Source organism: Pseudomonas sp. JZ114, assembly GCF_051027705.1.
In the GTDB taxonomy this organism is placed as follows: Bacteria; Pseudomonadota; Gammaproteobacteria; order Pseudomonadales; family Pseudomonadaceae; genus Chryseomonas; species Chryseomonas luteola.
Window position 1 is genome coordinate 631,447 of the sequence record NZ_CP069256.1, and the last position, 57,457, is coordinate 688,903.

52 protein-coding genes (2 of these 52 running past the window's edge) are annotated in these 57,457 nt (G+C 58.3%); 27 read left to right on the forward strand and 25 right to left on the reverse strand.

Annotated features, from left to right (window positions below):
- Window positions 1-70, forward strand: the end of a protein-coding gene (gene dnaB, locus JQR90_RS03045; protein WP_010796933.1) for a replicative DNA helicase. 1,325 nt of this gene lie to the left of the window's left edge; 70 of the gene's 1,395 nt are visible here — the last part of the coding sequence; the start codon falls outside the window, past its left edge; it ends in the stop codon at window positions 68-70.
- Window positions 71-294: 224 nt separating this feature from the next.
- Window positions 295-2,547, forward strand: coding sequence for a YgiQ family radical SAM protein (locus tag JQR90_RS03050; RefSeq protein ID WP_010796934.1), 2,253 nt, complete (start codon window positions 295-297; stop codon window positions 2,545-2,547).
- 34 nt (window positions 2,548-2,581) lie between these two features.
- On the opposite strand, the gene JQR90_RS03055 is transcribed toward JQR90_RS03050, so the two are convergent.
- From JQR90_RS03055 to JQR90_RS03080, 6 genes are all read right to left on the reverse strand, one after another.
- Complete coding sequence (locus JQR90_RS03055) at window positions 2,582-4,225, reverse strand: acid phosphatase (RefSeq protein ID WP_010796935.1); 1,644 nt, start codon at window positions 4,223-4,225, stop codon at window positions 2,582-2,584.
- Between the two features lie 245 nt (window positions 4,226-4,470).
- Window positions 4,471-6,159, reverse strand: a complete 1,689-nt coding sequence (locus JQR90_RS03060) for a bifunctional metallophosphatase/5'-nucleotidase (RefSeq protein ID WP_434140410.1) — start codon at window positions 6,157-6,159, stop codon at window positions 4,471-4,473.
- A 175-nt stretch (window positions 6,160-6,334) separates the two neighbouring features.
- A complete protein-coding gene (locus JQR90_RS03065; protein ID WP_010796937.1) occupies window positions 6,335-7,192 on the reverse strand; it encodes a glucose 1-dehydrogenase in 858 nt (285 codons plus the stop codon).
- Window positions 7,193-7,225: 33 nt separating this feature from the next.
- The gene (locus JQR90_RS03070; protein ID WP_010796938.1) at window positions 7,226-8,293 is read right to left on the reverse strand and encodes a class I mannose-6-phosphate isomerase; all 1,068 of its coding nucleotides are present in this window, start codon (window positions 8,291-8,293) and stop codon (window positions 7,226-7,228) included.
- A 141-nt stretch (window positions 8,294-8,434) separates the two neighbouring features.
- Complete coding sequence (locus tag JQR90_RS03075) at window positions 8,435-9,295, reverse strand: SDR family oxidoreductase (protein WP_112297618.1); 861 nt, start codon at window positions 9,293-9,295, stop codon at window positions 8,435-8,437.
- A gap of 132 nt (window positions 9,296-9,427) precedes the next feature.
- Window positions 9,428-10,015, reverse strand: coding sequence for a TIGR00730 family Rossman fold protein (locus JQR90_RS03080; protein WP_010796940.1), 588 nt, complete (start codon window positions 10,013-10,015; stop codon window positions 9,428-9,430).
- Between the two features lie 437 nt (window positions 10,016-10,452).
- On the opposite strand from JQR90_RS03080, the gene azu reads away from it, so the two are divergent.
- Window positions 10,453-10,905, forward strand: a complete 453-nt coding sequence (azu, locus tag JQR90_RS03085; protein ID WP_010796942.1) for an azurin — start codon at window positions 10,453-10,455, stop codon at window positions 10,903-10,905.
- Between the two features lie 53 nt (window positions 10,906-10,958).
- Here azu and rutR read toward each other — a convergent pair whose 3' ends face one another.
- On the reverse strand, window positions 10,959-11,633 hold the full coding sequence (gene rutR, locus JQR90_RS03090; RefSeq protein WP_010796943.1) for an HTH-type transcriptional regulator RutR: 675 nt from the start codon (window positions 11,631-11,633) through the stop codon (window positions 10,959-10,961).
- Between the two features lie 312 nt (window positions 11,634-11,945).
- On the opposite strand from rutR, the gene rutA reads away from it, so the two are divergent.
- The 6 genes from rutA (at window position 11,946) to JQR90_RS03120 (ending at window position 16,933) form a co-directional block, all read left to right on the forward strand.
- On the forward strand, window positions 11,946-13,040 hold the full coding sequence (gene rutA / locus JQR90_RS03095) for a pyrimidine utilization protein A (RefSeq protein ID WP_010796944.1): 1,095 nt from the start codon (window positions 11,946-11,948) through the stop codon (window positions 13,038-13,040).
- On the forward strand, window positions 13,040-13,768 hold the full coding sequence (gene rutB / locus JQR90_RS03100) for a pyrimidine utilization protein B (protein ID WP_073449582.1): 729 nt from the start codon (window positions 13,040-13,042) through the stop codon (window positions 13,766-13,768). The genes rutA and rutB overlap by 1 nt, the downstream gene beginning before the upstream one ends.
- A 2-nt stretch (window positions 13,769-13,770) precedes the next feature.
- Complete coding sequence (rutC, locus tag JQR90_RS03105; protein WP_010796946.1) at window positions 13,771-14,157, forward strand: pyrimidine utilization protein C; 387 nt, start codon at window positions 13,771-13,773, stop codon at window positions 14,155-14,157.
- A gap of 161 nt (window positions 14,158-14,318) precedes the next feature.
- Window positions 14,319-15,089, forward strand: a complete 771-nt coding sequence (rutD, locus tag JQR90_RS03110) for a pyrimidine utilization protein D (protein ID WP_010796947.1) — start codon at window positions 14,319-14,321, stop codon at window positions 15,087-15,089.
- A gap of 41 nt (window positions 15,090-15,130) precedes the next feature.
- Entirely contained in the window at window positions 15,131-15,670 is a 540-nt protein-coding gene (gene rutF / locus JQR90_RS03115; protein WP_010796948.1) for an NADH-dependent FMN reductase RutF, read from the forward strand.
- A gap of 108 nt (window positions 15,671-15,778) precedes the next feature.
- Window positions 15,779-16,933, forward strand: coding sequence for a hypothetical protein (locus tag JQR90_RS03120; RefSeq protein ID WP_010796949.1), 1,155 nt, complete (start codon window positions 15,779-15,781; stop codon window positions 16,931-16,933).
- Between the two features lie 45 nt (window positions 16,934-16,978).
- Here the strand turns inward: JQR90_RS03120 and JQR90_RS03125 are convergent, their stop codons facing one another.
- From JQR90_RS03125 to JQR90_RS03135, 3 genes are all read right to left on the reverse strand, one after another.
- Window positions 16,979-18,316 (reverse strand): MFS transporter, encoded by a 1,338-nt coding sequence (locus JQR90_RS03125; RefSeq protein ID WP_010796950.1) that lies wholly within the window; start codon window positions 18,314-18,316, stop codon window positions 16,979-16,981.
- Between the two features lie 263 nt (window positions 18,317-18,579).
- The gene (locus JQR90_RS03130; protein ID WP_037030731.1) at window positions 18,580-19,530 is read right to left on the reverse strand and encodes a PDR/VanB family oxidoreductase; all 951 of its coding nucleotides are present in this window, start codon (window positions 19,528-19,530) and stop codon (window positions 18,580-18,582) included.
- 81 nt (window positions 19,531-19,611) lie between these two features.
- A complete protein-coding gene (locus JQR90_RS03135) occupies window positions 19,612-20,673 on the reverse strand; it encodes an aromatic ring-hydroxylating oxygenase subunit alpha (protein WP_122043540.1) in 1,062 nt (353 codons plus the stop codon).
- A 227-nt stretch (window positions 20,674-20,900) separates the two neighbouring features.
- On the opposite strand from JQR90_RS03135, the gene JQR90_RS03140 reads away from it, so the two are divergent.
- The 6 genes from JQR90_RS03140 to JQR90_RS03165 all read left to right on the forward strand — a co-directional run bounded on the left by JQR90_RS03140 (window position 20,901) and on the right by JQR90_RS03165 (window position 25,636).
- Window positions 20,901-21,614, forward strand: a complete 714-nt coding sequence (locus JQR90_RS03140) for a GntR family transcriptional regulator (protein ID WP_074823272.1) — start codon at window positions 20,901-20,903, stop codon at window positions 21,612-21,614.
- A gap of 86 nt (window positions 21,615-21,700) precedes the next feature.
- A complete protein-coding gene (locus JQR90_RS03145; RefSeq protein ID WP_219650849.1) occupies window positions 21,701-22,447 on the forward strand; it encodes an SDR family oxidoreductase in 747 nt (248 codons plus the stop codon).
- Window positions 22,448-22,541: 94 nt separating this feature from the next.
- On the forward strand, window positions 22,542-24,602 hold the full coding sequence (locus JQR90_RS03150) for an AsmA family protein (RefSeq protein WP_434140416.1): 2,061 nt from the start codon (window positions 22,542-22,544) through the stop codon (window positions 24,600-24,602).
- 119 nt (window positions 24,603-24,721) lie between these two features.
- Complete coding sequence (locus JQR90_RS03155) at window positions 24,722-24,958, forward strand: hypothetical protein (RefSeq protein WP_010796957.1); 237 nt, start codon at window positions 24,722-24,724, stop codon at window positions 24,956-24,958.
- Window positions 24,955-25,200: a YgdI/YgdR family lipoprotein gene (locus tag JQR90_RS03160; RefSeq protein WP_122043537.1), complete on the forward strand. Its 246-nt coding sequence runs from the start codon at window positions 24,955-24,957 to the stop codon at window positions 25,198-25,200. Before JQR90_RS03155 ends, JQR90_RS03160 begins: the two co-directional genes overlap by 4 nt.
- Window positions 25,201-25,222: 22 nt before the next feature.
- On the forward strand, window positions 25,223-25,636 hold the full coding sequence (locus tag JQR90_RS03165) for a Rho termination factor N-terminal domain-containing protein (RefSeq protein ID WP_125887299.1): 414 nt from the start codon (window positions 25,223-25,225) through the stop codon (window positions 25,634-25,636).
- 158 nt (window positions 25,637-25,794) lie between these two features.
- On the opposite strand, the gene JQR90_RS03170 is transcribed toward JQR90_RS03165, so the two are convergent.
- From JQR90_RS03170 to JQR90_RS03190, 5 genes are all read right to left on the reverse strand, one after another.
- Window positions 25,795-27,330: an acetyl-CoA hydrolase/transferase family protein gene (locus JQR90_RS03170; protein WP_010796960.1), complete on the reverse strand. Its 1,536-nt coding sequence runs from the start codon at window positions 27,328-27,330 to the stop codon at window positions 25,795-25,797.
- A gap of 169 nt (window positions 27,331-27,499) precedes the next feature.
- Window positions 27,500-28,744, reverse strand: a complete 1,245-nt coding sequence (locus tag JQR90_RS03175; protein ID WP_434140419.1) for a complex I 51 kDa subunit family protein — start codon at window positions 28,742-28,744, stop codon at window positions 27,500-27,502.
- Between the two features lie 11 nt (window positions 28,745-28,755).
- Window positions 28,756-30,411, reverse strand: coding sequence for an FAD-binding protein (locus JQR90_RS03180; protein ID WP_010796962.1), 1,656 nt, complete (start codon window positions 30,409-30,411; stop codon window positions 28,756-28,758).
- A 10-nt stretch (window positions 30,412-30,421) separates the two neighbouring features.
- Window positions 30,422-31,057, reverse strand: coding sequence for a 4Fe-4S dicluster domain-containing protein (locus tag JQR90_RS03185; RefSeq protein ID WP_010796963.1), 636 nt, complete (start codon window positions 31,055-31,057; stop codon window positions 30,422-30,424).
- A gap of 175 nt (window positions 31,058-31,232) precedes the next feature.
- Complete coding sequence (locus tag JQR90_RS03190; RefSeq protein WP_434140422.1) at window positions 31,233-32,495, reverse strand: cation:proton antiporter; 1,263 nt, start codon at window positions 32,493-32,495, stop codon at window positions 31,233-31,235.
- Window positions 32,496-32,775: 280 nt separating this feature from the next.
- On the opposite strand from JQR90_RS03190, the gene JQR90_RS03195 reads away from it, so the two are divergent.
- On the forward strand, window positions 32,776-33,162 hold the full coding sequence (locus JQR90_RS03195) for an MAPEG family protein (protein WP_010796965.1): 387 nt from the start codon (window positions 32,776-32,778) through the stop codon (window positions 33,160-33,162).
- A gap of 62 nt (window positions 33,163-33,224) precedes the next feature.
- Here the strand turns inward: JQR90_RS03195 and JQR90_RS03200 are convergent, their stop codons facing one another.
- The 5 genes from JQR90_RS03200 to JQR90_RS03220 form a co-directional block, all read right to left on the reverse strand.
- Entirely contained in the window at window positions 33,225-34,754 is a 1,530-nt protein-coding gene (locus JQR90_RS03200) for a DHA2 family efflux MFS transporter permease subunit (protein ID WP_010796966.1), read from the reverse strand.
- 11 nt (window positions 34,755-34,765) lie between these two features.
- On the reverse strand, window positions 34,766-35,965 hold the full coding sequence (locus JQR90_RS03205; RefSeq protein ID WP_219650839.1) for an efflux RND transporter periplasmic adaptor subunit: 1,200 nt from the start codon (window positions 35,963-35,965) through the stop codon (window positions 34,766-34,768).
- Between the two features lie 10 nt (window positions 35,966-35,975).
- The gene (locus JQR90_RS03210; protein ID WP_434140424.1) at window positions 35,976-37,463 is read right to left on the reverse strand and encodes an efflux transporter outer membrane subunit; all 1,488 of its coding nucleotides are present in this window, start codon (window positions 37,461-37,463) and stop codon (window positions 35,976-35,978) included.
- On the reverse strand, window positions 37,447-37,917 hold the full coding sequence (locus tag JQR90_RS03215; RefSeq protein ID WP_074823248.1) for a MarR family transcriptional regulator: 471 nt from the start codon (window positions 37,915-37,917) through the stop codon (window positions 37,447-37,449). Before JQR90_RS03215 ends, JQR90_RS03210 begins: the two co-directional genes overlap by 17 nt.
- A gap of 192 nt (window positions 37,918-38,109) precedes the next feature.
- A complete protein-coding gene (locus JQR90_RS03220) occupies window positions 38,110-38,679 on the reverse strand; it encodes a DUF6436 domain-containing protein (RefSeq protein ID WP_010796970.1) in 570 nt (189 codons plus the stop codon).
- A gap of 114 nt (window positions 38,680-38,793) precedes the next feature.
- Between JQR90_RS03220 and JQR90_RS03225 the strand changes: the two genes are divergently transcribed.
- A complete protein-coding gene (locus tag JQR90_RS03225) occupies window positions 38,794-39,738 on the forward strand; it encodes an alpha/beta hydrolase (RefSeq protein WP_434140426.1) in 945 nt (314 codons plus the stop codon).
- A 9-nt stretch (window positions 39,739-39,747) separates the two neighbouring features.
- On the opposite strand, the gene JQR90_RS03230 is transcribed toward JQR90_RS03225, so the two are convergent.
- On the reverse strand, window positions 39,748-40,479 hold the full coding sequence (locus tag JQR90_RS03230) for a DUF2059 domain-containing protein (protein WP_434140428.1): 732 nt from the start codon (window positions 40,477-40,479) through the stop codon (window positions 39,748-39,750).
- Window positions 40,480-40,694: 215 nt separating this feature from the next.
- On the opposite strand from JQR90_RS03230, the gene JQR90_RS03235 reads away from it, so the two are divergent.
- Together JQR90_RS03235 and JQR90_RS03240 are read left to right on the forward strand one after the other, a co-directional pair.
- The gene (locus tag JQR90_RS03235; protein WP_219650833.1) at window positions 40,695-41,333 is read left to right on the forward strand and encodes a 2OG-Fe(II) oxygenase; all 639 of its coding nucleotides are present in this window, start codon (window positions 40,695-40,697) and stop codon (window positions 41,331-41,333) included.
- Entirely contained in the window at window positions 41,334-41,825 is a 492-nt protein-coding gene (locus JQR90_RS03240) for a DUF523 domain-containing protein (protein WP_434140430.1), read from the forward strand.
- A 54-nt stretch (window positions 41,826-41,879) separates the two neighbouring features.
- On the opposite strand, the gene serA is transcribed toward JQR90_RS03240, so the two are convergent.
- Entirely contained in the window at window positions 41,880-43,109 is a 1,230-nt protein-coding gene (gene serA / locus JQR90_RS03245; protein ID WP_037030737.1) for a phosphoglycerate dehydrogenase, read from the reverse strand.
- A gap of 153 nt (window positions 43,110-43,262) precedes the next feature.
- Here serA and JQR90_RS03250 point away from each other — a divergent pair, with 153 nt between their 5' ends.
- The 4 genes from JQR90_RS03250 (at window position 43,263) to JQR90_RS03265 (ending at window position 47,440) form a co-directional block, all read left to right on the forward strand.
- Window positions 43,263-44,654, forward strand: a complete 1,392-nt coding sequence (locus tag JQR90_RS03250) for an FAD-binding oxidoreductase (protein ID WP_219650829.1) — start codon at window positions 43,263-43,265, stop codon at window positions 44,652-44,654.
- A gap of 148 nt (window positions 44,655-44,802) precedes the next feature.
- Window positions 44,803-45,468 carry a fumarylacetoacetate hydrolase family protein gene (locus tag JQR90_RS03255; protein WP_434140432.1) on the forward strand — a complete coding sequence of 222 codons (666 nt, stop codon included), beginning with the start codon at window positions 44,803-44,805 and terminating at the stop codon, window positions 45,466-45,468.
- A gap of 70 nt (window positions 45,469-45,538) precedes the next feature.
- Window positions 45,539-46,438, forward strand: coding sequence for an SdiA-regulated domain-containing protein (locus JQR90_RS03260; protein ID WP_434140434.1), 900 nt, complete (start codon window positions 45,539-45,541; stop codon window positions 46,436-46,438).
- Window positions 46,439-46,522: 84 nt separating this feature from the next.
- On the forward strand, window positions 46,523-47,440 hold the full coding sequence (locus JQR90_RS03265) for an SdiA-regulated domain-containing protein (protein WP_313550992.1): 918 nt from the start codon (window positions 46,523-46,525) through the stop codon (window positions 47,438-47,440).
- A 15-nt stretch (window positions 47,441-47,455) separates the two neighbouring features.
- On the opposite strand, the gene JQR90_RS03270 is transcribed toward JQR90_RS03265, so the two are convergent.
- Together JQR90_RS03270 and rpiA are read right to left on the reverse strand one after the other, a co-directional pair.
- A complete protein-coding gene (locus JQR90_RS03270) occupies window positions 47,456-49,393 on the reverse strand; it encodes an autotransporter outer membrane beta-barrel domain-containing protein (protein ID WP_010796980.1) in 1,938 nt (645 codons plus the stop codon).
- A 227-nt stretch (window positions 49,394-49,620) separates the two neighbouring features.
- Entirely contained in the window at window positions 49,621-50,292 is a 672-nt protein-coding gene (gene rpiA / locus JQR90_RS03275; protein ID WP_010796981.1) for a ribose-5-phosphate isomerase RpiA, read from the reverse strand.
- Between the two features lie 154 nt (window positions 50,293-50,446).
- Here rpiA and ilvA point away from each other — a divergent pair, with 154 nt between their 5' ends.
- The 4 genes from ilvA (at window position 50,447) to ptsP (ending at window position 56,912) form a co-directional block, all read left to right on the forward strand.
- A complete protein-coding gene (gene ilvA / locus JQR90_RS03280; RefSeq protein WP_019363953.1) occupies window positions 50,447-51,961 on the forward strand; it encodes a threonine ammonia-lyase, biosynthetic in 1,515 nt (504 codons plus the stop codon).
- Between the two features lie 112 nt (window positions 51,962-52,073).
- Window positions 52,074-53,588 carry an MFS transporter gene (locus tag JQR90_RS03285; RefSeq protein ID WP_434140437.1) on the forward strand — a complete coding sequence of 505 codons (1,515 nt, stop codon included), beginning with the start codon at window positions 52,074-52,076 and terminating at the stop codon, window positions 53,586-53,588.
- A 276-nt stretch (window positions 53,589-53,864) separates the two neighbouring features.
- Window positions 53,865-54,338: an RNA pyrophosphohydrolase gene (locus JQR90_RS03290; RefSeq protein WP_010796984.1), complete on the forward strand. Its 474-nt coding sequence runs from the start codon at window positions 53,865-53,867 to the stop codon at window positions 54,336-54,338.
- A 294-nt stretch (window positions 54,339-54,632) separates the two neighbouring features.
- Window positions 54,633-56,912 (forward strand): phosphoenolpyruvate--protein phosphotransferase, encoded by a 2,280-nt coding sequence (gene ptsP, locus JQR90_RS03295; protein ID WP_219650820.1) that lies wholly within the window; start codon window positions 54,633-54,635, stop codon window positions 56,910-56,912.
- A gap of 12 nt (window positions 56,913-56,924) precedes the next feature.
- On the opposite strand, the gene JQR90_RS03300 is transcribed toward ptsP, so the two are convergent.
- On the reverse strand, window positions 56,925-57,457 hold the 3' portion of the coding sequence (locus JQR90_RS03300; protein WP_434140439.1) for an NRDE family protein. The gene runs 214 nt beyond the window's last position; the window shows 533 of its 747 coding nt (coding positions 215-747); the start codon falls outside the window, past its right edge; its stop codon occupies window positions 56,925-56,927.

Below are 57,457 nucleotides of genomic sequence, written 5' to 3' on the forward strand. Positions count from 1 at the left end.
CGCCTTTATCGGCAAATACACCCGTTTCGAGAACTTGGCGCCCGGCAGTTATAACTTCGACGACGACTAAGTTGTCGAGAGCGCAAAAAAGCCGCACACCTGTGCGGCTTTTTTATAAGCGCCTTGGCCTTGCATGTGGTAATCCAGGCGTGGATGCGCGCGTTCGGCAAACTCAGCAGTCCAGTAACCATGCGGCTGTCAGGCGACGGATAGCGGTTCGCCTCTCTTAACTGGCTATTTTTTGTGCTATTCTTGCACCTCCTCCCGCACCACTTTTAATCCCCGGAAGCCTTCATGCTCGCTGCCAAGCCGTTGTTCGACTATCCCAAATATTGGGCTGAGTGTTTTGGACCTGCGCCTTTCCTGCCGATGAGCAGGGAGGAGATGGACCTGCTCGGCTGGGACAGTTGCGACATCATTGTCGTGACAGGCGATGCCTATGTGGATCATCCATCCTTTGGCATGGCTATCATTGGACGTCTTCTGGAAGCGCAAGGCTTTCGGGTAGGGATTATCTCCCAGCCAGACTGGCAGTCCAAAGACGACTTTATGAAGCTTGGCAAGCCGAACCTGTTTTTTGGCGTGGCGGCAGGCAACATGGATTCGATGATCAACCGCTATACAGCCGATCGCAAGATTCGCTCCGATGACGCCTATACACCAGGCGGTTTGGCCGGCAAGCGTCCCGATCGTGCCAGCATGGTCTACAGCCAGCGTTGCCGTGAAGCCTATAAGGGGGTACCGATTGTCCTGGGCGGTATCGAGGCATCACTGCGCCGGATTGCTCACTACGACTACTGGCAGGACAAGGTACGCCATTCCATCCTGATGGATGCAAAGGCGGATATTCTGCTATACGGCAATGCCGAACGTGCAGTCGTGGAGATTGCTCACCGCTTGGCTGCGGGTGAACCCATCCAGGCGATCACCGATATTCGCGGCACTGCGTTTATCCGCAAGGACACGCCGGAAGGTTGGTTCGAGCTGGACTCGACGCGTATTGACCGTCCGGGGAAGGTCGACAAGATCATCAACCCCTACGTCAATACACAGGATTTGCAGGCGTGTGCCATTGAGCAGTCCAAGGGGCCGCAGGAAGATCCTGAGGAAGCGAAGGTTGTTCAGCTGCTGCCCAGCCCGAAGCTTACCCGTGACAAGACGGTCATTCGGCTGCCGTCGTTCGAGAAAGTAAAGGGCGATCCGGTCCTGTATGCCCACGCCAACCGCGTGCTGCACCTGGAGACCAACCCGGGCAATGCCCGCGCGCTGGTTCAGCGTCATGGCGATCAGGACGTATGGCTCAATGCGCCGCCAATTCCGCTGACCACTGAAGAGATGGACTACGTCTTCGGGCTGACCTATGCCCGTGTTCCGCATCCTGCTTATAAAGGCGAGCGGATTCCTGCGTACGAGATGATCCGCTTCTCGGTCAACATCATGCGCGGCTGTTTTGGCGGCTGCACTTTCTGCTCCATTACCGAGCACGAAGGCCGCATTATCCAGAACCGTTCGGAAGAGTCCATTATTCGAGAAATCGAGGAAATTCGCGACAAAGTGCCAGGGTTTACCGGGGTTATTTCCGACTTGGGTGGCCCGACGGCCAACATGTACCGGATTGCGTGCAAGGACCCGGAAATCGAGAAGCATTGCCGCAAGCCGTCCTGCGTGTGGCCGGGTATCTGCGAAAACCTGAACACCGACCACTCGGCGCTGATTCAGTTGTATCGCTCTGCGCGTGCCCTGCCGGGTGTGAAGAAGATCCTGATTGCGTCGGGCTTGCGGTATGACCTGGCGGTAGAGTCGCCAGAGTACGTAAAGGAGCTGGTAACCCATCACGTGGGAGGCTACTTGAAGATTGCACCGGAGCACACCGAGGAAGGTCCGCTTTCCAAGATGATGAAACCGGGCATCGGCAGTTACGATCGCTTCAAGCAGATGTTCGAGAAGTATACGAAGGAAGCCGGTAAGGAACAGTACCTGATTCCTTATTTCATCGCTGCGCATCCGGGTACGACTGACGAAGACATGATGAACCTGGCGCTCTGGCTCAAGCGTAACGGCTTCCGGGCGGATCAGGTACAGGCGTTCTATCCGTCGCCAATGGCAACCGCGACTGCGATGTACCATTCGGGCAAGAATCCGCTGCGCAAGGTAACTTACAAGAGCGATGGCGTACCGATCGTGAAGGGGGAGCGTCAACGCCGCCTGCACAAGGCATTCCTGCGCTATCACGACCCAAACAACTGGCCGATGCTGCGTGAAGCGCTCAAGGATATGGGGCGTGCCGACTTGATCGGTAACGGCAAGCATCACCTGATTCCCACGTTCCAGCCCGCTGTGGATGGTACTTATCAAAGTGCACGTCGTAAGAATTCGACGCCACTGGGTAGCAAAAAAGCAGGCAAGCCGCTGCTGACTCAGCATACCGGCTTACCGCCGCGGGCAGCGGATGGCAGCAAGGGATGGGACAAGAAGCAGGAAGGTCAGGCGGTGGCGTTTGCCAAAGGCAAGAAAAAGCCCCGGCGAGAACCCAATATTCCGCGTTGATGAAACGGCGAGCCTCAGGCTCGCCGTTTTGCTATCAGCGGATCGTCAACGCGCCGGTAAGATCGCCCAAGGGGGCGAGACCGTAGGTGACGCGTGCGATGTCGCGCTCCACCAGACCCTTGAGCGGCGGCAAGCCGTGGAGCCGGGTGATCAGGCGCAGGATTGAGGTGGTGTCGTACAGGTCGTGATCGACATGTCCTTTGCGTGCGAAAGGTGACACGACAAGGGCCGGAATACGTGTGCCTGGACCCCAGCGATCACCCTTGGGCGGTGCTACGTGATCCCACCAGCCGCCGTTCTCATCGAACGTAATGACGACTACGGTGTTTTCCCATTGCGGGCCTTTCTGCAGATGTTCGATAACCTTGGCAATGTGCTGATCGCCTGAAGCGACATCGGCATAACCGGCATGCAGGTTGAGGCTGCCCTGGGGCTTGTAGAAGGTTACAGGCGGCAGGCGACCGGCATCGATGTCTGCCAGGAAGCGGTTGGTACTCGGATCATCGCCAATTCCGCCGTCGCGGATGTGCTGCTCGCGTGCTGCCGTGCCCGGGGCGAAGCGCTTGAAGTAGTTGAATGGCTGGTGGTGCGCCTGAAACCGGGTATCGGCGCCATTGCCCTCCAACGCTGCCTGCCAGCCTCCCGAGTACCAAGCCCAGTCCACACCCTTGGCTGACAGCAGGTCGCCAATGGTGGCATGGGTCTGTGGTGGCAGTACGCTCGGGTTGGTCGGGTCGGACAGGGCTGGGTCGCCTCCTGCCGGCGGCGGAATCTGGCTGGGCTGATAGGGCGGCAACATGGTATTGATGGCATAGCCGTCAGGGCTAAGCGCGCCCGGATTGACGAATACCGGGCGTCCGTCCAGGGCCGAGGCAGGAGAGTTGTCCGCCAGAGCCAACTCATAGTCCAGCGGATTCTTCCCTTTAAGCACCGCCACCTTGTCCTTTGCCGGGCTGGTGGTGTGGTTGGGGTAGAACGGCGCGCGACCCGAGATCAGGAACTGATGGTTCAGGAAAGAGCCACCAAAAGCAGCCATGAAGAAGTTATCGCAGAGGGTGAATTCCTGGGCCAGTTTCCACAAGCGCAATTTCTCGGGCTGGCTGTAGTAACCCATGACCAGTGCACCCGAGTCACCCCAGGCGACAAAGCCGTCATTGCGCCCGCCGTTGATCTGCATCTGGTTCTGGTAGAACGCATGTACGAGATCACGAGTGATCAAGCCCGGGTTAAGCGGCTTGCCTTGAGCATCCTTCAGAGGAAAGGGTGCATTGGAAAGCCCACTGATCTGATCTTCAGTAATCAGGTATTGCTGACCGTCAATGGTCTGAGCCATAGGCACCAGGCCACCCCAGATCTTGGGTAAGTGCGGTAGCGGCTGTCCGTTACGGTCCTTCTGCTGGAAATGCTTGGCGTTGACCGCAGACAGTGGCTTCGAGACGCCAGGAAAATTGCCAAACAGGTTATTGAAGCTGCGGTTTTCCGCGTAGATAACAACGACATTTTTGATTTGCCGTTTCAGTGAATGGTCGAATGCCTTGCGCTCGGCAGCTTCAGCCATTCCCATGCGGTCAAGACCGGGCAAACCTAGCCCTAACCCGACGACACCTGCTCCGATCAGGAAGCGGCGTCTTGATTTCTCGAGGGTGGAATCGGGCTTATTACGGTCGTCATCTTTCATCGGAGGAAACCTCAGTAACGGAGCTGGCCTCTACAGTAGTAACAAAATATTTCAGATTTTCGAGCGATACGTTCTTATTAAGTCAGTTATTTGTATGCCTAGCTAACTTTTTTGCAGGCGCTGGCTGATCAGTTTTATCACTGAGAGCATGCGAGCCAGTAAGGGCAGGCGGACTACCGCTGCAGTCCGTAGATGAAGCGCCATGTTACATAGCATGGCGCTAAGAAGGGTCATATCAGCCACGCTTACAAGCGTTGAATACGTCCGGCAGGTTTAGCTTGGCCGGCCGGCTTGCCGGACGTGTCCCGTTCAACGAGATAGTGTTCAAGCGCATCGACATCAAGAATGCCGGTCTCCTGTACGTGGCGGGCGTGCTTGAGGATCTCAAGTCCATCCCCTCCCTGGGCCATGAAGTTGTTCACTGTAATGCGGTAATCCTGGTCGAGCCGGATCGGCTGTCCATTCAGCTTCATGCTTCCGGAAACCACTTTCTGGCCCGGTTTGCCTGCCGGATTCCAGCGGTAGCTGAAGCCTTCCGAAACCTGCATCAGACTGGCGCTGTCGTCACTGCTCCATTGCTCCTCCATGAGCTGATAGAGCTGGGCACCGCTCAAGGTCAGCAAGGTCAGGGTATTGCCGAATGGCTGATTGGCGGCCAGTTGGGCGTAGGTCAGCCTGGATTGGCCAGGCTCCAGAGCCAGATTACTGCGGATGCCGCCTGCGTTCATGAGGGCAATCTGGGCGCCCAGCTTGCGTGTCGCCTGAAGTTGGGCGTCGGCAATGAGATCGCCTAGCGTCGATTCGCCATTCGCATCGGTCATGCGAGTGATCTGGGGGACAGCAATACGTGCGATAGGCCGCTGAAGCACATGCTGGCTACGCTTTTCAACTTCCTGACGCAGCGCGGCGAGCGCAGGATCGGGAGTGTAGCGATGGGCGTCCACGGTCAGGTTTTCGCTGCTGGCCGAGATGATATCGTGGGTCTTGGGGTTAATGCCGAGCCGTACATGGCTAACGAACTGCCCGTAGGAGCCGCCCTGAAAGACAAGGCGATTGTCCACGTGACAGGTATAAGACTGATGCGTGTGGGCACTGGCAACGACATCGACTGCCGGATCAAGGCGCTTGGTAATCTCGACGATAGGGCCGCGCAGGCGGGTGCAGTCTGGCGCGTTGTAGGATTCATTCGTGCCTCCGCCCTGGTGAATCACTGCGATGATGGCCTCTACACCCTGGGCCTTGAGGGCAGGGATCTGGGCGTTGATGGCATCGGCTTCGTCCTGAACGCTCAGTCCGTTCATGCCAGCCGGCGAGACGATCCGGGCTACGTCTTTCAGCACGGCACCCACGAATGCGATTTTTTGTCCGTGGGCTTCCAGGATCTGGTAGGCCGGAAACACGGGTTTACCCGTCTGGTTATCGATCAGGTTTGCAGCCAGGTAGGTAAAGTGCGCCCCCTGATAGTTTTTGTGCAGCTGGCAGGCTTTCTGGGGTCGGTTGGAAGCGCAGCCGCCATTGATGATACGCAGCAGTTCATCCTTTCCGTTGTCCAGCTCATGATTACCTACCGCCGAGAGTTGCAGCCCCAATAGGTTCATGGCTTCGATGGTGGGCTCGTCCGCCCAGAGCGATGAGATGGGTGGGCTGCCACCGATGAGGTCACCGCTGGCAACGACCAGTAGCTCTGGATCCTGTTGACGCAGATAGTTGATAACGCCACCCAGCACCTCTATACCACCCGCTTCGATTGTGCGTTTGCCGTCGGGTGCGGTGGAGTCAGGGTAGGTCAGTCTGGCGGGTTGCAGGTAGCCGTGAAAGTCATTGAATACGGCCAGGTTGATCTCTAACGGTTGGGTCGGGGCCGAAGAGCAGGCCGTCAGCAGGAGGGACAAGGCCACAGGGCCCAGGGCAGCATAAGAGCGAACAGGCATCATCTAGCGCTTCCAGGTGCAGAGGGATATGCATGCCAGAGAGGCATACCAAGCGGATCGCTTCATCCTTTAAGCAATAGCATGCTTTCAACGAAACGGTAGGCGCAGTATGAAGCGGAGAGATGACAGAACAGCGTAAGAAGCCGGCTGGGCCGTTAGACAGCCCAGCCGTGATCGATCAGAGCACGGGCGAGCCGCCAGTGACAGGCACCATGGCACCGGAGACGTAGCTGGATTCATCCGAGGCCAGCATTACATAGACTGGCGCCAGTTCGACAGGCTGGCCAGGACGACCCAGCGGCGCCATCTTGCCGAAGCTTTCCACCTGTTCGGCTGGCATGGTGCAGGGGATCAGCGGCGTCCAGATCGGTCCGGGTGCCACGCTGTTTGCGCGAATACCTTTTTCGGCCAGAAGTTGCGCCAGACCTGCCGTGAAGTTAGCGATTGCTCCTTTGGTGGCAGAGTAAGCCAGCAGTGAAGGCGGCGCGATGTCCGCATTGATCGAGGAGGTATTGATGATGGAGCCGCCCTTGGGCATGTGCTTCACAGCCGCCTGGGTAATGCGGAACATGGCGGTGATGTTCACATCGAACGTGTGCACCCACTCTTCATCCGGAATTTCTTCCAGCGACTGGCGGGTCATCTGAAACGCGGCGTTGTTGACCAGCACGTCGATACGGCCAAACGCTTCAACGGTTTTCTGCACGACGGCCAGGCAGTTTTCGCGCTGACTCAAGTCACCTGGAATCAGGATTGCCTTGCGGCCTGCTTCGGTCACGAGACGCGCGGTTTCACGGGCGTCCTCGTCTTCGCTCAGGTAGGAGATAGCAACGTCCGCACCTTCGCGAGCAAAGGCCAGAGCCACCGCGCGACCGATACCGCTGTCACCGCCGGTAATGAGTGCGGCCTTGCCTTTCAGGCGGCCGGAGCCTTTGTAGCTCTGCTCGCCAAAGTCCGGACGCGGATTCATCTGGCTTTCATAGCCCGGATAGGGTTGGGTTTCGGCTGGCATGGGTGGCGTTGGATAGTCGGACATAAAGACCTCCTTTCAAGTGGTTAGAAAAATGGGTTAATGCGTGGCGCCCAGCACTGCAAAGGCTTGATCACCGTAGCCTGCAGCGCGCAAGGGCGTCCGAATGTCTTGCTCAAGGTCAGGTACGTAGCCGAACAGGACGTCAGCCGGTCCGGCTAACTGAATTTCTCCTAGCGCGGCAGGCAGCAAAAGGGTTTCGGCAGCGCCCAGGACGCCAGACCAGTTACCGGCCTGAATGCGGATGGGTGTGCCGACGTTGCTGAGCAGCGTGGCCTTGTTGAAACGGTAGGTAAGTGGCCTGGCGCCCGCACCGGCTACACGCCAGCGCTCCAAGGCAAAGTAAGGGCTAGCAGTACAGATTAAGCGATCAATGTCATTGCCTTGGGGCAGCCGGAAGCCGGGTGTGAATTCGGGTTGGGGTTCGAGATAGCACTCTTCGAGCAGCTGATCGATACCGTCAATCCAGTCCTGATGGCTGAGTGGCGAGCCGTCGGACATCTGCCAGGGCATTGCCTGTTGTTGGGTGTCCGAAGTCTGCTCGATCTCATAGATCAGCGTACCGGGGCCAAAGCTGTGCAGCGTGCCTCCAGGCACATAGATGGTTTCGCCTGCACGGACCGGCAGACGGCGCATGACGGCGTCGTAATCCTGGGCAATCAGGGCGCTGCGCAAGGTATCGCGATTAATCCCCGGCTTGATTCCGACCAGTGCGGTGGCACCGGGCTCGGCCCAAAGGATATGCCAGGCTTCGGTCTTGCCGTTGGGCTGGCATTCGAGACGGCGAGCGGTTTCGTCATCAGCATGCAAATGCACCGGCAACATGCCGCAGCCATCGATAAACTTGCTGAGCAGGGGAAAATAGGGACCATCAAACCCCGGGCCCACCAGCTCGGTGGGATAACGCTTCACCAGATCACGAAGCGATTGACCGGCAAGCGAGCCCTCGGTGACATTTGCAATGCTGCCTTCGACATCGCTGACTTCCCATGTCTCGGCAATACGGCCAGCAGGCAGCCCGCGGCGACCCAGTATTTCAGCAATGGCGTGACCGCCAAACATGTGGCTACGGATAGGGGTAGATAACCGAAGAGGGTACCAGTCCATGTGTGCTCCTTAGTACAGATGAGGAACAGGCAGGCAAAACAATCCCGTACGCTCACAAGGGCGCATGAGTCATTAAGAGCATGTAGATGTTTGGTCTGGCCACGGTCGGCCGGTTTGTAGCCGACCATGGCGCAGTAGGTCTTACAGAATCGGCTTGCCGCCAGTGACTGCAACGCGAGCGCCGGACACATAGCTGGCTTCATCAGAGGCCAACATGACATATACAGGTGCAAGCTCGGCCGGTTGACCTGCTCGTCCCAGCGGAACCTGGCTACCGAACTGCGAGGCCTGTTCAGGCGGCATGGTGGACGGAATCAGCGGTGTCCAGATCGGGCCGGGTGCTACGCTGTTCGCACGGATGCCTTTTTCGGCCAGGAGCTGAGCCAGACCTGCCGTAAAGTTGGCAATCGCTCCCTTCGTGGTGGCATAGGGCAGCAGAGTGGCCTTGGGCATGTCCGAATTCACAGAGGTGGTGTTGATGATCGAACCACCTTTGCCCATGTGTTTGACGGCTGCCTGGGTGATACGAAACATGGCCGTGATGTTGGTATCGAACGTGTATACCCATTCTTCATCCGGAATCTCTTCCAGCGACTCGTGGGACATCTGGAATGCGGCGTTATTGACGAGTACATCGATGCGGCCGAACTCGGACACGGTCTTTTGAACGATATCCAGGCATTGCTGGCGCTTGCTGATATCGCCTGGCAGCAGCAGAACCTTGCGTCCGGCTTCTTTCACGTAGCGCGCAGTATCCTCGGCATCTTCATGTTCGTTCAGGTAGGAAATGGCAACATCGGCACCTTCCCGAGCGAAGGCTATGGCCACTGCACGACCGATGCCGCTGTCTCCCCCGGTGATGAGTGCAACCTTACCAGCCAGACGACCGGAACCCTTGTAGCTCTGCTCGCCACAGTCCGGGACGGGTGTCATTTTGGATTGAAGCGCTGGCGGCTCTTGAGGTTGTTCGGGGAAAGGTGGGCGTGGGTAATCGGTCATGATGAATTCCTCCAAACGTGTTAGGGCGATGTAAAAATGCGACATGCCATACGTTGAGCGGGTTCACCAAAAGAGATGAGTGGTGCTGAAACGATAAAACGAGGCCATACGCCTCGCTTTATCGACTGAAGCGATCTACTTGGGCGCGTTGGCGTGCCAGCGAGGCGCTACGGTGGGCTTCCATTGCTCGAGCGCATCGAGCAGCTCATCCGGCGACTGGCTGACCTGAAGCATCTCGCGATGAGGGCCGGCCACAAAACCTTGACTCACTGCATGATCCAGAAATTGCGCAAGGGGCGCGTAAAAGTTGTTTACTTCCAGAAGGCCCAGCGGCTTGGCGTGATAGCCGAGCTGACCCCAAGTCCAGACTTCAAATAGCTCTTCCAGTGTGCCCAACCCCCCCGGCAGGGCTACAAACGCATCGGCCAGTTCTGACATCCGTGCCTTACGGGCATGCATGCCATCGACTACTTCAAGGCGGGTCAGTCCCTTGTGGCCGACTTCGGCATCCTGGAGGCTTTTGGGGATGATGCCTATCACCTCGCCTCCGGCTGCGAGGGTCGCGTCGGCCACGATGCCCATCAGGCCCACGGCACCGCCACCATAGACGAGCGTAAGACCGCGCTTGGCCAGGGCGCGACCCAAGGCTTCGGCAGCTTCACGGTAGATCGGGTCGGCGCCTGTCTTGGCGCCACAAAATACACAAACGGCTTTCAACGACATTGCTGATCCTTGGCTGGTAGGAGGCGTAAGCGTAATCCTCACGCCGAGGTTAACCAAGTCTTGTCATGATCAGTGCCGTAGTGCATGCGGGAGAGGTGGCCATGAAGCAATCGGCTGATCGCAGGTGCGCGCGTGCCGATTACTTCAGGCTGGAGGGAGCATCAGGCAGAGACCTGTTCAGGACAGGTGCCGCTGGCACCCAGAGCGTAGGCGATGAAAAGCTGGTTGATGTAGTCCGGGAATTTCATGGTGGGTACTCCTCAAGACGGCAAGTGACAGGGGCATCCTCTCAATATCAGGCTGGCCTTGCCGCTCAAAAGTTTCGATGGCAGCCATAGCCGTTTCGTTGCAAACCATGTTCCAGGCGTTTTAGCGATTGGAACTCGCTTTCAAACATGCCAGTCTTCACTAAGTGAACACATGCGTTAGGAGATTTCATGAAACGTTCGCTTTTCGCTGTCTCTCTGCTTGCTCTGGCCAGCTCATCCGTATGGGCAGCCGACCAGTGCTCGGTCGATATTCAGGGAACTGATCAGATGACCTTCAGCACGGACAAGATCAAGGTCAATGAGGACTGCAAGCAATTCACGGTCAACCTGATCCATCCCGGCACGCTTCCCAAGAATGTGATGGGGCATAACTGGGTCTTGACCACAAAGGATGATGTCCAGGGCGTCGCCACTGACGGTATCGCGGCCGGTATGGACAAGGATTACCTCAAGGAAAACGATTCCCGCGTGATCGCCCATACCAAGGTGATTGGAGGTGGCGAAAAGACGTCCGTGACGTTTGAGACCTCCAAATTGCAGAAGGGAGAGGACTATGAATATTTCTGCTCCTTCCCCGGTCATGCGGCCATCATGAAGGGCACGCTCACGATCGACGACTGAATGTCGAAAGACCGATAGAAAGCCCGGCATTGACCGGGCTTTTGCATTTCAGGCTAACGGGGCTTCAAACCGTCCAGAATCAGTGCCTGTACACTGCTCAGCACCTCTTCGAAAAACACAAGATCATCGAGGGTCTTGCCCAGGATGGCCTGAACCTGGACACGAAAGTCGGCGTAGTGCTGGGTGGTTGCCCAGAGCGTAAAGATCAGGTGATGCGGGTCGACCGGAGCCAGTTGACCGGCGTCGATCCAGGCGCGGATTACTGCAGCTTTGGCCTCGACCGTCTCCCGCAGGGGCACTTCCAGTTCGCTCAGGAGCAGCGGCGCGCCTTGCAGGATTTCCATGCAGAACAGGCGGGATTCGGCTGGGTAGTCACGAGAGATTTCCAGCTTGTGCCTGATGTAGCCCTTGATGGCGTCGATTGGGTCCTGCTCTGTGCTAAAGGTCTTCAAGGGGGCCAGCCAGATCACCAACAGCTGGCGTAGCACGTTGAGGTAGAGGTCTTCCTTGCTGCCAAAGTAGTACAGCAGGTTGGTCTTGGAAACCTCTGCCTGGGCGGCTATCTGGTCAAGACTGGTCCCATGCAGGCCGTACCGGGAAAACAAGTCCAGCGCTGCCTCAAGGATGATGCCGCGCTTTTCCTCGATCTGCCGTCGGCGGCGCTCCAGTGTCGCAGCACTGGGCTTGCGAGTGGGCTTGCTGGGTGTGGATGAACGGTCCTGACTCACAACGACTCCTGCCTCTACAGCACGAACTGCACTTTACCGCGAGCGGCCTTGAGTGAGTACCGTCAGTCGAATTTCATGCTCGCCAGAGTAGCAGGTCGCCTGCGGTTTTCGCCCCATCATCGTGCGGGCTGCACAAACCAGGTGCTCTTGTTTGGACCAAATGGTCCACGCTAAGAAGCAGGTTTTGACCTAACTCCTTGTTTGCCCTGCAGAAACCTAAAGCTGGCAGAGTTTGTGCTCTGTCCTTCGTATTCCTGGCTTGCGGTACGGGCGGGAAATCACTTCGACCCACGAGCGAATCCGAGGCTGAGCATGACTCTAGACATTGGCGTATTCATCCCGATCGGCAACAACGGCTGGCTCCTCTCCGAGAACGCACCGCAGTACAAACCTACCTTCGAGTTGAATAAGAACATTGTGCAGCGCGCCGAGCACTATGGCTTCGACTTTGCCCTGTCGATGATCAAGTTGCGTGGTTTTGGTGGCAAGACCGAGTTCTGGGATCACAACCTGGAATCCTTCACCCTGATGGCAGGCCTTGCCGCCGTGACATCCCGCATCAAGCTATTTGCTACTGCCGCTACATTGACCCTGCCGCCTGCCATCGTGGCGCGGATGGCCTCTACCATTGACTCTATTTCCGGTGGCCGCTTCGGCGTGAACCTTGTGACCGGTTGGCAAAAGCCTGAATACAGCCAGATGGGCCTCTGGCCGGGCGATGAGTTCTTTGCTACCCGCTACAACTACCTGGGTGAGTACGCCCAGATCCTGCGCGACTTGTGGGGAACCGGTCGCTCCGACTTCAAGGGCGAACATTTCCAGATGGAGGACTGTCGTGTCAGCCCGCAACCGCAAGCTGATATGCAGATCGTGTGTGCTGGCTCCAGCGACGCCGGTATGGCGTTCTCGGCACAGTACGCCGATTACAATTTTGTCTTTGGCAAAGGTGTGAACACGCCCAAGGCTTTTGCGCCGACCTCCGAGCGTCTTATGGCCGCCACCGCCAAGACAGGCCGCGACGTAAGCTCCATCGTGCTGTTCATGGTGATTGCCGGCGAAACCGATGAAGCGGCACGTGCCAAGTGGGAACACTACAAGGCCGGCGCCGACGAAGAGGCCATCAAATGGCTGGGGGCTCAGGCGGCAGCTGATACCAAGTCAGGCGGCGATACGAATGTACGACAGATGTCGGACCCGACGTCCGCGGTCAACATCAACATGGGTACGCTGGTGGGCTCCTACGCCAACGTCGCCCGCATGCTGGATGAGATCGCCGAGGTACCCGGGGCCAGTGGCGTGTTGCTGACCTTTGACGACTTCATGCAGGGCGTTACCGAATTTGGTGAAAAGATCCAGCCCTTGATGCAGAGCCGCCGTCATGTCACTCGGCTGCAGGAGAGTGCCTGATGAACGCGCTTGAATCCGTGGCAGGGTATGCCGTGCCGACAGGCAGCCAGAACGCGGTCACACTACCTGCACGCCCTGAGCCCCTGCGGCTGAAGGCCAGCGAGACGGCAGTCATAGTCGTCGATATGCAGAACGCCTATGCAAGCAAGGGTGGCTATCTGGACCTTGCCGGTTTTGATGTAGACGCAACCGGTCCGGTCATCGAAAACATTGCCGGGGTGGTGGAAACCGCGCGTGCGACCGGTATCCAGGTTGTCTGGTTTCAGAATGGCTGGGACCCGGCCTATCAGGAAGCCGGTGGCCCCGGATCGCCCAACTGGCATAAGTCCAATGCGCTCAAGACCATGCGCCGCCAGCCTGAACTGCAGGGCCGACTCCTGGCGCGGGGCGGCTGGGATTATGCGCTGGTGGATCAGCTTCAGCCGCGGGAGGGGGATCTGGTCGTACCCAAAACCCGCTACAGCGGTTTCTACAATACGCCTCTCGATAGCCTCCTGCGTGCCCGCGGCATTCGTAACCTCGTGTTCGTAGGGATCGCCACCAATGTCTGCGTGGAGTCCACGCTGCGAGACGGGTTCTTTCTCGAATACTTTGGCGTCTGCCTGGGCGATGCCTGCCATCAGGCCGGGCCGCGCTCGGCGCACGAGGCGGCGCTATTCAATATCGAGACGTTTTTTGGCTGGGTTTCAACCGTTGCCGATTTCCACGCCACCTTCAAAAAGGACTGACCATGCCCAAGCACAGCGTGATTCCCGCCGGAAGCGGAAAACCCCTTGCGCCCTTTGTTCCAGGCTCGCTGGCTGATGGAGTTCTGTATGTTTCCGGCACCCTGCCGTTTGACAAGGACAACAACGTTGTACACGTAGGCGATGCCGCTGCACAGGCGCGGCATGTGCTGGAAACCATCAAGAGGGTCGTGGAGGAGGCCGGCGGAACGATGGATGACGTGACCTTTAACATGATCATGATCACCGACTGGGCGAACTACGGGGCGATCAACGCGGTATACGCCGAGTATTTCCCAGGCGAGAAGCCCGCGCGTTATTGCATCCAGTGCGGCCTGGTAAAGCCGGATGCGTTGATCGAGATCGCCAGTATCGCCCATGTGGGAACGTAAGTAAGCAAGTGAAGTGATGGGTATCGCTTCACTCAACCCATCTTATGAGTCTGTAGGTTGGGTCGAGCCGTCAGGCGATACCTGCTACCAGGGGACTCCCCGTCACGCACCTCATGAAACAACCCATGCGCTTTATCCAACGGTATACAGGGGAGCCTTGCATGCACTACGAGATCCATGGCCGGCAGGATGCCGAGGCCGATACCATCGTACTGTCATCCGGTCTTGGCGGTGCCGGAGCATTCTGGACGCCGCAGCTCGCGGCGCTGGGCGAGTACTTCCGCGTGGTGACTTACGACCAGACCGGCACAGGCAAGAGCCCGGCGGTTATCCCTGAGGGCTATACCATCAAGGCCATGGCCCAGGATGTACTGGACATGGTCGATGCGCTGGGTATCGCGCGTTGCCATTTCATGGGGCACGCCCTGGGCGGTCTTGTAGGGCTTCAGATCGGCTTGATGCGGCCTGAACTCTTGATCAGCCAGATTCTGGTCAACGGCTGGAGCAAGCCTAATCCGCACAGCGCCCGCTGTTTTGCTGTACGACTCGCTCTTTTGAACGATACAGGCCCGGCCGCCTACGTACAGGCCCAGCCCCTGTTTTTGTATCCCGCCGACTGGATGCTGCAAAACACCAAACGCCTCGAGGCTGACGAAGCCCATGCCCTGGCGCATTTTCCCGATAGCGAGAATGTGCGCCGACGTATCGCTGCATTACAGGCATTCGATGTGGATACCCAGCTGGCGCAGATCAGAACACCCACCCTGATCGTCGCCAACCAGGACGATCTGCTAGTACCGTGGGTGTGTTCCGAGCATCTGGCCAAACACCTGCCCGATGCGCAGTTCGAGCTACTCAGCTACGGCGGGCATGCCTCCAGCGTGACGGACCCCGATACCTTCAATGCCTTGATGCTCGACTACCTGACCTGAATCCGATGACAGGAGCGTCGCTCCTGCAGTGAGGCTATGCCATGTCACTTGCCAACCTGAATATCGTTTCGCCCGTACAACCTCTGCTTGTACCCAAGCAGGACTATCGCGATGCCATGGCCCGGCTGGGCGCGGCGGTCAATATCGTGACGACTGATGGTCCCCAAGGCCGTGCCGGCTTCACGGCAACAGCCGTGTGCAGCGTGACCGACGAGCCGCCTACCTTGCTGGTCTGCCTGAACCGTTCAGGCTCGGTCTATCCGATCTTCAAGGCCAACGGCACCCTGTGCGTGAATACCTTGAGCAGTGAGCACAAGGCACTCTCCAATCTGTTTGGCGGTAAAACCGGTATGCAGGATCGATTTGCCGCGGCGTGCTGGAGTACCCTGATCACCGGCTCGCCAGCGCTGGAAGGAGCGGTAGTCTCCTTTGATTGTCGAATCGCTTCGATCAATACCGTAGGCACTCACGACGTACTCCTGTGCGAAGTGGTCGCTATCGAGCGCCAGGACGATGTAGATGGGCTGGTCTACTTCAACCGGGGGTATCAGGACCTGCTGACATCCGCTCCCTGCGGATAACTATGGTAGGGATGTGCTGAGCCGCTTATTCCTCGTAGAGTATGGGCTGACACATGGGTCGATTAGGCTGTGTCGGTTCTTACAAGAAAGGGTCGAGGATAAGAGTCCATGAGAGGTATCGTTTCTGTGCTGCAGTGCTGTAGCGCGGCACTGTTGCTGGCTGCCGGTTCGGCCATGGCAGAGCCGGAGCTGCTGCAGGGCACTGTCGGGCAGGCCAAGGTACTGGTTGAGCTGGATCTGGCTAAACCCGACGAGGTGACCGGGCGCTATTTCTACCAGAAGTACCACACCGATATTGCGCTCGACGGAGCGTTGGACAAGCAGCGTACCCTGCGTCTGAGTGAGAATCGTCCTTTTTTCAGCACGAAAAGCGTGCCCATGCAGTGGACGCTCAAACAGGGCGCCAATGGTCGCTGGACCGGCCGCTGGGCCAGCAAAGGCAAGACGCTCGATATCAGTCTTTCCCCTGTAGCGCTGCCGCCAGCACGTCCTGATGATTTACCCGCCCTGGACGAGCTGCGGCGTACATCACCCTATGAGTATCTGCGCCTGAAAGGGCTGAGCCTGAAGAAAGACAGGCAAGACACCTTTATGGGATATGGCTTGCAGTGGTGGGTGGAGCCTGTTTCCCGCATTCGCCTATTCCAGCTGGTTTCATCCCCTACGGCGATGGATCTGAGCGCTGCCAACAGGACGTTGCAGAATCGGCAGTGGCAGGAGGTGAACAGCTACTTTGGGTGTCTGTCCGGGGCACGTGATCGTGAGACAGAGTTCGATCAGACGGTCAAACCGGTATTTATCAATGACTCTGTACTGAGCGTCAGTCTGTTCACCAGCTACGACTGCGGCGGTGCGCATCCAGACTTTGGTGATGCGCCGCTCAACATGGAGTTGGCCACCGGCAAGATTCTAGAGTTGGAAGACGTGTTCTGGCTGGGCAAGGGACCATCTATCCATTACGAGCGGGGCATGGATAATCTGGAGGCGTACTCCAACTACCGCGAGCAGTTGTTTGCCCCGTGGGTGGTTGACCAGTTCAAGCGTCTGTATCCCGAGCTGATGAACGACGACCCGAACGAATGCAATTACCAGGACCCTTCTGTCTGGCAGTTTTCGGTGTGGTATTTCGAGCCTCGTGGAATTTACCTGGGGCCTACTTTTGCCCGGGCCGCCAGAAGCTGCGATGAGCCAGGCGATACGGTGATTCCCTACAAGACCATCAAGGCGCATCCGGGGCCGGTCAAGGTCACGCTACCGGAGTGATTGGATCAGACTAGAGGCAGCCGGAGCGGCCTCTAGTCTACTCACTCAATGAGCCTGTGAAGGTGCGCCCACAGTACGAACAGGGGCAGACAGTTTGAGCAGAAGCACCGTAGCCGCCGCCAATACAAACACCACGGCGTAGCCCTGATACAGCTGAGCCGGACCCCACTGCAGGTCAATCAGCCCACCGGCCACCAGTGGCGAGAGAATAGCCCCGAAGCGGCCAATGCCAATACCCCAGCCCATACCCGTTGCGCGTACCGAGGCGTCATATGCCATGGAGGCCAAGGCATACAACCCGGCAATGCAGCCGTTACTGAAGAGGCCAATGAGCAGACCCAGGGTAAAGGCCGTGGTCAGTGAGGAGGTGGAGGAAACGAACAGGCTGAGCAGCACGGCTGTGCAGGCCATGAAAACGGCCAGCAGGTGGCTGATCTTAAAGCGTGCAGCGAGCATACCGATCAAGGCTGCACCAAAGATGCCGCCAATGCTCAGCAATACTCCACCCGTCACGCCCTGCTGTGCGGAAAGACCGGCCGACACCAGCAGCTTGGGTGTCCAGCTCATAATGAAGTAGAAACCGAACATCGTCAGGAAGAATGAGCCCCAGATCAGCAGGGTGGTGCGTAGCAGCGCGGGTGAAAATAGCTGCTTGAAGCTGCTGCCCTTGTGCGCCTCGCGCAGGGGCTGCGGAGGCAGCTCGGTAAGCGGTGCATAGCCCAATTTCTGGGCCAGGCGATTGACCCGCACCAGGGCATTGTCCGGGCGCTTGGCCAGTAGAAAATCCAACGATTCGGGCAGACGCCACAGTACGAAGGGAATGATAGCGAACGTCACCAGACCACCAAAGACAAAGACCGAGCGCCAGCCCCAGGCAGACAGCAATGCCACGGCAATAAGCCCGCCAATGGTGGCCCCGAGGGCATAGCCGGTGGATTGCAGGGTCACTGCAAGCCCACGCCACCGCTTGGATGAGTACTCGCTGGCAATCACATTACTGCTGGCCAGGATGCCACCGATACCAAGCCCAGTAATGGCCCGCAATACAGCCAGCTGAGTAGCTGACTGACTAAATGCAGACAGCAACATGCCAAGGCCTGCAACGGTTACGCACGCCAGAATGAGCGGGCGACGGCCAAAGCGATCCGCCCAGGGAGCAATAAATAGCGAGCCCGCAGCCATGCCAAACAGTCCTGCGCTGAGCAGTACGCCCAGCTGAGCGCCAGAGAGCTTCCATTCAGCGGAAACGGACGCGGCGGTAAAGGCCATGACCAGCACGTCGAAGCCGTCGATCATGTTTAACGCGATACAAATGATAATGGCGGTCCATTGAAAGCCGTTCATGCGGCCTTCATCGACAGCCCGGCGAAGGTCGTTATGCATGGCCCGCCTCCCGAATAGTGGTGGCGCGCAAGTGACGTGCATAACAGAGCAGAGATAGCGGTGTCATGAGCATGGGGGTGCCTCTTGTTATTGTTGTAGTGCTGGAAGTCTGCTCGAAGCGTTCAAGCCTTGATCGCGATATTCGAGGCAGACCGGATGCAGTACTTATACGACACCGCGGCCCTCTCGACGTAGAAGAGTGGCCGCTTAACGAACAGCTTTTGATGGCGATCTGATGACCTGACGGGCTTCCATCAGGCCTATCAGATATCCAGGACCAGCACAGCGCTCTTGGCGCGTGAGCAACAGGGCGTGAATTGATCGTTCGCAGCCTGTTCATCCTCTGTCATGAACATGTCCCGGTGCTCTGGCGTACCGTCCAGCACGCGGGTCAGACAGGTGCCGCAGATACCTTGCTCACAGGACATCGGAATGTCGAACCCTGCCTCCAGCAGAACGTCGAGTGCGGTACGTTCAGCGGGAACATGCAGGGTCTGTCCGGTGCTGGCAATCCTGAGGTCGAAGCTGCCATCGTTGGAGGTGTCGGTGGGTGCTGCCGCAAAATATTCACGATGCAGTTGCTCCTCCGGCCAACCGTTGGCTTTGGCTGTGCTGAGAACGTACTCCATGAAGCCTGTCGGGCCGCACACGTACACGTGTACATCCGGCTCCGGCTGGCCCAGCACTTGAGTGGCGTCCAGCTTCTGCTGCGCGGGGCCATCGTCATGGTGAAAATGTACCTGACCGGCAAACGGTGAGGTGCTGATTCGCTCGACGAATGCCGTGCGATCGGCGGAGCGGGTGCAGTAATGCATCTCGAAGTCTGCGGCCATATTCGACAGACGCTCGGCCATGCACAGAATGGGCGTCACGCCGATACCGCCAGCAAACAGCAGGCTGCGTTTGGCGCCATGTGCCAGGGGAAACAGATTGCGCGGCTCGCTGATAGTGAGGTGTGTACCTTCCTTGAGCTGATGAACACCGAGCGAGCCGCCACGGGAGGCGGGGTCCTTGAGAACGGCAATCTGATAGCGATGGCGCTCGCTTGGCGGGTTGCAGAGCGAATATTGCCGAACGATGCCATCCGGCAAGTGCACATCGATATGCGAGCCGGCACTGAATTCCGGCAAGGGTGAGCCATCGACACTGGCCAGCTCGAGGCTGCAGATGTCCGTGGCTTCGGTTTTCTTCGAAACGATCAGAACGTCGATCACGATAAAGTCCTCGGCTGAGTGGCCTGCCATGCAAGCCACCTCAATAGCAGGCGCCTCTGTACGAAGGAGGCGCCAGGGGCATCAGGCGGTAGCAATCATGCCCAGCGGGGCAGCTGCGCTACGCTCGCTTTCGATGAGGCGATCCAGAATCCGGCGCGACTGTACGCCGCCCGCGTCGATGTTCAGCTTCAGCAGTTGCCGTTCGGGATAGGCCAGCAGGTTCTGTTGCTGACGTTCCAGCATTTCCAGGTCTTCGGAGAAGATCTTGCCCTGGCCTTCACGGATGGTCGCCGTCAGCGCCTCGTCTTCAGGTCTGAAATTGCGCGCCATGCCCCAGAAGTACCAGATAGAGGTCTCGGTCTCCGGTGTAATGAAATCGACCACAATGCTGGAGGCCTTGTATTTGGGATCGGCCTCGTAACCGCCATGCCCGGCATGGGCCACACCCACTTCAATCAGGACATGGCTTGGTGGCGTGAAGCGGCAGATCTGCCAGCGATCCACGGGGACGTCATCCGCCAGGTTGTTGCCACGCAAGGCCATGCGCCAGAAGGGCGGGGCCATGATGTTTTCCATATGGCGGCTAGTGATGACGGTATCGCCTTCCACTTTCGTGATGGGTGCGGCTTCATCGATCTCCTTCTGCCCGATGCTGCTGGCATGGACATAGGTCTCATGGGTCAGGTCCATGAGGTTGTCGATCATCAGGCGATAGTCACAGTTGATGTGATACAGGCCGCCGCCATATGCCCACTCGGGGTTGTCGGCCCATTCCAGATGATGAATCAGGGCAGGATCGGCTTTTTCGGCCTCGCCGGTCCAGACCCAGATGAAGCCGTAGCGCTCTTCGACCGGATACTGACGGATACAGGGGAAACCACGAACGCGCTGGCCTGGCATGGCAACGGTCTTGCCATCGCAGCCCATCTCCAGGCCGTGATAGCCGCATACAAGGACACCGTCACGTACAAAGCCCAGCGAGAGCGGGGCGCCACGGTGAGGGCAAAAATCCTCCAGGGCCGCGACCTTGCCTTCCGGACCACGGTAGAAAACGATCTTTTCACCACAAATCTGACGACCGAGCGGTTTATCGGCGATCTCGTCAGGCGTACAGGCTACATACCACGTATTTTTCGGGAACATGGTGGGCTCCTCGCAGGGCTGTTTTGTTTTTATTGGATCCAATACTTCGCGCTATACAGATCCTGAGTCAATCTATAAGTCACTATTGGATCCATTTTTGGTGCGATTAACGGCCATTGGGTTCGACGAACGCCGGGTTGCTCCCTGACGATAGCTGCCGCAGGTGTCGTGCCCAGCCGGAAGCTGCCTGCGCTAAGATGAATTGATTACAGCGCCGAGAGGACCTCATGAGCAAGCCAGGACAACGGGTGTTGGTCACATTACGGAAAATGATCGTGTCCGGTGAATTACCGGCCGGTGAGCGGCTGGTGGAAATTCCTACCGCCGAGCGGCTGGGAGTTTCGCGCATGCCGGTGCGTATGGCCTTTCGGACGCTGGAGCAGGAAGGATTGCTGTCCAAGAACGAAGGCCGTGGTTATACCGTGCGGACGGTGACTGGCGAAGAGATTGCAGGTGCGGTGGAAGTCCGGGGTGTATTGGAGGGGCTGGCGGCGCGACAGGCGGCAGAACGCGGTTTGGATCCAACGACTCAGGAAGCCTTGCAGCAGTGCCTTGCCACGGGAGATGTCCTGTTTGCCAAAGGTTATGTCACCGAGGAAGACATGGAGGTTTACCATGATTTCAATCGGCGCTTTCATCAGGTCATTATTGAGGCCAGCGGTAATCCTGCGATCAGTCATGCCTTGGCGCGTAACGATCACTTGCCGTTTGCCTCGGTCAGCTCGCTGGCAGTGGATCGCAACGACATGGCCCGAGAATATCGGCGCTTCAACTTTGCGCACATGCAGCACCATGCCATCGTCGATGCCCTGGTAAACAGACAGGGCGCGCGTGCAGAAGCTCTCATGCGCGAACATGCTAATGCGACGATGCGCTATGCCGACCTGTTTGGCTCCCCGCACACCGATCACGAGGGGCTCAAGGTCATTCGCGATATGTAACAGCACCTGTCCTATCCGCCTTGCCGCTCGCACCCTCATCAATTCCTGCCTAAGCTGAGCGGACTTTCCGAACAAGAGAGGCCTCCATGAGCAAGATTATTCTGATTACCGGCGCCAGCCGGGGTATCGGTCGTGAAGCAGCGCGACTGGCCGGTGCACGCGGCTGGCGTGTGGGTGTGAACTACACGGCTGACGAGACGGCGGCTAATGAATGTGTGGCGCTGGTAGAGCAGGCTGGTGGCGAGGCGATTGCCATTCGCGGCGATGTATCCGTCGAGGCGGACGTTCTGGCCATGTTCGATACCATTCAGCACAAATTCGGCGGGCTGGACGGGTTGGTCAACAACGCCGGTATTACGGGGCAGTCCCTGCAGCTCGCCGATATGCCCATCGACCGTATGCGGCGTATGTTCGAGGTGAACATCCTGGGCGCCTTCCTGTGCGCGCGTGAGGCTGCACGGCGCATGTCTACCGAGCGAGGCGGCCGGGGCGGGGTGATCGTAAATGTGTCTTCGGTTGCCTCGCGGCTGGGTTCGCCCAATGAATACATCGACTATGCCGCGTCCAAAGGCGCAATCGACACCATGACGCTGGGGCTTTCCAAAGAGCTGGGACCGCAGGGCGTGCGCGTCAACGCGGTACGTCCTGGTTTGACTCTGACCGAGATTCATGCCAGTGGCGGCGATCCTGATCGCGGTTTGCGGCTTGGTGTCACGACGCCCATAGGCCGGGCAGGTGAGCCGCAAGAGATTGCAGCCGGAATCATCTGGTTGCTGTCGGATGAGGCCTCTTATGCCAGCGGTGCGATACTCGACATTTCTGGAGGTCGCTGAGCGAGCGGTTGAACCACTGCCGTTCGTCGTTGACGTAGTAGGTACATGGCATAACGCCGTGACCTTCTGATGGCTGGCGAAACGGAGAAAAGGCGTGACACGGACCCGGAAAATCATCGTCTGGACGCTAGGCATCCTGGTGGCGTTAATCGTCGTAATGATCGTCTTCGTCTCGACGTTCGACTGGAACCGGCTCAAGCCTACCATCAACGACAAGGCGTCAGCCGCACTCAACCGTTCGTTCGCCATCAACGGCAATCTGGGTGTGGACTGGCGCCGCGAAACAGATCAAGGCGGCTGGCGGGCCTGGGTCCCGTGGCCGCACATCTCGGCGGAAAACATCGAGATCGGCAATCCCTCCTGGGCAAGCAATCCACGCTTCGTGCACCTGGACCGGGTACAGTTGCGGATCTCGCCTCTGGCGCTTTTGAGCAAGCAGGTCTATATCCCACGTATCGACGTGACCAAGCCGGAAGCCAACCTGCAACGCCTGGCCGATGGCCGTAATACCTGGACCTTTGACCAGGGCGACAAACAGGAAAAGAATCCAAACGAAGTATCCTCAGCCTGGACCGTAGACATCGGCACCATTGGTTTTGATGCAGGCCAGGTCGCCTATGACGATGACATCGTACAGGCCCACGTCAAAACCACGATCACCTCACTGGATGCACCCATTGCCTATGCCGACATCGTTGGGCAGGCCGGGACTCAGCGGCAGCGGGCCAATGTCAAACAGACCCAGGCACTGCAATTTGGCTGGACCGTAAAGGGCCGATACAAAGAACAACCCGTGGAGGGCAGCGGCAAGATCGGTGGGCTGCTGGCATTGCATGATCCGGACGCACCCTTTCCCATTCAGGCCGATGTCCGCGCGGGTGCCACGCACCTGAATGTCTTCGGAACGCTGACCGAACCGCTCAAGCTGGGGGCTCTGGATCTGCGGCTCAAGCTGTCCGGGCAGAGCCTGGGGCATCTCTATCGCCTGACGGGCGTAACGCTCCCGGAAACGGCGCCATACTCGACAGATGGACACCTTACCGTTGTCCTCAACGACCCGGCCGGGCCACGTTTCCAATACGAGGACTTTTCTGGAAAGGTAGGGCAGAGCGATCTTCATGGAGATCTGCAATATACAGGGGGCAAGCCACGGCCAAAACTGACCGGCGAGCTGACCTCCAATCAGCTGCTTTTTGCTGATCTGGCGCCTCTTATCGGCGCCGACTCTGCCGAGCAGAAGCAGGCCCGCGGTGAAGAGAACAAGCAGCCCGCAAACAAGGCGCTACCTGTTTCCGAGTTTCGTACCGAACGGTGGCGCGCCATGGATGCCGACGTGAAGTTTACCGGCCAGCGCATCGTTCAGAATGCCTCATTGCCGCTGTCTGATCTGTATCTGCATCTGAAGCTGACCGATGGCGTCCTGCTCATCGATCCACTGCGCTTTGGCGCCGCAGGCGGTGCGCTGAATAGCACGGTTCGCCTGGAGGGAGACAAGAGCCCCATGCCCGCCCGGATGGATCTGCACATACGGGGCGTCAAACTCAAGCAGCTGTTCCCTACGGTTGAAGCCATGCGTGACAGCTTTGGCGAACTCAACGGTGATGCCACCCTGACGGGAACGGGTAACTCGGTCGCAGCACTGCTGGGCAGCAGCAATGGTGAACTCAAGGTGCTGATGAATGATGGCTCCATCAGTCGTAGTCTGATGGAAATCGCTGGCCTCAATGTGGGCAACTATCTGGTCAGCCGTCTGTTTGGTGACGATGAGGTGGCGATCAATTGCGCTGCGTCGGATCTGCAGGTCACGAATGGACTGATGAAGACGCGTGTCTTCGTATTCGATACGGAAAACGCTTTGATCAACATCGACGGCACCGTCAACTTTGCCAACGAGCAGATTGACCTGTCCATTGAGCCGCACAGCAAGGGCTATCGCATCTTCTCGCTCCGCTCGCCTTTATATGTGAGGGGAACATTGAAGAATCCTTCGCCAGGCGTCAAACCCTTGCCCTTGGCTGCACGGGGCGCCGCTGCCGCACTGCTTGCCACATTTGCCGCCCCGGCTGCGGGCCTGCTGGCACTTGTGGCCCCGAGCAATAACAGTCAGGACAACCAGTGCAAGGCCCTGCTTCAGCAGATGAAAAGAGGGAACTAATCAGGCTTTACCGTTTATCTGCCAAGCCGCAACGAAGCGACCGTTCAGCGGGCGTGACAGAACAAGTGAAGGGTTATACCTCTCAAAACAGGTGTATCTCACTCAGGGAGACCGAAGCCATGAGCGATATGGGCCAGGAGTACGAAATTCACTACAAACTGCTGGGCGAACCCCACACCGACCGCATTGCCGACCTGAATGTACCGGTCACCGATGTGGTTCGTGAGCTGGCCGTCAAGCATCTGATTGCCGTCAACGATGCACAATACCTGCTGTTCGATCTCGAACCGGGCTTGCCTATCGTGGGCATCAGTGATGTTTCGATCCACCGACTGGATGATGGAGTAGCGCAATGATTCGCGCATTCAGGGAAAACCTGACACAGAGTTTTGCGGGTGTATTACTGCTGCTGAGCGCTGTTGTTTTGGGCGGTTGTTCCACCGCCACGGTTGTGACCCTGCAGGATGGTACCGAGTACATCACCCAGGACAAACCCAACACTAAAACTGCCGATGGTTTCTATGAATTCAAAGACGTTTCCGGTCGCCAGATTCGCGTCCGGGCTGATGACGTAGCAACGATCAAAGCCGAAGACTGATCCGTCTGAACAGGAGGCACCTATGCCACGCGGCGACAAGTCAACCTACAGCGATAAACAAAAGCGCAAGGCCGAGCACATTGAGGAAAGCTACGAAGCCAAGGGCATGTCGGAAGATCAGGCGGAGGCGCGTGCCTGGGCTACCGTCAACAAGCAGTCTGGTGGCGGCAACAAGAGTGGCTCCGGCACACAGAAAAGCGAGACGGCCAAGCGCGCCGATCGTAAGGACTCTGCTCGCCGTGCGGTCGCAACCAAGCATGGGCATTCGCCGAATTCAGGACGCTCACCCAGTCGTAGCGCGTCGACGCGCGGACGTCGCGGCAGTACATCGCTGAGTGACATGACACGTGATGAACTAATGAAGAAAGCCGCAGAGCAAGGCGTTACCGGTCGCTCGCGCATGAAGAAAGACGAGTTGATCAAGGCCCTGAGCTGACCAACCCGATTTCGAGTTACGCAGACCTCTTCTGCATACCGTGGGTATGTGGTCTGTGCGGGAGCAGTTGGCGCATTAGGTGACCCTGCCCCACCTTGAGAGCGTATAAAAAAGCCCCAGCATCTATCAGGCGCTGGGGCTTTTTCGTCAGGGCAGGATCAATCCTGTGCCTGATTGGCTTCCGGACGGAACATGCTGCCCGTCACCAGATAGCGTTCATGCCAGGAGAGGGCTTCCGGCAACAGGTGAGGCGTATGTTTGCCGTAGCTACCACTGTTGGCCCGATCGATGTAGTCCGCCAGCATGTCGCGGTAGCTGGGGTGAACGCATTTTTCCAGGATGACCTTGGCACGCTGCTTAGGACTGAGCATGCGCAGGTCAGCCAGACCCTGATCGGTCACGATGACACTGACATCATGCTCGGTGTGATCGACGTGACTCACCATCGGCACAATCGTGGAGATCAGGCCATTTTTTGCCGTGCTCGGTGCCATAAAGACTGACAGGTAGGCATTACGGGCAAAGTCGCCTGAGCCACCGATGCCGTTCATCATCTGTGTGCCCATGAGGTGCGTGGAGTTCACGTTGCCGTAAATGTCGGCCTCGATCATTCCGTTGAGTGCGATACAGCCCAGGCGACGCACCAGCTCGGGGTGGTTGCTCACGCCTTGCTGGCGCAGGATGATTTTCTTGCGCAGCATTTCCGAGTGTTCGAGGAAACGCTCGATACCGGCCGGGCTCAGGGAGAACGAGGTAGCAGCAGCCAGGTCCATCTTGCCGCTGATCAGGAGTTCAAGCATGCCGTCCTGGATCACTTCGGTAAAAGCGGTCAGGCCCGCGAATTCGCTTTCGCCCAGCCCCTGCATGAAGGCATTGGCGATGTTGCCGACCCCGGACTGGATCGGTAGCAGGTTGGCCGGAATACGCCCCTGACGCACTTCGAAGCGCAGGAAATCGATCATATGCTCGGCAATGGCCTTGGAGGCAGCATCCGGTGCCTTGAACGGGCTGTTGCGGTCTGGCGCGTCGGTCTCGACCACGGCCACTACTTTCTCCAACGGCACCTGCAAATAAGGCTCACCTACACGCTCACCCGGATGGGTCAGTGGGATAGGGGTACGGTTGGGCGGCAGGGCGGTGTCATAGAAGATGTCGTGCATACCGTCGAGCGCATCCGGCTGCCAGCGGTTCACCTCCAGAATCACGGCATCGGCCATGTCCAGCCAGGTCTTGTTGTTGCCGACCGAGGAGGAGGGCACCAGGCTGCCGTCTTCACGAATGGCGGTTACTTCCACCACGGCAATGTCAACCTTGCCGAAAAAGCCGTAGCGAACCTTTTCAGCCAGTTGCCCCAGATGAATATCCATGTAATCCAGCTGGCCGGCATTGATGCGGCTGCGCAGCTCGGGGTCGGACTGGAACGGTACACGCAACTCGATACCGTCGACGCGGGCCAGCGCACCGTCCAGTTCAGGCGCAGTGGATGCGCCCGTCAGGACACGAATACGAAACGGCTCGCCTCGGCCATGGACTTCGGTAATGTGCTGGGCCAGGGCACCAGGAACGGCCTTGGGGTAACCTGCGCCGGTAAAACCGCTCATGCCAACGGTCATGCCATGGCGAATATGGCGAGCTGCCTGCTCGGCAGACATGCGTAGGGCAGCGAACGCGGGGTGGCGGATGCGATCACTCATCAGTGGAACCTCACAGCAAGGATAGAAGCATGCCCGCTTTCCAGTCTTATCATTGTCATGACGGGGCGGAGCTGCGGGCACCGTAGACCAAAACTAACGTTAGCGCCCTAATCAATAGGTCGTATTCTGCCCCATTGATAAGCGCGCTAGAGCGGCCAATTGTCGCAGATTAGTCGATCAGTTGCCGCTGATAATCTTTCCTGAACTGCATCAGTGAGCTACGCACGACTGTTACTGCGCCGTCGATCAAGCCGCAGCGCCCGCTGCCGGGCAGTAACTCGCACAAGCTTTCCAGGGCACGCAGATCACTGTGCAGGCCGCCGCCGGTATCGATCCGTCGCAGCAGGCGAGACAGCTGATAAGTGCCTGTTTTACAAGGTGGACATTGCCCGCAGGAACCTGCAGCAAAGAAGTCCACATACTCGGCCACCTTGCGTACGATGCTGGTGCCTTCGGAGATCACAATCATGGCCCCGGTCCCCAGGCTGGATCCGCGTGCCTTCACAGAATCGAAATCCAGCGCTACATCAAGGTGCTGTTCGGTTAACAGTGTATTAGATGGACCGCCGGTAAAGACGGCCTTGAAGGCGCGGCCCTGCAGCATGCCGCCGCCGTGCTCGAAAATGAGCGCGCGCAGCGACGTACCCATCGGCAGTTCGTACAGCCCCGGCTTGAGCACATCGCCGGAAAGCGAGTAGAGCTTGGTACCTGCAGCGCTGCCCATACCCAGATGGTGATACCAGTCTGCACCGTGCCGCAGGATATGCGAGACGTTGGCCAGCGTCTCGGTGTTGTTGATAAGGGTAGGCTTGTTATCCACCCCGCACTCGGCCGGGTAAGGCGGCTTGCGATGGGGGAAGGGAAAGCCTCCGTCGAGGGTGGCAATAACGGCTGTTTCTTCGCCCCCAATGTACAGCCCCGAGCTTTCCACTACGCGCAGGTCAATTGGTCGACCCTGCAGAGCTGCCAGCTCCTGAAAGAGCGGCTCTGTCTGCCATTGCTGTACGGCCTGTCTCAATGACACGACGGACGCGTGCTGATGGGGGTTCACATAGAGCAGTACATGGTTGGCCCCAATGGCCGTGGCGGCAATCAGTGCACCTTCGATAACTTGATGCGGGGATTTTTCCAGCAGTACGCGATCCTTGAAGGTGCCGGGCTCATCTTCATTGCCGTTGCAGACGACGTATTTATCCAGGTATGACGGTTGCGCAGCCGCAGGTGCCCATTTGCGATGGGTAGGAAAGCCGGCACCTCCCATACCCTTTAGGCCGGCTTCTTCCAGAAGGGGGATGATGGCGTGTGGCGCGGCCAGTGCCTGACGTAATCCCTGGCCGCCGCCCTGAGCAAACCAGGCTTGCAGATTGGCTCCGACCTGGGCTGAGGGTGAGAGCAGAACAGGTGTGAAACTCATGACGGTACTCCTCAGGACGGCGTCATGCCGGCCAGCATGGCCTGAACGGCACCGGGTGCGCTGGCACGCAGGGCCACGTCGCGGCGCAGATCGAAATTGCCGTAATCAGGAAACAGACAGGGGCCGCAGACATGGGTGGGCAGCCCTGCCAATGTGATTTGCCGCTGCCAGTCGTACAGGTGATACAGACCTACCTTGGGGGCGGGTTTCGGACTGGCTGTCGCGCCTGCATGCTGCCCCGCCCGGCGGCCGAACGCGATGATTTCCAGCAAGGCATTGCCCATCATGCGGTTACGGCCGTGGATGCCACCGCTGATTTCGCCTGCGCAATACAGGCCGGGTATGGCTGTCGCGCCGTGTTCGTCGATTTCCACACCGCCGTTCTGGTAGTGCAGGGTAGGCCGTACCATCATGGGCTCGATCTTGGGATCGATTCCGCAGCGATGGGCCAGATGCCCCAGACTGACCAGTCGCTCTTCCAGGATGCCCGGACGCCTGCGCTCAAGACCGGGGGTATCCAGGAAGACGCCCAGATTACCGTCACGCTCCACCCCACGGCCTTCTGCGCACTCCTTGAGAATGGCAGCGGCCACTACATCGCGTGGTTGCAGCTCATCAACAAAGCGCCTGCCTTCACCATTGATCAGCCAGGCGCCAGCAGAGCGCGCCGCCTCGGAAATCAAGCCGCCAACCAGGTGCGAAGGCCAGGCTAGGCCGGTCGGGTGGTACTGGAACGAATCCAGCTCCCGCAGTCGAGCACCCATCCGATACGCGAGCACCAGTCCGTCTGCGGTTGCACCGTAGTGGTTGGATGTTGGGAAGTCGTTCAGGTGCAGCCGTCCCGCGCCGCCTGTCGCCAGGATTACCCGGCTGGCGCGTACCAGAATGAACCCATGCCAGTCGAGGTTGTACAGCACGGCTCCTACGCATTGGCCGCTCTCGTCGGAGAGCAGCTCTACCAGCGGGCAGCGATTCCACAGCGAGATACGGTCATCCAGCTCCACGGCCTCACGCAGGACGCGCATCAGCTCAAGGCCGGTATAGTCGCGGTAGGAAAGGATGCGGGCGCATGTTGCACCGCCGGGTTTCTTGCGCAAGAGTTTGCCACCCACCGGGCTGCCTTCGGCCAGGTCGAACAGCATGCCGCGGCTAATCAGCCAACGAATGCAATCAGGTCCCGACTCTGCCAGGCGAGCCACCAGCGTACGGTCTGCACACAGGTGGCCGGCGCGCAGGGTGTCCTCGAAGTGACGCTGCAGGCTGTCCTCTTCACCGACAGCGGCCTGGATCCCGCCTTCCGCCATGACGGTATTGCTGTCACCCAGGCGTAGCTTGGTCGCCAGGATGACGCGTCGCCCCTGTTCGGCGGCTGTCAGCGCGGCCGCACAGCCCGCACCGCCGCCTCCGATGACCAGTACTTCGGTATTGATGACCGGTGCACCTGCCAGATCGGCATCACTGATCTGCGCATTGCTCTGCAGTAGGGCGGCCAGCCGGGAGGGGCATTCATCACCGCGGTTGGCCCCGATGCTCAGGCGAGTACGAGTACCCTCCTGGTAATCCGGGTGATAGCGTTGCAACAATGGTGTTTTGTCCACTGCCGGGGGCGCCATGCCGTCGCACCGGCTCAGGTTCGCCAGGGCAAGTTCGTAGGCAATTCCGCTCATGGCCAAATCCTCAGGTGAGCTCGACGTTTGGATCGACCGGCATGACGCCCAAGTCGATCTGACGTAGTCGCAGCAGCAGGTCGGAAGGACGCAACATCACGGATGCCGTCATCCGGCGAATGTACAGCCCCAGGTGGTTGGGCGAGATGTGTTCCGGGCAGGCAATGGTGCAGAGGTTGCACATGATGCATTCATCGAACACCTTGGCTGCGCTCAAATCGCCCGACGCGGCCAGGTTTACGCCTTTCTGGACTTCAAGATGCTTGGGACAGGCACGGTCGCATCCGCCGCAGTGTCGACAGTGGCTGGCTTCGGGAAAGGCGCTGTTGATGCGGTCCAGCAGATTCCAGGTATCGTCCCAGTCATTGGTGGTGTAGGTGTGATGGCGGTTCATCGGCAGATGATCCAGAAAGCTGACCTGCATGCCGTCCTCCACGGCGGTTTCACAAGCCAGGGCCGTCGTGACTTCACGCGAATCCTTGCGGCGCAGCAGCACGCGGCAGGAGCCGCATACACCTTGGCCCATGCAGCCGACACCATCGGTGAGCGGCTGTCCTGAGTCGATCACCGCCTCTAGAAGCGAGCGGCTGGTTGAAGTCTCAATACTGTGGCCGTTGATGGTCACGCGGGCGCTGAGGTCTGTCATAACACCTCCCTGACAGTCAGTGCGGGCGCGGAGTACGCCTTGATTAGCGCAAGGATAGACAGGCAGCCGTCAGTGCATACTGACCTGGCTCAATAGGCGGGAGGAATGGCTGGGTGACCGACGAAAGGCCACCCGGGCGGTGCTACGGTCAGGACGGCCGTAGCACCGGTGACGCTTAGTGCCCGTGCTGATCAGGCTCCGAGGGAGCGTTACCTGTCACGCGACGTACGACGCGTCCGATGGTCAGGCCCTGCATGAGAATCGAGAACAGCACCAATATGTAAGTGATGGTCAGGATCAGGTCCCGCTCCGGACCTACCGGTAGAGACAGGGCCAGCGCCACTGAAATCCCGCCCCGCAGTGCGCCCCAGGTCAGAATGCCCATGGTGCCCTTGGCCATGTGTCGCCAGTGCGGCGTCAGCATCACGACCGGTGTCACGCTGATCCAGCGGATAAGCAGGATGGCTAGGGTAAAGGCCACAGCGGCGGCCAGGTGCAGTCCTGTCACAGGCAGTAGCAAAAGCTCCATGCCGATGAGCACGAACAGCATGGCATTGAGTATCTCGTCGATCAGCTCCCAGAAGCCGTCCACATAGCGGCGTGTGGTATCGGACATCGCTTTTTCACGGCCACGATTGCCGATGAACAGGCCGGCCACGACCATCGCAATCGGACCGGATACATGCAGGTGGGGAGCCACGGCAGCGCCGCCAATAACCAGCGCAAGCGTCAGGAGCACCTCGATCTGGTACTGATCGATGCTTTTGAGCATCCGGTAGGTGACATAGCCGATCACCGAGCCGAACAGGATGCCGCCCAAGGCTTCCTCGACAAACAGCATGACGGCGTGCCCGGCGGAGGGTGTCTCGCCGGAGGCGAGAATGCCGAGCAGCACGGTAAACACCACAACGGCAACGCCGTCATTGAACAGGGACTCACCCACGATGGTGATTTCCAATGACTTTGGCGCCTTGGCTGAACGCAGGATTCCAAGAACGGCAATCGGGTCGGTTGGAGAAATCAGCGCGCCAAACAGCAGGCAATACACCAGGTCTACATGCCAGCCCAGCAAGGGAAAGACGTAATAGGCCGTTCCGCCGATCAGGGCGGTAGAAACGAGAACGCCCAGGGTAGCCAGAAGGCCGATCGGCCAGCGGTAGCTGCGAAGATCCTGAACATTGACGTGCAAGGCACCGGCAAACAACAGGAATGACAACATCCAGTTCATCAATAGTTCGTTGAAGTCGATTCTCTGGATCAGCTGTTCAATGATTTCCTCCAGCATGGGAAACCCCAGCGCCGACGCAATTTGCAGCAGCACACTGAACACCAGTGCAATCACCATGACGCCGATCGTGGGCGGCAGACCGACGAACCGGTAGTTCACATAAGTGAGCAGCGCAGTAAAACAGATAAAGGCAGCGGCGAGTTCAAGCATTGAACATCCTTTCAGTACAGCGGATAGAAAGTAGAGGCCATGATGGCCATTAGGTAATTCTCATTAAGAACACCTATAGACGCGGAAAGTTACAGTTTTTTAGGGCACCGGCTGCGGACAAAAGTCACAACGGTAGCCAGGGCCATGAGGGTGCCTGGATCATCTTGTTGATATGTCCGTCTCGCTGGAAAGCGGATATCAAGCGTGCAGAGTCTGGAAAAGCCTTAACCTTTGGCTTATAAACAGGTCACTATCAGGTCTGCCAATTCAAGGAATTCCCATGACGTTCGGCTACTGGTGCATCCTATTCGCCTACCTCATTCCCTATGGCGCCGCGGCGTACGCAAAATTTACCGGCAGTGGCTTTACGCCGGACAACAACCGGCATCCACGTGATTTCCTTGCCAAGCTGGAAGGGCCCCAGGCGCGTGCCAACGCAGCGCAGCAGAATGCGTTTGAAATTACACCGCTGTTTGCCGCTGCCGTGATCGTGGCGCATGTCACCGGAGGTGCGGCTCAGGGAACGATCAATTTCCTGGCGCTCCTGTTCGTGGTCAGCCGTATCATTTATACCTGGCTGTATATCAAGGACCGTGCAACCCAGCGCTCCAAGGTATGGGCCCTCGGCATGCTGTGTATTGTTTTTCTTTTCTTCGCTGCGGTCTGATTTGCGTCGACTAATCAATCGCCAAAACAAAAGGCCGGCATGTTTCCATGCCGGCCTTTTTGTCAGTGATCGCCGCCTGCAGGAGCGGGGCCCTTGGCGCCGAAAGGTGGCTTGGCCAGCCAGATGATCAGGAACAGGCCCATGAACATCCAGCCGAGCAGCGTGAAATAATCAATGGTGGACAGCATATAGGCCTGACTTTCGACCACGCGATCGAGCTGGGCGTACGTGGCGTGAGAAGGGCCCCCCAGCATCGAAATGTAGTCCCGTGTCGCTGGGTCGTACACCGTTACCTGCTCGGTCAGCTGAGCATGGTGGAACGTGGCGCGGCGTGCCCAGATCCAGGTCGTCAGTGACGACGCGAAACTACCGCCCAGTACCCGTAAAAATGTCGCAAGCCCGGAGCCGTCCGCAATGTCTTTAGGCGGCAGGCTGGACAACAGAATGCTAGTCGTAGGCATGAAAAACAGCGCAATTCCCAGCCCCATGAACATCTGCACTTCGGCGATATGGCGATAATCAACCTCGGTATTGAACGTGGCACGCATGAAGCACGAGGCACCGATCACCAGGAAGGAGCCCCCGGCAAGCAGGCGCAGGTCTGTCTTATGGGCGAACCGGCCAACCAGCGGCGACAGGAACACAGGCAAAAATCCCATCGGCGCAGCGGCAAGACCCGCCCAGACCGGCGTATAACCCAACTGAGTTTGCAGCCATTGGGGCAGAAGCAGGTTGATGCCAAAGAAGCCTGAATAGCCCAGTACCAGGGCCAGCGTTCCGAACGTGAAGTTACGGTATTTGAACAGCCGCAGGTTCACGATGGGGTGTTTGTCGGTCAGCTCCCAGATTACACAGGCTATCAACGCGATGACGGCAATCAAGCTGCCAATAACAATGAAGTTCGATTCGAACCAATCCAGGTCGTTGCCTTTATCCAGTACAACCTGTAGCGCACCTACGCCGATTACCAGAAGCGTCAGGCCCACATAGTCGATCGGCTGCCGAATGATCTGCTCCGGCTTTTTGCCCAGCTGTGCCCAAACCACCAGGGTGGCAAAGATACCGATGGGAACGTTGATAAAGAAAATCCAGGGCCAGGTGTAGTTATCCGTGATCCATCCACCGGCAATCGGGCCAATGATGGGAGCCACCACCGTGACCATGGCCAGGAGCGCCAGGGCCATCCCTCGCTTGGCGGCCGGAAAGATTGATAGCAGCAGCGTCTGGGCCATGGGATATAGCGGCCCGGCCACGAACCCTTGCAGCGCCCGGAAAAATACAAGTTGTGGCATCGATTGCGCGATGCCACACAGGAACGAAGTGATGACGAATAGCACCACCGCAGCAAGGAACAGCTTTACCTCACCGAAGCGACGTGCCATCCAGCCGGTCAGGGGCAGGGCAATCGCGTTGCTGACAGCAAAGGATGTGATTACCCATGTACCCTGCTCGGAGCTTACGCCCAGATTGCCTGAAATCGTGGTCAGGGCCACGTTGGCAATGGTGGTATCCAGCACCTGCATGAAGGTGGCCAGCGACAGGCCGACCGTGGCGAGCACCAGGCTCGCCGGGCGGAATGCAGAATCGCTCATGTGATCTCCGATTAGCGCTTGGCTACATCACGGGAGGCCGGGCCGTTCTCGTGGATCAGACGCTCGATCAGGCGATCGGCATCCTCCAGCTGGCGGGTATAGACGTCGGTAGCATAACGGGGCTGGGCCAGCGGCTTCTGTGCCAGGACCGGGCCGTCCAGATCATGCAGGTCGACGTCGACGTTCATCGACAGGCCAATGCGCAGCGGGTGCTTTTCCAGCGCATCCTGATCCAGGCGAATCCGCACGGGTAGGCGCTGCACGATCTTGATCCAGTTGCCGCTGGCATTCTGGGCGGGCAGCAGGGAAAACGCGCTGCCGGTGCCGACCCCCAGGCTCTCTACCGTACCGTGGTACTTCACATCTTCACCGTACAGGTCGGAATGAATTTCAACCGGCTGACCGATGCGCATGTCGCTGAGCTGGGTTTCCTTGAAGTTGGCGTCGATCCAGATCTGATCCAGCGGCACCACGGCCATCAGCGCTGTGCCCGGCTGTACGCGGCTGCCAACCTGTACCGAGCGCTGGGCTACATAGCCTGTCACCGGCGCAATGATGGTGCTACGGGCATTGTTCAGATAGGCCTGACGCAGCTGGGCGGCGGCGGCTTTCACATCGGGATGGGACGCGATCACCGTATCGTCTACCAGCGCGCGGCTGGTACTGAGTTGTTGCTCGGCGCTGGTCAGTGCATTTTCGGCTGCGTTCAGCGTATCACGGGCGTGGGACAGTTCTTCCTGCGAGATCGCACCGCCGCGTGCCAGATCCTGACGACGCTTGTAGTCAGATCGTGCACGCTCCAGTTCGACCTTGCGTGAAGCTACCTGAGCCTTGTAGCTGTCCACGTTGCTGTACAGGCCGCGGACCTGACGAACCGTCTTGGCCAGATTGGCCTCAGCGCTCTGCAGCGCGACTTCGGTGTCGCTCGGGTCGAACTTCACCAGGACCTGACCCTCATGCACCAAGTCACCATCGTCAGCGGTAATGCTGACAACCGTACCGGTCACCTGCGGCATGATCTGGACGACGTTGCCGCTCACATAGGCATCATCGGTGCCCTCATGAAAACGGCCATAGAGTGTGTGATAGAAGTAAGCGCCCACTGCTCCCAGGATGACGAGCAGAAGCAGGAGCAAAAGAAAGAACTTGCGCTTGCCGGATTTGGGCTTGCTGTTCTCGTTAGTGGCGGTTTGTGCGTTTGATTCAGCCATGTCTTACGTCTCAGCGATCCGAAGTTACACGTGGGCCCGGTTGCAGAGCCGGTGTGTCAGAAGAGGGTTCAAAGCCACCACCTAGCGCCTGCATCAGCAGGACGGAGGTATCAATACGCTCCGTCGCGAGGCTGGCCAGTTGGCGGTCTGCCTGAAGCAGTTGTTGCTCGACACTCAGCGCATCGAGATAACTGCCGATACCGGCGCCGTAACGCTGCATCGCGATGTCGAAAGACGCCTGAGCAATGTCGCGGGCACGCTGCTGTTCCTGAATCTGCTGATTCAGCGAGCGCAGCCGGGAAATACTGTCGCCGATATCACCAAGAGCATTGACCAGCGTCTGGTTGTACTGGGCGACGGCCAGGTCGTAATCGGCGTTGCGGCTGGCCAGATCAGCCCGGCGGCGACCACCGTCAAAGATCGGCAGCGACAGGGCCGGACCGATATTGAAGAAGCGGCTGGGTGCTCCAAACAGGGTGTCGCCCAGCAGGGCATCGGTACCGGCCGCGGCGACCAGGTTGAGGTTTGGATAGAAATTGGTCCGGCTTGAATCAATGTCCTGCGAAGCGGCCTCCACACGCCAGCGTGCGGCTACCAGGTCGGGACGACGACCGATCAGCTCGGCAGGCAGTTGGCTGGGCAGTGCGATTGTCTTGGGTGCAATCAGTTGTGGACGACCAATGCTGGCACCCCGGTCAGGACCTTTACCCAACAGGACGGCCAGACGGATCTGCGCACTTTCTACAGACTGCTTGGCAGCAGTGAGCTGCGCCTCCGAGGCGGCTTCCAGGCTCTGGGTCTGTTGCAGCTGGAACTCACTGTCCAGGCCCGCCGAGACACGCCGCTGGGCAAGATCGAGCATGCCGCGGGTACGCTTGAGGTCTTGCTCGGCTAGGTCGAGCATGACGTAAGCCTGACCCAGTTGGTTGTAGGCGCGTGTAACGTTGGCGGCCACGGTCAGCTCAGCGGCCTTGCGGTCTACCTCGCTGGCGCGGGCACGGCCCAAAGCGGCTTCCCAGGCGGCACGTTGGCCACCCCAGAGGTCGAAGGTATAACTGCCATTAACGGATAGCTCGCGCAGCGTGCTATAGCGCCCGCCCTGGCCGGTCGGATCATCGCGACGTGACAGCCGGGAGCGGGTTATCGAGGCGTTGCCATCGAGCGTCGGCTGGCGATCGGCGTTTGCAGCAATCACCGCTGCATTGGCCTGACGGGAGCGGGCATCGGCCACTTGGAGGTCCGGGCTCGATTGCAGCGCCTCACGGATGAGGCTGTCGAGTTGGCGATCTCCCAAGGTGTTCCACCAGTCGCTTTTCGGCCAGGCAGCCGGTGACAGGGCAGAACCCGCAACGGTCTGCTCGCTGTGCAGGCTCGCTGCGTCAAGCGCCCGGCCTTCTGTATGCAGGCCTGTGGGTGACGCGCAACCCGACAGCACCAGGGCAATGGCCAGGGCTGAGAGAGGGTATTTAAGGCACATGGCGTTATTGTTCTCCTTCATTGGCCGGGACCAGGCCGGCCGGAACCAATATCTTCTTGAGCAGGCGCTCCAGCTCATCGATCTCGGAATGGGTCAGCTCGCCGGTCAGGTCGTTCATGGCGTCAGCTGCAATCTGCGGAATCTGTTTGCTCAAGCTGTGGCCCTGCTCGGTGAGCTCGAGGCGAACCTGTCGTCTATCGGTGGTGCTGCGCACGCGAGCAATCAGGTCCTTGCTTTCCAGCCGGTCGATCATGCGGGTCATGGCGCCACTGTCGAGGGACAGGCAACGGCACAGCTCTGCAGGCGTATCCGCCGTATTGCGTGCCAGCATCAGCAACACCTTGAACTGGGCAGCCGTGATGTCATAAGTGACAAGGTGCTTGTCCAGCAGGCGATCCTTGAGCGAATTGACCAAGTGGATCAGATGGCCGAGCGAGTAACGCAGCGAAAAATTATCTGGTTTGAAACGTGTCATGGCAGTATCTGCCCAGGCAGCTAAGTCTGAGTAGAATACTGCCTAGGCAGCTATCTGTTTAGCAACATTTTGCAAAAGTCTCTGTTGCTAAGAGCGCAACAATGATTAGAAGTGCCTGAGAGGAAGAACAGTGAAAATGAAAAGGCCGGGCAGTCGATGCGATGCCCGGCCTTTGGCGTTACAAGAAAAGGGTCAGCCCTGCCAGTTGCAGTAGCAGCCTACCGACAAGGTATTGGTCGACCGTACGCTGCGCCCTGACACGAGCGCTTCGAGAATAGGCTCGATAAAGCTGTTACCAGCTGTACAGATCATGCCCTCGCTATAGGGGCCGACATAAGCCAGCTTGCCAGCATTATCCCAGATGGCCACGGCTGGGCTGGCGGGGAGGGTATCGGCTCCAGGAATCGTCGATAGGGCCTTCAGACGTCCATCCAGCATGGACGGCAGCTTTCCTTCGCTCCCTGGTTTCTGCACGCTGTAGAACTCGACGCCCCGATCACCAAAGCGTGCAGTCAGGTTACGCAGGTGCGCCTGATTGCCTTCGTTGCATGGGCAGTCCGGGTCCCAGAAGTGCACCAGCCGGATCGGTCCCGGACCCGCAAGCTCGGGTGGGAGTTGTAGATGACTGCCATCAAAAAAGGCGGTCTGCTCGGCAAACGAACGTAAATAGCGCAGCTCGAACCACCAGTAGGCAGCACCCGAACCAGCAATGACAAGGATGGTGAACAGGCAGAGCAGAATAGTGAATCGACGAGAGGGCATGGCGTGACTGTTAATGCAAAAGAAGACATAGCTTGCCACGCCAGGGCGTGAAGCAGAACATGATTAAGTGTCCAAGCTTTACATGGGCAGGCCTCTCTTTTTAGTGTGACGACCATGACCATGCTGTTTCATCCAGAACAACTGCGACCGCTATTGGCGGAACTGTCCCTCGATCCTGGCGAGTCTGGCCCGGCTATCCTGGCGTATCAGTCCTTTTATGGACTCGACATGAGCCAGCAGCACCCAGGCGTCCAGGCTCGCCTGGGCCGCATGCGCGTGGCTGATTACGAGATCGCCGTGCAAGGGTGGTGGCATGACCAGCCGCGGGCCACGCTTCTGGTGCTCCATGGCTATTACGACCACATGGGGTTGTATCGCCATGCGATCGACTGGGCGCTGTCGATGAATTTCGCCGTGCTGTCTTGCGACCTGCCGGGGCACGGGTTATCCAGCGGTCCGCGCGCAAGTATCGATGATTTTGCCGAGTATCAAGCGGTATTAAAGGCTCTGCTCGATCAGGCCAGACGCCTTGATCTGCCGCAACCCTGGCATCTGCTGGGGCAGAGCACGGGAGGTGCGATCGTACTGGACCATCTGTTGAACGGGCAGCCCGGTGCGGAGATAGGCGAAGCGATTCTGCTGGCGCCGCTGGTTCGCCCCTGCAGCTGGAAGATGTCACATCTGACCTACCGGCTGGTTGGCCCCTTTGTCCGAGCATTGCCCAGGCGGTTTTCGGCCAACTCCGGTGACGAAGCGTTTCTTACCTTTCTACAGCATCATGATCTGCTGCAACCGCGCGAGCTGCCCAGTCGCTGGGTAGGAGCGCTAGCCCGTTGGATTCCACGTATTGAAAAGGCTTCGCCCAGTCTGCATCGGCCCATCATCATCCAGGGTGAGCAGGACTTCACCGTGGATTGGCGACACAATCTGCAGGTGCTGGAACAGAAGTTCGACAAGCCAGAGGTGCTGCGCCTGCCTGAAGCGCGGCACCATCTGGTCAACGAAACCGAAGCGTTACGCCAGCGCTACTTTGATTTTCTAAGGGAGCGGCTGACGTAGAGGAAGGGTTTAGTTGCTGCCTGAGCCAAGGCCTGCTCGCAGCGCGGCCAGGGCGGCCTGGTAATAGCGATTGCCCTCAGGCGAGCTGGCAAAGTCGGCAAACTGGGTCAGCTCGGTGTCGGAAAGGGTGCGATAAACGTAGAGCAACGTGTTTTCCAGGTCGCCATTGTTCATCTGCTGCATGATGCGCTCGCGTTGCTGGCCGATCATGCCCTGAGCTTGCCCCATTAGCCCAGGGAGCATCTGGCTCAGGCTGTCAGCCGCCAGACCTGCCAACGCCATGCTGACTTCCGCGCCGGCTTCACGAGCCGGAATCACGGCCGCGATTCGTTTGATCTGTGTCTGACGGGCGGCGCTGGCCTGGATCTTGGGCAGGCCACCCGAGCTGCGGGCGATCTGATCGCTACGGGTGGCGCTGACCTCCGCCGCGACGACCTTCTGGCCTACAGGCGATTGGAAAAACTGCAAGGCAGGATTGGTCTCTGGCAGCGACTGGCGCAGTTGACCAATGGCACGCTGGTCGATGACATCGGCCGAGAAGCGGCGGTTACTGTTATCCACCAGCGTCTGGTACAACGCTGGCGGCAGGCTGTTCTGGTAGCGCTGCTGTGCCGCTTGCAGCGCATCGCGGAAGTGGCTGCGCTGTTCGGGCCAGCCCGCGGTCTGGTAAAGGGTTTGATAGTTATCGGCCAGCGCGGGAAGACCGATGGCGAGTAGCAGACCAGCAATAAAAACGCGCATGAACTCTCCTGCAAGGGCATGTCTTGAGCTGCAGCATGCCAGAAAAAAGACAGTATTCTGGGTAGGTATCACGTTGCTGTCGAGGTTGGAAAGGGCCGATTCGTCGGAGCGTATAAATTTGAGCAGAAGCGTTGACGACTTATTACAATGCCGACGCCGCCAGCCGCTCTTGTCTATGCTGGTTATCTCGTTGCGATGTCTCGCAGGAATTCGATATGCCCATTCGCCCTGATCATCCCTTGTTGCAGCGTATCGTCGATGATCTGGCCGATGTCGGCTGGTCCCATCAGACTGTGTTTCTACCCGATGATCTGACCCGTGCGCTGGCGCAAGAGTGCCACAAACGTGCGCAGCACGGACTGTTGGCTCCAGCCGCTATCGGGCGTGGCGACAGCCAGGTCATTCGCGAAGGTGTCCGTGGTGATCAGATTGCCTGGTTAGAGGGCGATGAGTCTTCGCCTGCTATTGCCCGCTATCTGGCGCTTATGGATGCGCTCCGGCTGTCCTTCAATCAGAGCCTCTTCATGGGTCTCGAAGACTATGAAAGCCATTTTGCAATGTATCCGCCAGGGGCTTTTTATGCCACTCACCTGGATCGCTTCAAGGACGACGACAGGCGTATGGTATCTCTGGTGTTGTACCTGAATGAGGCGTGGCTGCCCGAGCATGGGGGCGCACTGCGCATGCACCTGCCTGACGGACAGACCCGCGATGTATTGCCTGCTGGTGGCAGCCTGGTCTGCTTCATGTCTGGCGATTTGCCCCATGAAGTCCTGCCTGCGACGCGTGAGCGTATGTCATTAACGGGCTGGTTTCGCCGGCGGGGTGAAAACGTACTGGAAAACGTTTTGTAAATGGAAAAGATACTGATCAGCCGCTGCCTGCTGGGCCACCGGGTCCGCTATGACGGGGGCGCTCATGGCCCCTATGATCAGTTGAGTTCCTGGCTGGCGGAAGGACGTGTCGTCGCCGTGTGTCCAGAGGTTGCCGGTGGCCTGCCTACACCTCGGCCGCCGGCTGAAACCCCTGGCGGACAAGGCGCTGCTGTACTGGACGGCTACCAGCCCGTGATGACCGATACCGGTGAGGACGTCAGTGCGAAATTTCTGGCTGGAGCCTGTCAGGCTGTTGAGCTGGTCAGGCAGCATCGTATCCAGATGGCGGTGCTCAAGGCGCGTAGCCCCTCGTGCGGTAATAATGAGAATTACGATGGCACCTTTTCCGGACACCGAGTCCCGGGTGAGGGCGTAACAGCTGCAGCTTTGCGGCGTGCCGGTGTAAAGGTCTTCAATGAAAGCGAGCTGAACGAGGCTGTAGCCTACCTGCAGGCGCTCGAAGCGAAATAGTCTTCATGTACAAAACAAAAAGGAGGCCGAAGCCTCCTTTTGTTGGATGAACGTTTAGAACAACACGCGGCAGCGAATGGTGCCCTTGACGTTCTGCAGCTTCTCCTGAGCCATGTCGGAGTAGGCGGCATCTACGTCGACTACCACGTAACCGACCTTTTCGTCGGTCTGCAGGTACTGACCGGAAATGTTGATGCCGTTTTCAGACAGCACACGGTTGATTTCGCTCAGCACACCCGGCACGTTCTGGTGGATGTGCAGCAGGCGATGCTTGCCCGGATGGGAGGGCAACGCCACTTCCGGGAAGTTGACGGAAGACACGGACGTACCGTTGTCGCTGTACTTCACCAGCTTCTCGGCCACTTCCAGACCGATGTTGGCCTGGGCTTCCATGGTGGAGCCGCCTACATGCGGGGTCAGGATGACATTGTCCAGGCCGCGTAGCGGACTGACGAACTCGTCATTGTTGGAGCGCGGCTCGACTGGGAACACGTCGATGGCAGCACCCAGCAGATGTTCGTCTTTGATGGCTGCTGCCAGCGCTTCAAGATCAACTACAGTGCCACGTGCAGCGTTAAGCAGGATGCTGCCTTTTTTCATGGCGCGGATTTCACGTTCGCCAATCATCAGTTTGGTCGAGGGCGTTTCCGGTACGTGAAGCGTTACGATGTCGGCCATGCCGAGCAGCTCGGTGATGGAAGCAACCTGTTGTGCATTACCCAGCGGCAGCTTGGTAACTACATCGTAGAAGTAGACCTGCATACCCAGGCCTTCGGCCAGGACGGACAGCTGCGTACCGATGGAACCGTAGCCGATGATGCCCAGCTTCTTACCGCGAATCTCAAAGGAGTTGTTGGCGCTCTTGAGCCAGCCGCCACGGTGGCAGGAAGCGTTCTTGGCAGGAATGCCACGCAGCAGCAGAATGGCTTCAGCCAATACCAGTTCAGCGACCGAACGGGTATTGGAGTAGGGCGCATTGAACACGACGATACCGCGTTCACGGGCGGCGTTCAGGTCCACCTGGTTGGTACCGATGCAGAAGCAGCCAACGGCGATCAGCTTCTTGGCGCAGTCGAACACTTCTTCGGTCAGTTGAGTACGGGAGCGAATGCCCACAAAGTGCGCATCGGCGATCTTCTCTTTAAGCTCAGCCTCGGGCAGCGCTTTGGAGATGTACTCGATGTTGGAGTAGCCAGCCGCTTTCAGCGTGTCTACTGCCGATTGGTGTACGCCTTCGAGAAGAAGAAATCTGATCTTGCTCTTGTCGAGTGAGGTCTTGCTCATCTGCGTTGAACCCGTAGTCCCGAGGAAGTGTGAATCGGCTGCCGGCTGGCGTCGCCGAAGGGTAGGCATATGCTAGCATGTTCTCCCTTTTCCTTGCCCGGATACGACCTGAGCGGTTCTCAGGACGACCATGAATGCCACGAGAGTTTCAACATGATTGACGCTGCTTTGATCGAATCGCTGAAAACCCTGGTCGAGCCCGGAAAGGTGCTCACGGATGCGGCCTCGCTGGAGTCTTACGGCAAGGACTGGACCAAGCACTTTGCCCCGGCACCGTCTGCCATTGTCTTTCCCAAGACGATAGAAGAAGTGCAGGCCATTGTGCGCTGGGCCAATGAACATCGGGTGGCCCTGGTGCCTTCTGGTGGCCGTACCGGTCTTTCGGCGGCAGCGGTCGCAGCTAATGGCGAAGTCGTCGTGGCATTCGATTACATGAACCGGATTCTCGACTTCAACACGTTCGATCGTACCGTGGTCTGCCAGCCGGGCGTGATCACCGAGCAGTTGCAGGCCTTTGCTGAAGACAAAGGTCTCTATTACCCCGTCGACTTTGCCTCGGCCGGCTCCAGTCAGCTGGGTGGCAACATCGGTACCAATGCGGGTGGCATCAAGGTGATCCGCTACGGCATGACCCGTAACTGGGTAGCCGGCCTCAAGGTCGTGACCGGTACGGGCGAGCTGCTCGAGCTGAACAAGGGCCTGATGAAAAACGCGACCGGCTATGATTTCCGTCATCTTTTCATTGGTGCCGAAGGCACGCTGGGTTTCGTGGTCGAGGCTACGATGCGGCTGGAGCGTCAACCGACCAACCTGACGGCTCTAGTGCTCGGTACGCCGGATTTTGATTCGATCATGCCGGTACTGCATGCCTTCCAGGACAAGCTGGACCTGACGGCCTTTGAGTTCTTTTCCGACAAGGCCATGGACAAGGTTCTGGCCCGTGGTGACGTGCCTGCGCCGTTCGATACCCGCTGCCCGTTCTATGCACTGCTGGAGTTTGAAGCAACAACGGACGAGCGCGCCGATCAGGCCTTGGCTACCTTCGAGCATTGTGTCAATGAAGGCTGGGTGCTCGATGGCGTCATGAGCCAGAGCGATCAGCAGTTGCAAAACCTGTGGCGTCTGCGAGAAGACATCTCCGAGACGATTTCCCACTGGACGCCCTACAAGAATGACATCTCTGTAACGGTTTCGAACGTACCATCCTTCCTGCGTGATATCGACGACATCGTGGGCGAGCACTATCCGGATTTCGAGATCATCTGGTTCGGCCATATCGGTGACGGCAACCTGCACCTGAACATTCTCAAGCCTGATGATCTCTCCAAGGATGAGTTCTTTGACAAGTGCAAGGTCGTGAACAAGTGGGTATTCGAGACCGTTGCGAAATACAACGGCTCCATTTCGGCCGAGCATGGCGTGGGCATGACCAAGCGGGATTACCTGACCTACTCCCGCTCAGAAGCCGAAATCGCCTACATGAAAGCTGTCAAGGCAGTCTTCGACCCCAATAACATCATGAATCCGGGCAAGGTCATCGCCTGATAGCCCTTGAGGATCAGGCGATAAACCGACCGTTCCGCTAACGTTCAGGTTCGTGTCGTTATGCTTGGCCGCCTGCCTTGGTAATGCGGCCAAGCTTTTGGTTATAAAGGATTAAACGGGACTTTTCCTCTTTCGGAGTCGGTTCACCATGAGCTACCAACACCAGTACGTCGATGGTACGAAGATCCACTTCCCGCTGGGCAAGGTGGTCTGTATTGGCCGCAACTATGCTGAGCATGCCAAGGAACTGAACAACCCTGTACCCACCGAGCCGCTCATCTTTATCAAACCGGCCAGTTCGGTCGTGCCGATTGAAGGTGGCTTCAGTATTCCTGAAGACCGTGGTGCGGTGCATTACGAGGCGGAAATCGCCGTATTGATCGGCAAGCCCCTGTCACGCACGCCAAGCGAAGAAGAGGTCCGGGATGCTATTTCGGGTTTCGCGCCAGCGCTGGACCTGACCTTGCGTGATGTGCAAGCCCGCTTGAAGGAAAAGGGTTATCCCTGGGAAATCGCCAAGGGGTTCGACGGCGCCTGTGTCCTGGCGCCTTTCGTGCCGGGTGATGCCTACAGCGATCTGGCTGATATCGATGTTCGCCTCACCATCAATGGCGAGGTACGCCAGGACGGTAACAGCCGTGAAATGCTCAACCCGATCATCCCGTTGATCCAGCACCTGTGCACACACTTCTCCCTGCAACCCGGCGATGTGGTACTGACCGGTACGCCCAAGGGAGTCGGCGCATTGAACAAAGGTGAGGAACTGGTCTTGGAGTTGCCTGGCAAAAGCCGCTTTACGAGTCGTGTTCTCTAACATCCACCCTTGAGTAATCCGGAAGCATCAGGCGACGGATCCAAACCGCTAAGCAGTCGAAACCGTCGTCATGCCAAAAGTATTACAACGTCGATCCCTCAAATGGTGGCTGGCCGGCTTCGTGCTGGTCGTCGCCGCCACGCTCACATACCTGTTTCACTGGGACCAGCGTGCCCGGCTCTGGTGGCAGGAACGTAACACGCCTGCCAACCAGCATGCGGACAATATCTGGCTTCCAGGCTATACCGCGGTCATTCAGGCCAAGCCCTTGCCCGGCATGGAAAAGGCCGAGGCATCGGACATCGCCTATAACCCGGCGACCGGCACCCTGTTCATTGTCATGGGCAAGGAGCCTTTGCTGGTGGAAACCAACCTGAGCGGTGATATTCTCAGGCAGATTCCCATAACCGGGCTTTCCAACCCTGAGGGCCTAGTGGTCCTGGATGGAAATCGCATGGGTATTGTCGATGAGCGTCAGCGTACGCTGGCCCTGTTCAATCTGACCCCCGAGACCCGCCAGCTGCAGCCCGCAGATTTCCAGTTTTTCGACCTGGGCTTTGCCGATGCCGGCAACAAGGGGTTCGAAGGCGTTGCCTGGGATGCACGACAGCAACGTCTACTGCTCAGCAAGGAGCGAGATCCTGCAGCACTGTTCAGCCTGTCCAGCGATGGTGATCAGATCCTGGGTGAGATGACGGATCTTCCCGATCAGCCCGACCTGATGAATGATTATTCTGCGCTAAGCGTTGATCCCCGTACCGGCCATACACTGGTGCTCTCGGATGAGTCGCACCTGTTGCTTGAACTGGACGAAAGCGGAAAGCCGGTCAGTTTCATCAGCCTGATCGGGGGGCTCAATGGACTCAGTAAAAATATCCCTCAGGCTGAAGGTGTTGCGATTGATGAAGAAGGAACCGTTTACATCGTGAGCGAGCCTAACCTGTTCTATGTCTTCCGGAAATCTGACTGACATAAAATATCCGTAGGCTTGTCGTCGAGCGCGGGCATGCAGGTCGCCCGGATGATCGATCCCTCGACGGCAACGGGCCTACCCATGCAGCGTATCTATCCTTACCGCATTCCTCTGGCTGGCCTGCTGATGGCAGTGCTCATCGCAACCATAGCCAGCCAGCAGACCCCGCTCCTGGCGCGTCTCTGGTATGGCGTTCAGCAGCACTGGCATGCCGATGAGCGCCGTGAGGTCTCGGTTTGGCTTCCTGATTATCATGTCGATATCGAGGCCAAGCCTGTGCCAGGGCACGCGGATTTGTCGGCGCTGACCTATGACCCGAGCCGGGGCACGCTTGCGAGCCTAACCAACAAGTCATCCCATTTCATCGAGCTATCACTCGACGGTGAAATTCTTCGGCAAATCCCTATGCAGGGATTCGATGACCCCGAGGCGATTGAGTACATTCGCCCGGGCGTTTTCGTCGTGGCAGAAGAGGGCCGGCAACGGTTGGTTCAGATTCATGTCGATGACACAACGCGCGTCATCGATGCGAATGACCCTCGCAATCAGACACGTCTCTCTCTGGAATTGGCTGCGTTCGATAATCGGGGTTTCGAAGGGCTCGCCTATGACAGTCGACACAAGCGACTCTATGTAGCTAAAGAAAAGGACCCTGTGCAGATCTATGAGGTCGATGGTTTTGCCGATCCTGAGCCCGGCGCACCGGTCAGCATTACGATCAGGTCCAATGTGCTGCGTGACAGAGGCCTGTTTGTCGACGATCTGTCGAGCCTCCACTTTAGTGCCAGCACGAATCACCTGCTGGCGCTCTCGGATGAGTCGAGGCTGGTTATTGAGCTGGATAGCGAGGGGAAGCCCTTGAGCACCCTGCCGCTCGATGCCGGGCGGCAGGGTCTGACGAAAAGCGTGCCGCAGGCCGAGGGCCTGGCCATGGACGACCAGGGCACGCTGTATATCGTGAGCGAACCGAACCTCTTTTATCGATTCAAGCGTAACTAAACTGCGTTATACGGATCAGAACCGCCACTGGGCACCCAAGCTGTATCCGGTCTGGCTACCCTCGGAATGGCCCAGGCGACTGTTGACCTCGGCATAGACGCCAATCTCCGGTGTGATCGCCCACTGAGCCCCGATCTGAGCGCGGGCAAAGTGCTTGTCTACCGAATCCAGCGCTGCCGTACGCAGCCGACCATCTCCACGGCTGATAACATCCAGCCGACTCTTGCGGCCATCACCCAGTTCTTCGACCCAGGCGACATGAGCATAGGGTTGTAGGGCCATGCCACGGCTCATGGGGAGATCGCCATAGACCCGCCAACCCAGGCTTGCCTGAATGGAGTCATAGGTCTGATCATCAAATGACATGGCGGTCCGGCGGCTGTCGTCTTCATCGAAGCTATCGATGTGGTAACGGGTATAGTCCAGTCCCAGCTGAGGACCGGTTCGCAGCTGACCGACCGTCATGTCGTAGCCCCCAGTCAGGCGAGCACCGAAGAAGCGGGCCCTGGTATCGCCAGATAACGTCTGGTTCAGGAGAACCGGCCCGCCACTGGCCTGAAGGAACACGGAGCGATCCGTATCGAAGCGGGTGTGACCCGCGCTCAGCTCACCTGCAGCCCAAAGCGGCCCGCCGTTGCTGACCAGACCATACAGCCCGGCCTGCCATGTCTCGTTACGAACCTTGCCAGAATGCTCCAGGTCATCCTTGCCACGCTGAATGCTCAGGCTACCGCCTACGGTCAGCCATTCACTGGCCCGATAATCGCCAATGGCATAGGCGGTGGCCCGCTTGGAGCGCTGGCTCGGATCTACATCAAACCCATGCTCAGGCTGGTACTCGCCCTCGATTCCCACGCTGCCACTGAATTGGTTGAGTGCAAGTGGTGCGAGCTGAAGGCCCAGCCAACGGCGGTCATGCAGCCGAGTAAGGGTTTCATGCTGGCTGCGCAGGTTGTCCTCCATGGCCCGTGCCAGCGCACCGCTGGAGGCGGTGGAAGCGAGCAGGTCGGCATTTGTCAGCTCTAGCAGGAGACGCGTCAGCAGGCGTGAATAATCACGAAGACGCTGCTGGATGCGCTCTGCACCCAAGGCGCCGGTCAGCACCGTCTCGTTGTCCAGTGATGGTGTATGCCAGGTGGCGCCGCCAGGAATGGCTGGATTGGTGGTCTGCTCATAGCCGTCCAACTCGCCGATTTCCCAGTTGGTCGCTTCGACGAACAGCACCGGAATACCGAGCGCCTCGAAGCTTGCTGCATCACTGCAACAGCCGGTGCCGGCAGGGTATTCCGAATTCAGTCCGGGATTCGTGCGCAGATCGATCCCCAGTTCCTGTGCGATACGAAGCGTCTGCTCGCGTATGGACGCCAGGGCGGGATTATCGACGCTGTTGGCACCGGCATGGGCATACATCAGGTCGCCCGTGATCAGGCTGTCGAGGTTGATCATGCCCAGCAGGCTGGCCCGCTCGCTATCGCTCAAGCCGGCTACATAGGCGCGTGAGCCGCGCAGGCCTTCCTCTTCAGCTCCGAAGGCAACCACATTGATACCATTTTCCAGCGCGATCCCGCTGAGGTTGCGCGTGATCTCCGTAAGGACGGCGGCACCGGAACCGTTGTCATCCAAGCCTTGGAGTGTCGGGCGGCCAAAGTAGGTATCAAAGTGTGCCCCTAGTACAAGGGTGTTGCCGCTGGTGCCTGCCAGCTGAGCCACTACGTTCTGTGAGTTCCGGTTTCCGTTCCAGGTGAAGGACTGGAGAGTGGCGTTGTTACCTATACGCTGCTGCATCCAGGCCGAGGCGCCCTCAAAACTCGTAGTGCCTCGATAACGACCCGGATACTCATTGATCAGAACGTCCAGTGTCTCGTCGGCGTATTCACCAAAGTCATAGGCACCCGCGGTACCCCCTATCAAGATACAGCCGACTGCAAGCGCTAGTTTGGAAAAGGAATGCACAAGCGATCCTCATTGTTATGGTTTGTTGTGTTGTAGTTATGGGTAGTGCGGAGCTGCATGGAGCAGATAGCGTGCCGACTTGAAAAGCGGACAGGCAGGCGACGCCTGGCAGACTGACAGCGCTGCCTGAGCGTAACTATAGATGGGGATGGAAAAAATGCCGGGCAGGCTGTGCACTGTGATCGTGCACAGCCTGAGGTGCGTGTCTCGTCGTGGGACGTAGGTGCTTAACGCTTGAGTGTCTGAACGCCTTCGGCGGTTCCCAGCAACAGGACATCCGCCGAGCGAGCCGCAAACAGGCCAACCGTGACTACGCCGACGATGTTATTGATCTTGGACTCCAGATCGATCGGGTCAAGGATATGCATGTTATGCACGTCCAGGATCACGTTGCCGTTGTCGGTTTTAACACCTTCACGGTAGACCGGATCGCCGCCCAGCTTGACCAACTCGCGGGCTACGTAGCTGCGTGCCATGGGGATGACCTCGACGGGGAGCGGAAACTCGCCCAGCACATCCACGCGTTTACTGCCGTCGGCAATGCAGATAAAGGTCTGTGCCACGGCCGCTACGATTTTTTCACGCGTCAATGCTGCACCGCCCCCTTTGATCAGTTGCAGGTGCTCGTTGGCCTCGTCGGCGCCATCGATGTAGAACTCAAGATAGTTGACGCCATTGAGGTCATACACCGGAATGCCATGTTTCTTGAGTCGCTCGGCCGTTGCCTCGGAGCTGGCTACTGCGCCGTCGAATTCCATTTTGTGTTGGGCCAGCAGGTCGATGAAGAAGTTGGCGGTGGAGCCGGTGCCGACCCCAATGACGCTGTCACGCGAGAGGTGCGGGAGAATATAGTCCACCGCGGCCTGCGCCACGGCTTGCTTGAGCTGATCCTGGTTCATGATCGATTCCGGCAAAGGAGAAGTAGAGGTTCGATTATAGCCGGGCTGACCCTATCAGCGGTGAACAGGGTGGTTGACGCATTGTGGGTGGCTTGTCGTGCTGCTTGCGCAGTAGACTGACTGTTCCCCGCAAAAGCCCTGCCGAGAAAAGTCGATGCTCGAACAGTACGTCAAGAAAATGCTGACCTCGCCCGTCTATGATGTGGCCGTTGAAACACCTCTGCACCCTGCGCATAGCCTGTCGGAGCGTCTGGGTAACCGGATTCTGCTCAAGCGCGAAGACCTACAGCCCGTCTTCTCGTTCAAGATTCGGGGCGCCTACAACAAGGTGGCCCAGCTCACTGACGAGGAAAAGGCTCACGGCGTGATCGCGGCATCCGCCGGCAACCATGCCCAAGGCCTGGCCTTAGCTGCTCAGAAGCTGGGTATCAAGGCCGTTATCGTCATGCCCAAGACGACGCCAGAAATCAAGATCAAGGCGGTACGTGCCCGCGGTGCCAAGGCTGTCCTGCACGGCGATGCCTTTCCTGAGGCGCTGGCTCATGCGCTGAAACTGGTAGAAGAAAAGGGATACACCTTTATTCACCCGTACGATGATCCGGATACGATTGCCGGGCAGGGCACTGTCGCCATGGAAATCCTGCGCCAGCAGCCAGGGCAGCTGGACGCCATTTTCGTGCCGGTAGGCGGTGGAGGGCTGATCGCGGGGATCGCCGCCTACGTCAAGTACCTGCGTCCTGACATTAAGATTATTGGTGTTGAACCAGACGACTCCAATTGCCTCCAGGCCGCCATGCAGGCAGGTGACCGGGTGGTGCTGAGTCAAGTGGGTATCTTTGCCGATGGCGTGGCGGTCGGGCAGATCGGTCATCACACCTTCGAGATCTGCCGACACTATGTGGATGACGTGATTACCGTCAGCTCCGATGAGATCTGCGCAGCTATCAAGGACATCTACGACGATACGCGCTCCATCACCGAGCCGGCTGGTGCCCTAGGCGTGGCGGGGATCAAGAAGTATGTCGCTACCCGCGGCGTAAAAGGGGAGACCCTGGTAGCCATCGACTCGGGTGCCAACGTCAACTTCGACCGCCTGCGTCACGTGGCAGAGCGTGCCGAGCTGGGGGAACAGCGTGAGGCTATCATCGCCGTGACCATTCCTGAGCGTCCCGGCAGTTTCAAAGCGTTCTGCGAGGCACTGGGCAAGCGCCAGATCACCGAATTCAACTATCGCTATAACACGGATAGGGAAGCCCATATCTTTGTCGGCGTACAAACCCATCCGGAAACCGATCCACGCGGCAAGCTCATCGAAAGCCTGCGTGAGCAAGGGTTTCCTGTATTGGATCTGACCGACAATGAGCTGGCCAAGCTGCACATACGGCATACCGTAGGTGGACATGCGGCCCATGTGGATACCGAGCAGGTCTTCCGTTTCGAGTTTCCCGAGCGGCCTGGCGCATTGTTCAACTTCCTCAATCGCCTGGGTGGGCGGTGGAATATCACCATGTTCCACTATCGCAATCACGGCTCGGCTGATGGCCGCGTATTGGCGGCGCTTGAGGTTCCGGAAGAGGAGCGGCACCGTGTGCCCGAAGCGCTGGCAGAGATCGGTTATCGCTATTGGGATGAGACCAATAACCCTGCGTATAAACTGTTTCTGAGTTAACGCTTAGGGTGGCGGCGGGCGTCTGGTAGGGAACCAAGCGCCCGGGCCGTGTTCGATGAAAGGCTGGCCACGTTTACTGGCCAGCTGATACCAGTCATCGAACCGAGTCGGAATGTCTTCACCTACGTTTCCACACCACCGTGGCCTGCTGATGCTCAGCATCACGCTGATGGTCACCGTCTATTTTCTCGACAGCCTCTCCATCGCGCTGGCCAACCGCTATGTATCCGGCGGCCTGGGTGCTGATCAGCGCAGCTATGTCTATGCCACGGCAGCCTATAGCGTCGCGGTCATCGTCTTCACGGCGCCTCACCAGTGGTTTGTACAGCATCTGGGGTACCGGCACCTGATGATGGCGGCGACAGTTGTCCATACCATAGGCCAGCTGCTCTGCCTGGCCGGCGACCACCTGTGGGTCTTTGCCGCGGGCAGAGTCTTCATGGGGGCGGCCGCCGCGACCTTTTTTGCCGGTGCGCGGGTGCTGGTGCTCATGTTCTTCCCCGGGCCGCAAACCCCCACAGGCATACGAGCCTTTGCCAGCGGCGTGCCGCTTGGCGCGGCGATGGCTTCTTTTTGTACGGCGCAACTGCTGGCGCATGAGGAGTGGCGCGGTATCTTTGCCGTGCCGCTGGTGGTCTGTCTGGTCATGGCGGTGTGCATCTGGATGGCCATTCCTTCGCGCGTCATACCCGAAAAGTTGTCGGCCAGACCAGCACTGCTGCCCATGGCTATCCTGCTGGTTGGAAGCATCATTGTCGAAACCACTATCCAGCGGATGAGTTTTGATTTCTACAGCGATACCTGGGAGCTGCTCGGACTCTTTCTGCTGGGTATCTGCCTCATGGCCGTCTTCATCTATTGTGAGCGGCAGCGGGAGCGGCCAACCCTCGACTTTCGTAACGCCATCAATCCGGCCTTTCTGCTCGGCATGCTGTTCATGATGCTGAACTACTTCATGCTCGGTGCCTATAACTACGTTATTCCCCAATATGTCCTGAACGCCCTGCAGGTACCGATCTACACTGCTGGAACGGTCATGGCTATCGGCTGGCTGTGTGGGATAGTGCCGCTCATGGCCATTACCTCCGGCACGCTCAAGCGGTATTTCCCGTGGGGTGGCTTCAAGAAGTTTCTGGTGCTCGGCTATTCGCTGCTGGCCGGCTATGGCTTTTGGATGTCCAGCCAGAATGGGGAGGTGCCGCTTGTGCAGCAGCTTCAGCCTGCGCTCATGATGCATGGTGTGTTTCTGATCTCGACCTTTGCGGTGATCATCATGTACACCTTTATGACCATTCCTCCGCGTTATTTCAGCCAGGCATATCAGATCAAGAACATGACGCAGCAGATCGTCATGCCGCTGGGAATCGTCATGGCCAACGTCTTTCTGCAATGGCGCGATGCGTTCCACGCCAATGTCCTGCGCAGTCACATCACCTCATTCAATCCGCTTTATCAGCAGTATAGGGAACAGCTGAACGAGGCGATGGGGCATGCCTCCATGAGCCAGATGGCCTCGCTGGTCAATCGCCAGGCTGCGATCCTGGGCTTCCTGGACTATTTCTACCTGATCGGCTGGGTAGGTGTAATTCTGGCTATCTACATGCTTCTGCAGCGGCACTTTCGCTGATAGGAGTGGGAAACGGGTCATGCTTTACCCGTCAGAATCCATTGATTGCTTGGCTATGTAAGCTTTTGTTCAGCAAGGGCTGAGGATACTGCTGGCGGATTTTCAGGCGCTCCGGCGGGATTACCCCAATGTAATGTCCATATGGACAAGCAGGCAGGAGTGGCACTTGCCAGCGTATTGCCACAGACGGCAAAAATACAGGCAGGGAGCTGCGTTGCCGCTCCAACAAGCTTTATGGAACAATGCAAGTCTATTGACTTTCCAGGGGTGTCAGCCGTGATCGATTCTGATGGTTTTCGCCCGAATGTCGGCATCATCCTCGCGAATGACGCTGGCCAAGTGCTGTGGGCTCGGCGCATCAACCAGGACGCCTGGCAGTTTCCACAGGGAGGTATCGATGATCGTGAAACGCCGGAAGAAGCGCTTTATCGCGAATTGAACGAAGAAGTGGGGCTGAGTCCGGATGATGTCCGGATTTTGGCCTGTACGCGGGGTTGGTTGCGTTATCGCTTGCCCCAACGCATGGTGCGTACGCATAGTAGGCCCCTGTGCATCGGTCAAAAGCAGAAATGGTTTCTGCTCCGGCTGATGTCTGAGGATCAGAGGGTACGCATGGATGTGACAGGCAAGCCGGAGTTCGACGGTTGGCGCTGGGTCAGCTACTGGTACCCATTAGGGCAGGTGGTGACGTTCAAGCGGGAAGTGTATCGTCGAGCCCTCAAGGAGTTGGCCCCGCGCCTGCTCGCCTGATCGATATGTTAAGCCTGTACCATACGTGTACGTATGGAAGACGGAAGAGGCACCGTTTGCATTGCCTCACCGGCCCGCCCGGTTATGCCGGGCCTGCCGTGGACGGAGGAAATGCTGTGGCCATGCTGGATGAACGATTTGTGACGTTGAATGGCAATACGCTGTCAGATAGGCGTTGCTGTCCACCTTCATCGATCGTGGCTATCAGGTCGGTGGCCGGAACTCAATTTGCTCGCGCCTCGAAATCCTTTACCAGGATGTCGTCCAACGTCACCAGAGCCCAGGGCTTCTAGCATGCTGAATACGCTGCGTAAGGTCGTTCAAGAAGTAAACGGCGCCAAGGATCTCAAAACAGCGTTATCGATCATCGTTCAGCGCGTTCGGGCGGCCATGGGCACTCAGGTGTGCTCGGTCTATCTGCTGGACCCTGAAACCAATCGATTTGTTCTCATGTCGACCGAGGGCCTGAACAAGCGCTCCATCGGGCGAGTCAGCATGGCGCCCAATGAAGGCCTGGTCGGCCTGGTCGGCACGCGCGAAGAGCCGCTCAACCTTGAAGATGCCTCCAGTCATCCGCGCTTCCGCTATTTCGCCGAAACGGGCGAGGAGCGCTATGCCTCTTTCCTGGGGGCGCCAATCATTCACCATCGTCGTGTGATGGGTGTTCTGGTTGTTCAGCAAAAGGAGCGGCGCCAGTTCGACGAAGGTGAAGAAGCCTTCCTTGTGACCATGAGCGCCCAATTGGCCGGCGTTATCGCACATGCTGAAGCCACGGGTACCATTCGTGGACTCGGACGGCAGGGCAAGGGTATCCAGGAGGCTCGTTTCGTAGGTATTCCCGGTGCTCCCGGTGTTGGTGTGGGTACGGCTGTAGTCGTGCTGCCTCCAGCTGATCTGGAAGTCGTTCCTGACAAGACCGTTACGGACATCGAGGCAGAGCTGGCCCTGTTCCAGCATGCGCTGGAGTCTGTACGTGAAGATATGCGCCAGCTGTCAGAGCGTCTGTCGACCCAGCTTCGCAAGGAAGAGCGCGCCCTGTTCGACGTCTATCTTATGATGCTCGACGACGCGGCATTGGGTAACGAGGTTACTCAGATCATCAAGAGAGGCCAGTGGGCACAGGGTGCACTGCGTCAGGTTGTGACCGAGCATGTTCGTCGTTTCGAGATGATGGACGATGCCTATCTGAGCGAGCGTGCCGCTGATGTAAAGGACCTTGGCCGTCGATTGCTGGCTTATCTGCAGCAGGCACGGCAACAATGTCTGGTCTATCCCGACCAGACCATCCTGGTCAGTGAGGAGCTGTCACCCGCCATGCTGGGCGAGGTGCCTGAAGGCAAGCTGGCCGGCATGATTTCCGTGCTCGGCTCTGGCAACTCCCACGTTGCCATCCTGGCACGCGCGATGGGTATTCCCACCGTCATGGGCGCGGTAGACCTGCCTTATTCAAAAGTCGATGGTATTTCGTTGATTGTCGACGGCTATCACGGCGAAGTCTTTACCAACCCTTCACCTCAGCTGCTCAAGCAGTACAGCGCTGTGGTCGAGGAGGAGCGTCAGCTGACCCAGGGGCTGGAAGCCCTGCGCAGCCTGCCGTGCGAAACCCTGGATGGCCATCGTATGCCGCTCTGGGTGAACACGGGGCTGCTGGCCGATGTTGCCCGGGCGCAGCAGCGTGGCGCGGAAGGGGTGGGGCTGTATCGGACTGAGGTCCCGTTCATGATCAACGACCGCTTCCCCAGTGAGAAGGAGCAGCTGTCCATCTACCGGGAGCAACTGGCGGCGTTCCATCCCCAGCCGGTCACCATGCGCATGCTGGATATCGGCGGAGATAAATCCCTGTCCTATTTCCCCATCAAGGAAGACAACCCCTTCCTGGGATGGCGCGGGATTCGTGTCACGCTGGACCATCCGGAAATCTTCCTGGTACAGGCGCGAGCCATGCTCAAGGCCAGTGAAGGTCTGGATAACCTGCGAATCATGCTACCCATGATCTCGGGGGTACACGAGCTGGACGAGGCTCAGCATCTCCTGCATCGCGCCTGGTGCGAGGTGCGTGATGAAGGGGTCAATATTCCCATGCCGCCTGTCGGTGTGATGGTAGAGGTGCCTTCGGCGGTCTATCAGGCCCGGGATCTGGCCCGTGAGGTGGACTTTATCTCGGTGGGCTCCAACGATCTGACCCAGTATCTGCTGGCGGTAGATCGTAATAACCCACGCGTGGCTGACCTGTATGACTACTTCCATCCAGCCGTGCTGCAAGCACTCAAGAGCGTGGTGGAGGATGCTCATGCGGAAAACGTTCCGGTGAGTATCTGTGGCGAGATGGCAGGCGATCCGGCCGCAGCGGTATTGCTCATGGCCATGGGATACGACTCCCTTTCCATGAATGCAACCAACCTCCCCAAGGTGAAGTGGTTGCTGCGTCAGATGAGCCTGTCCAAGGCAAAGGAGCTCCTGGATCAGCTGCTCAAGATTGACAATCCGCAAGTGGTGCACAGTGCGCTGCATCTAGCCCTGCGTAACCTGGGGCTAGGGCGCGTCATCAACCCGGCTTCCACCGTCCAGAGCTGACAGCACGCCGGACTACAGCGTCCGGCGGCTTTCTCCAAGCGACTTGCCGTAGGCTCCAAAGCGACGTTCCGTAATGACGGTCTGTCCGTCTACCTGTTGCCGCAGCACAGTGCTGGCCCGTGTGCCGTAGTGTTCGCTGGAGATGAAAACGCTGGACAAGAGCATTTCCAGTTCATGGCTGATGCCGGTATGCGGAAGCGTTACGGGATCAGGTCGCCAGGTGTCGGCCAACAGTGCAAATAAAGCCTCGTCCGAAGGGGTTTCCAGGGCCTGTTCGAGACTTGCTCTGGCTCTGAGCAACTTGGGCCATGGCGTGTTCAAATCGGCATTGGATACGCCGTAAACGCCCGGCGGCAGTCGATGCGGTTTTCGGCTGCGAGCATTCAAATGCCATAACGACTGGCGATCGCCTAGAAGCAGGTTGAACCCTGTATATTCATCGCTACGTTGAGCCACTTCATGTACATACTCTTCGGCCGAGATATCACGTTCCAGAAAGCGTACAGGCAGTTCGCCCCGTGAGCGGTCGGATACCGGCTGACCAG

What these genes read in the sequence shown, in the direction of transcription:
- JQR90_RS03250 (WP_219650829.1), top strand. Translation starts at nt 43,263, where the DNA reads ATGATTGACGCTGCTTTGATCGAATCGCTGAAAACCCTGGTCGAGCCC.
- azu (WP_010796942.1), top strand. Translation starts at nt 10,453, where the DNA reads ATGAAACGTTCGCTTTTCGCTGTCTCTCTGCTTGCTCTGGCCAGCTCA.
- JQR90_RS03060 (WP_434140410.1), bottom strand. Translation starts at nt 6,159, where the DNA reads ATGATGCCTGTTCGCTCTTATGCTGCCCTGGGCCCTGTGGCCTTGTCC.
- JQR90_RS03070 (WP_010796938.1), bottom strand. Translation starts at nt 8,293, where the DNA reads ATGGACTGGTACCCTCTTCGGTTATCTACCCCTATCCGTAGCCACATG.
- JQR90_RS03080 (WP_010796940.1), bottom strand. Translation starts at nt 10,015, where the DNA reads ATGTCGTTGAAAGCCGTTTGTGTATTTTGTGGCGCCAAGACAGGCGCC.
- JQR90_RS03155 (WP_010796957.1), top strand. Translation starts at nt 24,722, where the DNA reads ATGAGCGATATGGGCCAGGAGTACGAAATTCACTACAAACTGCTGGGC.
- JQR90_RS03170 (WP_010796960.1), bottom strand. Translation starts at nt 27,330, where the DNA reads ATGAGTGATCGCATCCGCCACCCCGCGTTCGCTGCCCTACGCATGTCT.
- JQR90_RS03255 (WP_434140432.1), top strand. Translation starts at nt 44,803, where the DNA reads ATGAGCTACCAACACCAGTACGTCGATGGTACGAAGATCCACTTCCCG.
- JQR90_RS03055 (WP_010796935.1), bottom strand. Translation starts at nt 4,225, where the DNA reads ATGAAAGATGACGACCGTAATAAGCCCGATTCCACCCTCGAGAAATCA.
- ptsP (WP_219650820.1), top strand. Translation starts at nt 54,633, where the DNA reads ATGCTGAATACGCTGCGTAAGGTCGTTCAAGAAGTAAACGGCGCCAAG.
- serA (WP_037030737.1), bottom strand. Translation starts at nt 43,109, where the DNA reads ATGAGCAAGACCTCACTCGACAAGAGCAAGATCAGATTTCTTCTTCTC.
- JQR90_RS03240 (WP_434140430.1), top strand. Translation starts at nt 41,334, where the DNA reads ATGGAAAAGATACTGATCAGCCGCTGCCTGCTGGGCCACCGGGTCCGC.
- JQR90_RS03230 (WP_434140428.1), bottom strand. Translation starts at nt 40,479, where the DNA reads ATGCGCGTTTTTATTGCTGGTCTGCTACTCGCCATCGGTCTTCCCGCG.
- rutF (WP_010796948.1), top strand. Translation starts at nt 15,131, where the DNA reads ATGTCACTTGCCAACCTGAATATCGTTTCGCCCGTACAACCTCTGCTT.
- JQR90_RS03065 (WP_010796937.1), bottom strand. Translation starts at nt 7,192, where the DNA reads ATGTCCGACTATCCAACGCCACCCATGCCAGCCGAAACCCAACCCTAT.
- JQR90_RS03210 (WP_434140424.1), bottom strand. Translation starts at nt 37,463, where the DNA reads ATGAAGGAGAACAATAACGCCATGTGCCTTAAATACCCTCTCTCAGCC.
- JQR90_RS03185 (WP_010796963.1), bottom strand. Translation starts at nt 31,057, where the DNA reads ATGACAGACCTCAGCGCCCGCGTGACCATCAACGGCCACAGTATTGAG.
- JQR90_RS03205 (WP_219650839.1), bottom strand. Translation starts at nt 35,965, where the DNA reads ATGGCTGAATCAAACGCACAAACCGCCACTAACGAGAACAGCAAGCCC.
- ilvA (WP_019363953.1), top strand. Translation starts at nt 50,447, where the DNA reads ATGCTCGAACAGTACGTCAAGAAAATGCTGACCTCGCCCGTCTATGAT.
- JQR90_RS03195 (WP_010796965.1), top strand. Translation starts at nt 32,776, where the DNA reads ATGACGTTCGGCTACTGGTGCATCCTATTCGCCTACCTCATTCCCTAT.
- JQR90_RS03220 (WP_010796970.1), bottom strand. Translation starts at nt 38,679, where the DNA reads ATGCCCTCTCGTCGATTCACTATTCTGCTCTGCCTGTTCACCATCCTT.
- JQR90_RS03160 (WP_122043537.1), top strand. Translation starts at nt 24,955, where the DNA reads ATGATTCGCGCATTCAGGGAAAACCTGACACAGAGTTTTGCGGGTGTA.
- rutC (WP_010796946.1), top strand. Translation starts at nt 13,771, where the DNA reads ATGCCCAAGCACAGCGTGATTCCCGCCGGAAGCGGAAAACCCCTTGCG.
- JQR90_RS03140 (WP_074823272.1), top strand. Translation starts at nt 20,901, where the DNA reads ATGAGCAAGCCAGGACAACGGGTGTTGGTCACATTACGGAAAATGATC.
- rpiA (WP_010796981.1), bottom strand. Translation starts at nt 50,292, where the DNA reads ATGAACCAGGATCAGCTCAAGCAAGCCGTGGCGCAGGCCGCGGTGGAC.
- JQR90_RS03180 (WP_010796962.1), bottom strand. Translation starts at nt 30,411, where the DNA reads ATGAGCGGAATTGCCTACGAACTTGCCCTGGCGAACCTGAGCCGGTGC.
- rutD (WP_010796947.1), top strand. Translation starts at nt 14,319, where the DNA reads ATGCACTACGAGATCCATGGCCGGCAGGATGCCGAGGCCGATACCATC.
- JQR90_RS03235 (WP_219650833.1), top strand. Translation starts at nt 40,695, where the DNA reads ATGCCCATTCGCCCTGATCATCCCTTGTTGCAGCGTATCGTCGATGAT.
- JQR90_RS03260 (WP_434140434.1), top strand. Translation starts at nt 45,539, where the DNA reads ATGCCAAAAGTATTACAACGTCGATCCCTCAAATGGTGGCTGGCCGGC.
- JQR90_RS03135 (WP_122043540.1), bottom strand. Translation starts at nt 20,673, where the DNA reads ATGTTCCCGAAAAATACGTGGTATGTAGCCTGTACGCCTGACGAGATC.
- rutA (WP_010796944.1), top strand. Translation starts at nt 11,946, where the DNA reads ATGACTCTAGACATTGGCGTATTCATCCCGATCGGCAACAACGGCTGG.
- JQR90_RS03265 (WP_313550992.1), top strand. Translation starts at nt 46,523, where the DNA reads ATGCAGCGTATCTATCCTTACCGCATTCCTCTGGCTGGCCTGCTGATG.
- JQR90_RS03285 (WP_434140437.1), top strand. Translation starts at nt 52,074, where the DNA reads ATGTCTTCACCTACGTTTCCACACCACCGTGGCCTGCTGATGCTCAGC.
- rutB (WP_073449582.1), top strand. Translation starts at nt 13,040, where the DNA reads ATGAACGCGCTTGAATCCGTGGCAGGGTATGCCGTGCCGACAGGCAGC.
- JQR90_RS03175 (WP_434140419.1), bottom strand. Translation starts at nt 28,744, where the DNA reads ATGAGTTTCACACCTGTTCTGCTCTCACCCTCAGCCCAGGTCGGAGCC.
- JQR90_RS03190 (WP_434140422.1), bottom strand. Translation starts at nt 32,495, where the DNA reads ATGCTTGAACTCGCCGCTGCCTTTATCTGTTTTACTGCGCTGCTCACT.
- JQR90_RS03200 (WP_010796966.1), bottom strand. Translation starts at nt 34,754, where the DNA reads ATGAGCGATTCTGCATTCCGCCCGGCGAGCCTGGTGCTCGCCACGGTC.
- JQR90_RS03145 (WP_219650849.1), top strand. Translation starts at nt 21,701, where the DNA reads ATGAGCAAGATTATTCTGATTACCGGCGCCAGCCGGGGTATCGGTCGT.
- JQR90_RS03120 (WP_010796949.1), top strand. Translation starts at nt 15,779, where the DNA reads ATGAGAGGTATCGTTTCTGTGCTGCAGTGCTGTAGCGCGGCACTGTTG.
- JQR90_RS03125 (WP_010796950.1), bottom strand. Translation starts at nt 18,316, where the DNA reads ATGCATAACGACCTTCGCCGGGCTGTCGATGAAGGCCGCATGAACGGC.
- JQR90_RS03215 (WP_074823248.1), bottom strand. Translation starts at nt 37,917, where the DNA reads ATGACACGTTTCAAACCAGATAATTTTTCGCTGCGTTACTCGCTCGGC.
- JQR90_RS03225 (WP_434140426.1), top strand. Translation starts at nt 38,794, where the DNA reads ATGACCATGCTGTTTCATCCAGAACAACTGCGACCGCTATTGGCGGAA.
- JQR90_RS03165 (WP_125887299.1), top strand. Translation starts at nt 25,223, where the DNA reads ATGCCACGCGGCGACAAGTCAACCTACAGCGATAAACAAAAGCGCAAG.
- JQR90_RS03050 (WP_010796934.1), top strand. Translation starts at nt 295, where the DNA reads ATGCTCGCTGCCAAGCCGTTGTTCGACTATCCCAAATATTGGGCTGAG.